The organism is Kitasatospora sp. NPDC101157, from assembly GCF_044768255.1.
GTDB lineage: Bacteria > Actinomycetota > Actinomycetes > Streptomycetales > Streptomycetaceae > Kitasatospora.
Window position 1 is genome coordinate 222,332 of the sequence record NZ_JBIWPL010000008.1, and the last position, 57,482, is coordinate 279,813.

The following is a 57,482-nucleotide window of genomic DNA, read 5'->3' on the forward strand; positions in this document are numbered from 1 at the left end:
CCGGCGGGGGGGGGGGGGGGGGGGGGGGGGGGGGGGGGGGGGGGGGGGGGGGGGGGGGGCCCCCCCCCCCCACGGGGTGGGGGGCGGGGTGTGGGCGCGCGGGGTGGTGCCGCGCGCTCAGGGGTTGCTCGGGGGTGGCGTGTCCCTGCCCGGGGCGGGGTCGTTGTTACCGGCGTCGGATGCTCCTGTGGTCGGAGCCGAGTGGTGGGAGGCCCCGGGATGCGGCGCCGAGTTGGGGTGTGGGCGCGGCGGGTGGCGGCGGCCTGGTGTGTGGTGGTGGTTGCGGGGTGCGGGGGTGGGGTGTCGAGCGGGAGTGGTGGGGACGGGGTCGGGGCGGGTTCCCGCACGGCGCCTCCGGTGGTGTCGCGGGCGGTGTTGAGTGCGGTGCCCGCTGACGGTGCGCAGGATGTGGCGGCGGAGGGGGCGGTGCGGGTGACCGTCGGGCAGGGGCGGCTGGTGTCGGTGCGGCTCGCGGACGCGAAGGGGGTCGAGCTGCCCGGGAGGATGAGTCCGGACGGGGCCGGCTGGGTGCCGGACGGGCCGTTGCCGCTGGGGACCGCGTTCACGCTGGATGCCGTGGCGGAGGACGACCAGGGGCAGCGGGCGGCTCAGCACTCGGCGTTCTCGACGGTGGCCCGGGCGCACACCTTCGTCGCCTTCTTCACACCGGAGGACGGGTCGACGGTCGGTGTCGGGATGCCGGTGTCGTTGCGGTTGAGTCGTCCGATCACCGACCGGGCGGCGGTGGAGCGGGCCGTGCAGGTGACGGCGGATCCGCCGGTGCCGGTGGCGGCGCACTGGTTCGGCAGCCAGCGGTTGGACTTCCGGCCGCGGCAGTACTGGGCGGCCGGGACCAGGGTGACGGTGGCGCTGCGGCTCAAGGACGTGCAGGGGGCGCCGGGGGAGTTCGGTACGCAGAGCCGGGACCTGCACTTCACCATCGGCCGGGCGCAGGTGTCGACGGTCGATCTGGACGCCCACACGCTGACGGTCCGGACCGGGCAGGGCGGGAAGGTGCTCCGGGTGCTCAAGGTGTCCGGGGGCAGCCCCGAGCACTCCACCTACCGGGGGGTGATGGTGGTCTCGGAGAAGTACAAGCTGACCCGGATGAACTCGCAGACCGTCGGCATGGGCGACGAGTACGACATCAAGGACGTCCCGCACGCGATGCGGCTGACCGCCTCCGGCACCTTCGTGCACGGCAACTACTGGGCAGACCCGGGGGTGTTCGGCACCGCCAACACCAGCCACGGCTGCATCGGGCTGGCGGACGTCAAGGGCGGGACGGGCAAGGACACCCCGGCGGCCTGGCTGTTCGAGCACACCATCCCGGGGGACGTGCTGGAGGTGCGGGCCTCGGCCGGGGACCTCGTGCCGCCGTCGAACGGGCTGGGGGACTGGAACCTGTCGTGGGAGCAGTGGGTGGCGTAGCCGGCGCCTTCACCCCACCTCCTCCGCGGGTTCACCCGGACGGCCCAGTTATCCTGCTCCGGCGCGTCGGGGTCCGGCGTGAAAGTTCGGTACCCCGTGCAACTCATGGGGGCGCTCAACGCGTCAAGTGAGTGAGTACCGGGAGGGGAGATTCCGTGAAGACGGGGAAGACGGTCGGCGCAGCGATACGCACCACGAGCCGTTACCGGCGCCGGGGTGCGATGGCGCTGGTCATGGGTGGGGTGCTGCTGCTCACCGCCGCGTGCAACGACGACAAGGGCGGTTCGTCCGGCGACAGCGCGGCCTCGGCGCCGGCCGATGCCGGTGGGAGTGCCGCCCCGGGGGCGCCGAAGGCCTCGGCGGCCGTGCTCGCGGTCGAGCCGAAGGACGGCGCCCAGGACGTCGCGCCGAACGCGCTGCAGGTGTCCGTCTCCAAGGGCAAACTGACCACGGTCGAGGTGACCGACAAGAACGGCAAGCCGGTCGAGGGTGCGATCACCCCGGACGGCAGCGGCTGGAAGCCCGCGTCGGCGCTGGCCGTCGGCATGGCGTACAAGGTGAACGCGCAGGCCAAGGACGACGCCGGCCTGGTGGCCGCGTCGACCACCTCATTCACCACCCTGACGCCGGAGAAGAAGGTCTCCACCAACGACAACATCGCCGACGGTGCCACGTACGGCGTCGGCATGATCGTCTCGGTGACCTTCAACAAGGACGTCAAGAACAAGGACGCCGTCCTCAAGGGCATCAGCTTCGAGACCGACAACGGCACCGTGGTCAAGGGCCACTGGTTCGACAGCCGCCGGGTGGACTTCCGTCCGGAGGAGTACTGGAAGCCGGGCACCAAGGTGACCATCAAGTACCGGCTGAAGAGCGTCGAGATCGCGCCCGGGGTCTACGGCGACGTGGACAAGGACGAGCCGTTCACCATCGGCCGGTCGATGATCTCCACCGCGGACGCCAAGACGCACCAGATGACGGTTGAGCGGGACGGCAAGAGCACGACCCTGCCGGTCACCCTGGGCGCGGACGCGACGCCGTCCTGGGGCGGAACCATGGTGATCATGGACAAGGAGAAGGTCACCCGGATGAACTCGCAGACCGTCGGTCTCGGCGGCGAGTACGACATCCAGGACGTGCCGCACGCGATGCGGCTGACCACCTCCGGCACCTTCCTGCACGGCAACTACTGGTCCAACCCCTTCGGCAAGTCGAACGGCAGCCACGGTTGCATCTCGATGCAGGACGTGAAGGGCGGCAGCGACAGCTCGGTCGCCGGCAAGTTCTACAACGACTCGATGGTCGGCGACGTGGTGAAGATCGTGAACACCAAGGAGAAGACCGTCTCGCCCTCCAACGGGCTGGGCGGCTGGAACGTGTCCTGGGCCAACTGGTAGCCCCGGCAGTTCGTCGCCGGGCGGCCCGGACCTCACCCGTTGGGGTCGGGCCGTCCGGTTTTCGGGGCGGAAAGCCCCTCTGATGGCGCAACCTTTCCGGTGGCCGGGCGCGTGTGTCCGGTCGGGGCCGGCGGGTCCGTGGGGAGCAAGGGAGGGATCGACGTGAGGTCGATACGCAGGGTGATGGCCATCGGGCTGGTCGGTGGGGCGATGACGCTGACCGCAGCCTGCGGTGGGGGCGGCGGTGGGGGCGGGAGCGCCGCCAAGGCCGATCTCGGGGCCGGGGCGGCCGCGTCGGCGACGGCGCCCGCGAGTTCGGCGCCGAAGGTGTCGACGGCCGCGGTGACCATCGAGCCGAAGAACGGCGCGGTGGACGTGGCGCCGGGGGCGCTCAAGATCGGGGCGACGGGCGGCAAGCTCACCACCGTCAAGGTGAGCGACAAGTCGGGTAAGGAAGTCCCCGGCACGATCGCCGCGGACGGCTCCAGCTGGACCCCGTCCGCCGGGCTCGCGGTGGGCACCGCCTACCAGGTCAGCGCGATGGCCGCGGACGCCAACGGCGCGGTCGCCACGGCGGACAGCAGCTTCACCACGCTGACCCCGGCGGCGCTGGCCAAGGCCTCGGACAACGTGGACGACAACGCCACGTACGGCGTCGGCATGATCGTCTCGGTGGATTTCAGCAAGGACGTCGCCAACAAGGACGCGGTCGCGAAGGGGATCACCTTCGAGACCGACAACGGCACCGCGGTCAAGGGCCACTGGTTCGACGACCGGCGGCTGGACTTCCGTCCGGAGGACTACTGGAAGCCGGGCACCAAGGTGACGGTGCACTACCGCCTCAAGAGCGTGGAGATCGCCCCCGGGGTGTACGGCACCGACCGGGACGAGCCCTTCACGATCGGGCGATCCAAGGTTTCGACGGTTGACGCCGCCGCGCACAGGATGACGGTGGCCGAGAACGGGGCGTCGAGCGACATCGCCATCACCTCCGGTTCGGACGAACACCCCACCTGGAACGGCACGATGGTGGTCATGTCCAAGGAGGGCACGGTGCGGATGCAGTCCAGCACCATGCCCGGCATGACCGGCAAGCCGTACGACCTGCAGGTTCCGCACTCGATGCGGCTCACCACCAGCGGGACGTACGTGCACGGCAACTACTGGAGCGACGGTCACTTCGGCGAGGACAACGTCAGCCACGGCTGCGTGGGCCTGCGCGACGTCGAGGGCGGCGGGGAGTCCACCACGATGGGCAAGTTCTACGCGGACTCGATGGTCGGGGACGTGGTCATCGTGAAGAACTCGGTCAAGAAGGAGACCCTCGACCCGGCGAACGGGCTGAGTGGCTGGAACCTGCCGTGGAGCAAGTGGTAATCGCCAGGTAGAAGCGGTTCGACGTCAACCCGGGCTTGACTTCGGTCGGCCCGGGTCGGCGTTTTTCCGGCCCAGGCTTGCTCCGGGCATATGCCGACTCGGGCGAGATCGTTTGCTCATTGTCCGTACGCGGCTGCTTGCGTTCCGCAATGATGGACCGCATGGCGGGTTGGGGCGAAGCAGATCAGTCATCGGTTCCGGCGGCCGGCGTGGTCGCGGAGGCGTCGTGGATCGACGTCCAGGGTGCGCTCTCGGCGCTGGAGCGGCTCAGCTCCGAAGAACTCCAGGAGATGTACTCCGACAGACTGTGCGACCAGTCCGCGCCCAACGAGGTGCGGCTGCCGTCACGTCCGGAGTCGGGGCCGGTGGCCCGCCGCCTGGTGCTGAACGTCCTGGAGTCCTGGGGCCTCCACCAGTGCCTGGAGGCCGGGGAGTTGCTGACCAGTGAGCTGGTGTCCAACGCGGTGCGGCACGCCGCCGGCCGCACCATCGGGCTCCACGTCAGCCGCAAGCCCGGCTGGCTGCGGGTCGAGGTGCGGGACTCGTCGCGCGCGCTGCCCTGCATGATCCTCGCCGAGGCCCGGCCGGTGAACGAGCGCGGCCGGGGCCTGAGGATCGTCGACGACCTCGCCGACCGCTGGGGCGCCGACCTGCTGCCGCGCGGGAAGGGCGTCTGGTTCGAGCTGAAGCTCCGCGAGCGGAACTGACGCGGGCTCTTCCGGGTCCGGATACGCGCAGGGCCCCCGGGCTCGCCGTGGTCGGCGGTGGGGGCCCCTGCAAGTCATCGCGCCGGCCAAGGGGGTGCGTGCCGCGCGATGGGCGTCGGCAGTGCCAGGTCGGGCCCGCCGAAGTTCGACGGGTCGACTATCGCACGGATCTCAGCATGCGGGCAAACCGGGGCGTCTTGGATTGAAAGGTTAGTAACCTACTTCACCTTTGGATTTTGCATAGGTTAACGCCATGGCCTGTGAATATTCATGATCCCGGTGAACTGATCATTGCTTGACGGGCCCGGGCGGCATGTGCGCGAACGGCGGCCGGGGAGAGGCGCGGGCGGGGTGGTGGGGCCTTCGGCGCGCCGCGGCAGGCGCGGCAGAGACCGCCCAGGAGGGCGTGCGGACGGCAGGGGGTGCGGCAGTCGGTGCACTCGGTGATGCGGGTGGCCGGAGGCTCCGGGCGTTGTCGTTCAGGGGGCATCTTGTCGAGCAGGCGGCGGCGGGTGAAGGCCACCGGGCTGTGGACGCCGTCCGGTGGGAGGCCTGCGGTGAGAGCGGTGGTGAAGAGGGCCGGGGTGGTGCCCCGGGCCAGCCACTCGGCAGCGAGCGGCTCCAGGGCGGCGCAGTCGGCGGCGGAGAGGGCCAGGCGGGCGTCGGCGAGGCCGAGGCCGGCGAGGGCGGCGTAGGCGGCCGAGGTGGAGGAAGTGCGGTTGAGCGTTCGCCCCTTGGGGGGATCGGGTGCTCCGGACGTTGACGCCTCGCCCATCTCGCCCGCCGCGCCCGTGGCGCCCGTGGTGATGAAGCGCGTCCACCACGCGTCGGAGCGGGGCGTGCGGGAGAAGTAGGTGCGGAACACCCAGCGGCAGTCCTTGGAGCTGATGCGCTCGCGGACGCGACGCAGATGACCTGCGGTGGAGAGGTTGTTGAGCACCGTGCGGCAGGCCATCTGCCCGTAGTGGGGCTGGAGGACGGCGAGGGTCTTGACGTCCATGGCGGCGCCGTCGGGGAGATGGTCGATGAGCGAGGCGAGGTAGGCCTCGCGCGCCGGGAGGTGGGAGAAGTCGGCGGCCGAGCGGGGAAGTTGCTCCGGGGCGGACTGCTTGCCGTATCCGGGTGCGGCCATGGCGGTAGAGTCGTGGGTAGCCACAGGATCGAGTCCAGTTCGATCGTGCCGGTCAGGCCCCCGTTCGGTGTTGGTAGCACCGGCGGGGGCTGATTCATTAGTGCGCACGCTACACGGAGGAATCGACTGTGGCGAAGTCGTGACGATAAGTCATATCGACTGGGTGCGGCGGCGGTTGGAAGGTAGTTACCCACCCGTTCAACTAAGGGGCCACTCGACTGTGGCCACTTGAGCGTCGGGGGCGAAAGCGACGAAGGCGGCCCAGGCCTCGGGGGAGAAGGTGAGGGTCGGGCCGGCCTTGTCCTTGGAGTCGCGGACGTGGACGGCGGAGGGCGAGGAGGCGACCTGGTCGCGGCCCTCGCCACCTCCTGGGGTGCCCACCCGCGCGGCGAGGGCCACATCGGCAAGACCGTCTGGTTCGAGCTGCAGTTCCCGCTCGCGGCCTCGGTCTGCTGACTCTCCCTGCGGGCTGCCTCGGGGGCCCTGGCCGCCACGCGTGCCGCCGGTCGATGGCAGCCTCTGTTTGGGCTTGCCGAAGGCTTGTTTGCGCGATTCACTTGCACAAGCAGGCCCAACAACCCGTGAAGGGGGGATCACAGATGCTACTGAATTTCAGGGTCGCGAATCATCGCTCGATCCGGGATGAGCAGTCGCTACAGCTGCACCCGGTCTACGACGCGGACAGGCCGGCCGGGACGCACTGGGAAGCGGTCCCTGTGGCGGGCATCTTCGGTGCCAATGCGGCTGGTAAGTCGAACGTCATCGACGCCTTGTCCTACATGAACAGGATGGTCGTCGACTCGTACCGCGACGCCGAGCCGGATGGAGGCGTGACCCGTCAGCCGTTCCGTCTCGACGAGGCCGCTCGCGGCGAGCCTTCGTGGTACGTGGCGGACCTGCTGATCGACGGCGTGCGCTATACCTACGGGTTCAGTGTGGACGACGACCGAGTGCTCGACGAGTGGCTGCACAGCTTTCCTCGTGGCAAGAAGCGCAAGATCTTCGAGCGCTCGCCTGACGGGCTGGACATCGGCGACTCGCAGCATCGGCGCGAGCTGAAGCTGGTCGAGAACATCACCGAGCCCAACGTGCTCTTCATGTCCTTGGCGGCCCGTTCCCGCCAGCATGACTTCCGGCCGGTATACGACTGGTTCGCGCGGAATCTCCTGTTCAGCCGACGCCCGACGGCCCTGGGGCTTGGTACGGGACGTCTCCTGGAGCACCAGGACCGATATCCGGAACTCATCGAACTGTTGCGTGCCGCGGATCTCGGGATCGCGGAGTGTGGGGCGGAGCGCGTACTGCTCGATGAGGAGCAACTGCGGAAGAGGTACGGCCCCCGCATCCCGCAGCGGCTCTTGGCCGAACTCGAAGAACGAGGGCCTCGGGCCGTCATCCGTCCGTGGATAGGCCATCGCGGGCGTGACGGGATCGTCCGGATGGATGTGTCCGAGGAATCCGAGGGAACCCAGGCATTGCTGCGACAGGCGCCCCTCCTCATGAACGCGCTCCGCCGGGGGGGAACCTTCGTGGTGGACGAGATCGACTCAAGTCTGCACCCCATCCTGACGGCGCGCCTGATCGGACTTTTCCAGAGCGCCGAGACCAACCCCAATGGCGCCCAGCTGATCTTCACCTCGCACGACGCCAGCCTGCTCGGTCGAACTGATGGGGAGGACGTGCTGCGGCGGGATCAGGTCTGGTTCGTAGAGAAGAACGAGTACGGCGAGACGGAGCTCTTCTCCCTGGCTGATTTCAAGCCGCGCCAGGAGGAGAACCGTGAACGGCGGTACCTCAGTGGAAGTTACGGCGGTGTGCCGTTCATCGACGAGAACTTTGCCAATGCTGTAGCGGCCCGGGGGGATGAAGATGGCAAGGGCGACGAAGCCGAGCGGTCGCAAGCGTCCCTCTTTTGACACGCCACTGAGGAGGCAATCGGGCCACCGGGAATCGCGGCAGCGACTTCTGGTGGTCTGTGGCGCGAAGGTGACGGAACGGGACTACCTCCAGGGACTCAAGTCGAGCGTCCGGAACCCGGCGGTCTCCGTGAAGATCGTCGAGCATCCGAGGTCGCCGGCCCAGGTCGTGGAGCGTGCCGAGCTCCTGCGCGAGCAGGCGGCTGGCGAGTACGACGAGACGTGGTGCGTTCTCGATGTCGACGCATTCGTCGACCTGGATCTGACGATGACCGAGGCGCGACAGAAGAACATCGAGGTGGCGTTCTCGAATCCGTGTTTCGAGGTGTGGTTGCTGCTGCACTTCATGGAATACCGGCGCCCGGCTCGTTCATTCAAGGAACTCCTGCCGTTTCTAGAGAAGTGCTTTCCGGCGGGATACGGAAAGGCGGATCAGAATTTCAGCCTCTACGGGCCGACATGGCGGTTGGCCGCGACCCGGGCGAAGGAGCTGGCTCAGTGGGGTGAGGAGCACAAGGTGAATCCCTCCACTGGCATGTGGAAACTTGCGCTTGCCATTGGAGGCTCCGAGCCGTCGGCACGCCGGTGAGACCCTTCCGTTCTGGGGTGGTTGCCTGCGGATGCCGCACAGGAAGTCGGGCCCGTCGACTTCCTGTGCAGGCCGGGTACCATCGGGCCCGTGAACTCGTACTGGCACGTCGTGCTGCCACCGCTCGGCGCCTGATCGGGCGCACGCACTCGGTGGTTTGATCCCGTTGCCCCCGCTCAGGGGGCTCTTCGGCGTGCGCCCGCTTCGAAACCAGTTCCTCTGATGGTCTTCGACGACGGAAGTTCACGACTGTGCCGAATCGTTTGTCCGCGCCCGCGCGCGCTCGTCTGACCCCTGCCCCTCGCCGTACCCGCCCGATCGACGGGCCGGTGCCGATCCTGGTCTCCGCGCTGCTGTGGGGCACTACCGGAACGGCCGCCTCGTTCGCCCCGGCAGGCGCTCCGGCGGCCGGGATCGGGGCGGCGGCCCTGGTGCTCGGCGGGGCGCTGCTGTTCCTCACCGACCGTGCCGCGTGGTCGCTGCCCCGGGCGTGCGGGGTGCGCGAGCGGTGGCTGCTGGTGGTGGGAGCGGTGGCCGTGGTGGGGTACCCGGTCACCTTCTACCCGGCGGTGGCCCGCACCGGGGTCGCGGTCGCCACGGTGATCGCGCTGGGCAGCGCGCCGGTCTTCACCGGACTGCTCGGGTGGCTCACCCGGCAGGGGCGGCCGAGCGGGCGGTGGGCCGGGGCCACCGTGCTGGCCGTGCTCGGGTGCGTGGTGCTGGTGCTCGGGCCCGAACTCGCAGGCCACGGGTCGGCCGTGGACGCCCTCGGGGTGTTGCTGGCGGCGCTCTCCGGACTCTCGTACGCGGTGTACTCGCTGATCGCCGGGCGGCTGATCGCGGCCGGGCACGCATCGGCCGGAGTGATGGGGGCGATGTTCGGCGGGGCGGCGGTGCTGGTGCTGCCGGTGCTGCTCGCCGGCCCGACCGGCTGGCTGATCTCGGTGCGCGGTGCGGGCGTCGTGCTGCACCTGGGGGTGGTCACCACCTTCCTCGCCTACCGGCTCTTCGGCCACGGCCTGCGGCACGCCACGGCGCAGACCGCCACCACGCTGACCCTCGCCGAGCCCGCCGTCGCCGCCGTCCTCGGCGTCGCGGCCCTCGGCGAGCGCCTGCCGACGGTGTCCTGGTGCGGCCTCGCGGTCCTCGCAGCCGGCCTGGCGGTCCTGACGCTCCCGGGCCGGCGTTAGGCGCACCGCTGCACAGGAAGTCGGGCCGGCCGACTTCCTGTGCAGTGGGGATTGTTGAACGTGTTCAAAAGACCTGCGAGAGTGGCCCGAGCAAATACTCCGCATGTCGTCGAACCGGGGGAACGACGTGGACTTGACGGTGGTCCGAAAGCTCACTGCGGCAATGGCGTCTCTGATCCTCGGATGCGCCGCCTGCGCGGGCGGCGCGGGCGGCGGCCGGACCGTGATCGAGCAGGCCGACCTGGTGGGCGACTGGGGGAACAAGGCCGGCGCCCGACTGCACATCGCCGCCGATCACAGCGCGACCGTGAGCGGCCTGGAACACGCTGTTCCCGACACCTCTTGCTCAACGGCCGAGCCGGCGGCCCAATGGGTCTTCTGGGCGCCGATGGACGCACACAGTTCGGTTGCCGATGCCACGGCAACCAAGGGCGATTCGTTCGACCTGGAGCTGGCGCCAGGTGCACGCACGTCCGAGAGGACGTGCAGCGCGACCGCGGTGGTCCAGCGCGATGGCGAGGGGTACGACCTTTGTCTCGTCCAGTACGCGGACCAGAGCTGCACGGACGGCGAACTCCTCCGCAAGCTCACGACGAGCCCCGGCTGATGACTGCCGCAGCCCGCACGGGCAGTCGGCCGGTCGACTCCGCCGGCGACGTCGATTTGCCGGGTATGGCCAGAGCGTGCTTCGTGGCAAGACAGCTGCAAGCGCCCATCCCGCGGTCTCGGTTGTGCGGTGCGTGCTCGCTGTGTTTGTGGCCGGTCCGGCGGTCCTGACGCTGCCCGGTCGGCTGCTGCACGGGAAGTCGGATCGGCCGACTTCTGGTGTGCGGGTTGTGCGGTGTGTTCGCTATGGGTGCGGCGGCCGGCCTGCTCAGGCCAGGAGGCCGCCGGTGTACGGGTCTTCGGCGAGGAGGCGCCAGGAGTGGCGAGGGGTCGCCCAGGCCTCCGGGTCCACCCGCTCGACCAGATCCTCGACGACGGTCCGGAGGAACACCTGCGGGTCGAACACCTGCCAGTCCTCGCCCTCGTCCTCGCCGCCCCCGTACTCCCAGCGGTCGTGGTCGGCGCGCAGCCGCTCGTACGTCCACAGGGCGTAGAGCAGGGCGGAGACGTCCCGGTGCAGGTACGACGCCGGGTCGTCGGCCCCGTACAGGCCGGGCAGTTCCAGGCGGCCGGTCGCGCCGTCGAGTGCGATCACCAGGTCGTGCGGCCAGTGGGCGAGGGCGAGGCGGCCGGGGTGGGTGGAGTCCATGGCGGCGAGCGGGTCGTCGGGGTCGACGCCGAACATCTCGCTGTCGAGTGGCAGGCCCGCCTTGACGAGGAGCCGCCGGGTCGGCTCGTGGGTGAGCTCGGCGGGCAGGTCCTCGACGCCGTAGCGGCGGACGGCGCCGTCCCCGTCATCGCCGACCAGCCGGGCGAGGTCGGCGACGAGGTCCGGTTCGAAGACGTAGGCGGAGCCGCCCGGTCCGCCGGGGCGGGCGCCCCAGGCCAGTGACGTGACCAGCAGCGCCGTGCCCCAGTGTGCGGGCCGGGCGGTACGGGCGAACAGCGGCCCGTCGGCGGCCCGCATCCGCCGCTCGGCGTCCGCCATGACGGCGTCCACCACCGCCGCGCCCCGGCGGCCCCCGTGGGCGCCGGGGTCCCCGGCGCCGGTCGCGACCGCCTCGACCTCCCGGACCAGGGCCACCAGCGCGGGCAGCGAGGTGGCCAGCAGGTCACCCTCGGACCCGTCGCCGAGCCGCAGCTCGCCGGTCACCCCGTCCAGGACGACCGGGTCGCCGTACGCCGCCTCACCGATGACGAGCCGGCGCCCGCCCCCACCAGGCGCAGCGACGGGAGCGCGGAACTCCAGGAACGCGCCGTCCCCGGGCAGCCCCTCCGTCAACAGGTGCTCGCGACTGGGCGCGTGCATCAGCCCCTCCGGCAGGTCCAGCACGTCCGGCATCCCCGTTCCCCGTCCCGCTCCTCGGCTCCGCGGTCGATCGGTCGAGAGCGTACGGGAGGCCCCCGACAACGCCTCCCGCAGGGGCTCAAAGTTCCACGCACAGGAGGTCGGACCGGCCGACTTCCCGTGCACCGGCGGCTGGTTGACTGGGCGCCGTGGACGAACCGGAGATCTCCCAGTACTCGCTGTTCCGGTTTGCAGCCGAGGCGCTGCGCCCACTGGCCCGGCTCACCCTGGACCTGGACGAAGTGGCCCGGCGGCTCGGCCTCGCGCCGGAGGAGTCCTGGGACGGGCGCGGCGCCCTGCGGGTGGCGTGCTTCGTGCTGGGCGGGACGGACTTCGCGGTCAGCCGCCATGGCAGCGAGCCGGTCGGCACGACCGTCTGGAGCACGAGGGCCGGGCCCGTGGATCCCGGGCAGCGGCTCGGCATCCTGCTCGACGCACTCGGCGCCGGTCCGGAGGAGGTGCTGAACCCGGGCGTGCCGGCCGACCTGTGGCAGGGCGCAGTTCGGCGGGAGCAGTCGCACCAGTTGTTCTGGGAGCGCTTCCGCAAGCGCCCGGGCATGTACACCGGCCGGGTGGCCTATGGTCCCGTGGCCTCCTACCTCGGCGGCTACGACATGGCCACGGGAGGAGCGTTGCTGGACGGGTTCCGTCAGTGGCTGGCGGTGAGGTTCCGGAACGGCGGCAACCTCCACTGGTCGGCTCTTGTCGCCGACGAAGTGTTCCCCGACGGCCTCCCGGAGGGCGAGGGGTCCCCGGAGCAGGAACGGCACGCCGTTCAGGAACTGCTCCGGTTGTTGGACGAGTTCTTCGAGCAGCGCGAGCCGTCGTCGTGCTGATCCCGGGGTACGGGGGCGGCCCGTTGGTGGCGGGTGAGCCGCTGTTGGAGGACGGCGGGTTCTGGTGGTGCCACCTGGTGGGGCCGGCGGAACCGGGCCCCGGCGAGGGTTGGTTGGAGCCCGACCGGGAGGCCGACGGGGTGCTCGACCCGGCCGAGCGGCTGCTCCTGCTGCTGCCCGCGTTGGACGGAGCGGAGTCGCCGGCCGGGGCCGTGGAGCGGGTGGCGGAGGACTCCGCCCGTGGGACGGCGGTACGACTGCTGGAAGGGCACCGGCATTGGGCGGGACACCTCTCCGTGGGGGACTCGCCGCTCAGTGGGTAGGGTGCGGTTGATCGAGTGATCAGCGGGGCCAAGTGGACTGCCGCGCAGGGGTCCTGGCGTTCCCGCCCGTTGACGGAAGGGCCTGAAGCCGTGCCGGAGTCCGCTACGCCCAGCCCGCTGGAGCTGCTCGCCCGCTACCGTCGGGCGATGCTCGACCTGGATGCGGATGCGCTGGCCGCGCTGTACGCCGAGGACGGGGTGCACGAGTTCCCGTTCCTGTTCCCGGGGATGCCCGAGCGCTACCGGGGGCGGGAGGAGGTGCGGGCCGGTTACCGGGCGGCCTGGGGGGCGAGCGAGGCCCGACCGGAGGAGATCCGGGAGGTCGCGGTCCACCCGGGCGCCGATCCCGAAGTGCTCACCGTGGAGCAGTTGGTGGTCGGCCGGGTCGCCTCCACGGGCAGGGAGTTCGCCCTCCCGGGCCTGCTGGTGATGCGGGCCCGGGGCGGGCAGCTGGTGCACGTCCGCGACTACATGGACGGCCTGGGGGTGGCCCGTGCGATGGGCCGCCTGTCCGCCGTCGTCGCCCGCTTGGAGGGGTAGGGGCCTGCGCTCAGATGTCGAAGTGGGCGGCGATGCCGTCGAGGACGCAGGCGAGGCCCGTGGTGAAGTGCCAGGCGGGGTCGTCCTTGCGGGTGGCCCGGTGCAGGTACTGCTGGTAGGCGGGGTAGCGGCCGGTGCCCATGAGGTAGGTCATCCGGGGGGCCAGGGCGGCCCGGGTCTCGTCGCCGTCGGACCAGCCGCGGGCGCGGCGCAGGTCCTCCAGGGCGACCTCGGCGGCGGAGGAGCCGTGGACGTAGACGGCGACGGTGCGGAAGATCGCCATGGTGGTGTCGGCGTCCAGGCCGTGTTCGGCGAGGGCGGCGAACGCCCGCTCCGGGACGGCGAGTTGGTTGGGGCTGAGGGAGAACGGGGTGGCCGCCCGGGCGAGCCAGGGGTGGGCCAGGCTCATCGCGCGCAGGTGAACGGCGAGGAAGTGCATGGCCTCGCGCCAGCCGTCGGCGGGGGTGTCCAGCGGGAGTTGGCCGTACACGAAGTCGACCATCAGCTCGATGAGTTCGTCCTTGCCGGAGACGTACCGGTAGGCGGCCATCGGGGCCACGCCGAGGGCGGTGGCGAGCCGGCGCATGGTGACGGCGTCCAGGCCCTCGGTGTCGGCGATGGCGACGGCGGCCTCGGCGATCCGGTGCGGGGTCAGGGTGGTGCGCGGGGCGGGGGACGGGCGGTCGAGCCGCTCCCAGAGTGAGGGCTGCGGCTGCTCGCGGCCGTCGGCTGCGGTGTCGCTGTCCCCGGTGGGGGCCTGCTGAGCGGGCATTGGGGGCGGGCTCCTTCCGGCTGGGTGCCTCCACCGTACCACTCATGTGTACGGCGTATTTCTGGAGTAGACGTCGTACACATCGGTGTGTACGTTGTATCTCGCCGATACGGCGTACACATCGTCCCGGAGGGGGAACCACCATGTCCATCGATCGGAACCTGCAGGTCGCGGTCGTCCTCGGCAGCACCCGCACCGGCCGCTTCGGCCCGGTCGTCGCCGACTGGCTGCTCGGCCACCTGGAGGCCCGCGGCGACATGACCGCCGACCTGGTCGACCTGGCCGCCACCCCGCTGCCCACCGTCTTCCCGTCCTTCGGTGGCGAACTGCCGGCCGGTGACGCCGAGTTGCTGGCCGCCGTGTCGCCCCGGCTGGCGGCCGCCGACGCCTTCGTGTTCGTCACGCCCGAGTACAACCACAGCTTTCCGGCCCCGCTGAAGAACGCCATCGACTGGCACAACCAGCAGTGGCACGGCAAGCCGATCGGCTTCGTCTCCTACGGCGGTCTCTCCGGCGGCCTCCGGGCGGTCGAACAGCTGCGGGTGGTGATGGCCGAGTTGAACAGCGTGACGATCCGCAACACGGTCAGCTTCCACGGCGCCGCGCAGGCCTTCGACGCCGACGGCATGCCGCGCGACCCGGCCGCCGACACCGCCGCCAAGACCCTGCTCGACCAACTGGCCTGGTGGGCCGAGGCGTTGCGGGACGCCCGGCAGACCCGACCGTTCGCCGCCTGAGCCCGGGGAAGGGGGAACGGCCATGACCGCGGAACCGATCGACGACCGCCCCAAGCCGCCGCTGCTCGGCGTGCTCGGGCTGATGCTCGGCATCTTCCTCTCGGCCCTCGACGGCCAGATCATCGGCACCGCGCTGCCGACCATCGTCGGCGACCTCGGCGGACTGGAACACCTCGCCTGGGCGGTCACCGCCTACCTGCTCACCTCCGCCGCCGCCACCCCGCTGTGGGGCCGGCTCGGCGACCTGTACGGCCGCAAGGGCGCGTACCAGTGGGCGGTCGCGGTGTTCCTGGTCGGCTCGATGCTGTCCGGACTGGCGCAGGACATGGCCGAGCTGATCGCCTTCCGGGCGCTCCAGGGGGTCGGCGCCGGCGGGCTGATGGTCGGTGCGCTCTCGGTGATCGGGGTGCTCGTGCCCGCCTCCGACCGGGGACGGGTGCAGTCGGTGATCGGGGTGCTGATGCCGATCGCCTTCGTCGGCGGCCCGCTGCTCGGCGGTTTCCTCACCGACCGGCTCAGCTGGCGCTGGGCGTTCTACGTCAACCTTCCGGTCGGGGTGTTCGCCCTGTGCGCGGTCGGAGCCGGGGTGCGGCTGCGGAAGGCCGAGCGGGTCCGCGCCCCGTTCGACTGGGCCGGGGTCGTCCTGCTCACCACCGGCATCCTCGGGCTCACCCTGGTCGGCAGCTGGGGCGGGACGCTGTACCCCTGGGCCTCGCCGCTGATCCTCGGGACGGGCGCGGTCGCGGTCGCCGCGCTGGTCCTCTTCGTCCGCACCGAACTGCGCGCCCCCGGGCCGCTGATCCCGCCCGCGTTGTTCCGCAACCGCAACTTCACGGTCTCGCAGGTGCTGGGCTTCCTCACCGGCGCCCTGATGCTCGCCCTGATCGGCTACCTGCCGCAGTACCTCCAGCTCGTCCAGGGCGCCTCGCCGACCACCGGCGGACTGCTCCTGCTGCCGCTGATGCTCGGCATGATGGGCACCCAGCTGGTCACCGCCCGGCTGATGGGCCGGTCCGGCGGCGAGCGGCGCTACCCGCTGCTGGGCGGGGTGCTGGCCCTGGCCGGGTCGGCGCTCCTGCTGCTCCTGGGGACGGACACGCCGGTGGCGACGGCCTCCGGGCTCACCGCGGTCGCCGGGATCGGCATCGGACTGCTGATGCAGAGCACCATGCTGACCTCGATGGGCGCCGTGCCGCGCCAGGACATGGGCGCGGCGATGGGCGTGGTGACCCTGCTGCGCAGCATCGGCGGTTCTCTGGGGATGGCCGCCCTGGGCGCGGTCTACACGGCGAGGCTCACCGCCTCGCTGGGGGCGCGGCTGAGCCCGGCCGAGGCCGGCCGGCTGACCGGTGGCGGCGGACTCACCCCGGCCGCGCTGGCGGGGCTGCCCCGGGCCGCCCGGGACGCCGTCGGCGCGGCGGTCACCAGCGGACTGCACGGCACGGTGGCCGGGGGCGTCGCCCTGGCGGCGGTGGCGACGGCGGTCGCCTGCCTGGCCCGGCCGAACCCGGGCCCGGCCGTGAACCCGGACCCGGCCGTGAACCCGGGCCCGCGGTCGGAGCGGCGGCGGACCGGCGCGCCGACGGAGACGACCGCGGTGAGCAGGTAGGGCGTGTCCGACCCGCCCGGGGACCCGGACGGCCGCAGGCACACGGAAGCCCCCGGGCGGAGCGGACTCCACCCGGGGGCCGGGCCGTCAGGCCGCCGCGTCAGGACTCGATCAGCACTTGATCAGCACTCGATGACGTTCACGGCGAGGCCGCCGCGCGAGGTCTCCTTGTACTTGATCTTCATGTCGGCGCCGGTCTCCTTCATCGTCTTGATCGCCTTGTCCAGCGAGACGTGATGCCGCCCGTCGCCGCGCAGCGCCATCCGGGCCGCGGTGACGGCCTTGACCGACGCCATGCCGTTGCGCTCGATGCAGGGGATCTGGACCAGGCCGCCGACCGGGTCGCAGGTGAGGCCGAGGTTGTGCTCGATGCCGATCTCGGCGGCGTTCTCGACCTGCTCGGGGGTGCCGCCGAGGACCTCGGCGAGGCCGCCCGCGGCCATCGAGCAGGCGGAGCCGACCTCGCCCTGGCAGCCGACCTCGGCGCCGGAGATGGAGGCGTTCTCCTTGAAGAGCATGCCGATGGCGCCGGCCGAGAGCAGGAAGCGGACGATGCCGTCCTCGTCCGCGCCCGGGATGAAGTTCAGGTAGTAGTGCAGGACGGCCGGAATGATGCCCGCCGCGCCGTTGGTGGGCGCGGTGACCACCCGGCGACCGGAGGCGTTCTCCTCGTTGACCGCCATCGCGTAGAGGGTCACCCACTCCATCGCGTTGGCCGGGCCGATCCCCTCGGCCCGCAGCGCACGCGCTGCCGCGGCGGCCCGGCGGCGGACCTTCAGCCCGCCCGGGAGGATGCCCTCGCGGGTCATCCCGGCCCGCACGCACTCCTGCATCACGGACCAGATCTCCAGCAGACCGGTCCGGATCTCCTCCTCGCTGCGCCAGGCCTTCTCGTTCTCCAGCATCAGGCCGGAGATCGACAGCCCGGTCTCCCGGGTGAGCCGCAGCAGCTCCTCGCCGGTACGGAAGGGGTAGCGCAGCGCGGTGTCGTCGGGCTTGACCCGGTCCGCGCCGATCGCGTCCTCGTCCACGACGAAGCCGCCGCCGACCGAGTAGTAGGTCTTCTCCAGCAGCGTCGAGCCGTCCGCCGCGTACGCCCACAGGGTCATGCCGTTGGCGTGGTACGGCAGCGAGCGGCGCCGGTGCAGGATCAGCTGGGTGTCGGGGTCGAAGTCGATCGGGTGGTCGCCGAGCAGGCTGAGCCGCTTCTCGGCGAGGATCCGCTCGACGTCCTTGTCCGCCTGGTCGACGTCGACGGTGCGGGGCGAGTTGTTCTCCAGGCCCAGCAGGACGGCCTTCGGGGTGCCGTGGCCGTGGCCGGTGGCGCCCAGCGAGCCGTACAGCTCGGCGCGCACGCCGGTGACCCGGTCCAGCAGGCCTTCGGAGCGCAGCCGGCGGGCGAACATCCGGGCCGCGCGCATCGGGCCGACGGTGTGGGAGCTCGACGGGCCGATGCCGATGGAGAAGAGGTCGAAGACGCTGATGGCCACGGGGGACGTCCTTGTCTGGTCTCGTGGAAGGACTTGCGGGCAGAGGGATGACACGGGACGGGGCACCGCGCGCACTGTCCAGTGTGCGCGGTGCCCCGGAGTCCCAGGTGCACCGGCGGGGTGAGGCCGGTCACCTCATCCCGAACAGGATCACTCCTGGCCGGCCAGGTTCGGGTAGAGCGGGTACTTCTCGGCCAGGGCGGTGACCCGGGCCTTCAGCGCGGCGGCGACGGTCTCGTCGAAGGCGGGCTTGAGCGCCTCGGCGATGATGTCGGCGACCTCGCGGAAGTCCTCGGCCCGGAAGCCGCGGGTGGCCAGGGCCGGGGTGCCGATGCGCAGGCCGGAGGTGACCATCGGCGGGCGCGGGTCGTTCGGGATGGCGTTGCGGTTGACGGTGATGCCGACCTCGTGCAGCCGGTCCTCCGCCTGCTGGCCGTCGAGCTGGCTGTTGCGCAGGTCGACCAGGACCAGGTGGACGTCGGTGCCGCCGGACAGCACGGAGGCACCGGCCTCGGCGACGTCGGCCTGCAGCAGACGCTCGGCGAGGATCTTGGCGCCCTCCAGGGTGCGCTGCTGGCGCTCCTTGAACTCCTCCGAGGCGGCGACCTTGAAGGCGACGGCCTTGCCCGCGATCACGTGCTCCAGCGGGCCGCCCTGCTGACCGGGGAAGACCGCGGAGTTGATCTTCTTCGCCCACTCGGCCTTGGACAGGATGACGCCGCCGCGCGGGCCGCCCAGGGTCTTGTGGGTGGTGGTGGTGACCACGTCCGCGTACGGCACCGGGTTCGGGTGCAGGCCCGCGGCCACCAGGCCGGCGAAGTGCGCCATGTCCACCATGAGCAGCGCGCCGACCTCGTCGGCGACCCGGCGGAACGCGGCGAAGTCCAGCTGGCGCGGGTAGGCGGACCAGCCGGCGATGATCAGCTTCGGCTGGTGCTCCTTGGCGAGGCGCTCGACCTCGGCCATGTCGACCTGGCCGGTCTTCTCGTCGACGTGGTACGCGACCACGTTGTAGAGCTTGCCGGAGAAGTTGATCTTCATGCCGTGGGTCAGGTGACCGCCGTGGGCCAGGTTCAGGCCCAGGATGGTGTCGCCCGGCTGGATCAGCGCGAACATCGCGGCGGCGTTGGCCTGCGCGCCGGAGTGCGGCTGGACGTTGGCGTGCTCGGCGCCGAACAGGGCCTTGATCCGGTCGATCGCGATCTGCTCGACCACGTCGACGTGCTCGCAACCGCCGTAGTAGCGGCGGCCGGGGTAGCCCTCGGCGTACTTGTTGGTGAGCACCGAGCCCTGGGCCTCCATGACCGCCACCGGGGCGAAGTTCTCGGAGGCGATCATCTCCAGGGTGGTCTGCTGGCGGTGCAGCTCGGCGTCGACCGCGGCGGCGATCTCCGGGTCGAGGGCGTGCAGGGACTGGTTGAGAACCGTCATGGTGTGGTCTTCCCGGGAGGAGGAGAGCGAGGGGACGGTGGGGGCGGGCCGGCGTGCGCGCGGCCCGCCCGGTGCCGGGCTGGTCAGCCGGCGTGGGTGAGCGCGTCGTACTCGGCGGCGCTGAGCAGCTCGTCGGTGGCCTCGACGCGGACCTTGAACAGCCAGCCACCCTCGAAGGGGGCGCTGTTGACCAGGCCGTTGTCGTCCAGGACGTCCTGGTTGACCTCGGTGACCTCACCGGTCACCGGGGAGTACAGGTCGCTGACCGACTTGGTCGACTCCAGCTCGCCACAGGTCTCGCCGGCGGTCACGGTGGTGCCGACCTCGGGCAGCTGCACGTAGACGATGTCACCGAGCGCGTCGGCGGCGTGCTTGGTGATGCCGACCGTCGAGACACCCTCCACGGGGGCCGTCAGCCACTCGTGCTCCTTGGTGTACTGCAGGTGCTGGGGGTTGCTCATGGCGTCATTCTCCAGGATGGGAAGCGGGTACGACGCAGCGGGCCGCCGCACGGACGGCTCCGACGTGCGTGTATGGGAAATCGAGGGGGCTGTGACGGCCTCAGCGGGCGCGCTTGTAGAACGGCAGCGCCACGACCTGGACGGGCTCGTGCTTGCCGCGCACGTCCACCGCCACGGTGGTGCCCGGGGCGGCGTGGGCCGCGTCGACGTAGGCCATCGCGATCGGCTTGCCCAGGGTCGGGGACGGCGCGCCCGAGGTGATCCGGCCGATCGGGGCGCCGTCGGTGGAGACCACCGTGTACTCGGCGCGCGGCACGCGCTTGCCCTCGGAGACCAGGCCGACCAGCACCTTCGGCGGGTTGGTCTCGGCCGCGGCGGCGGCCTGCTCCAGCGCCTTGCGGCCGACGAACGCGCCGTCGTTGGTGGTCTTGTCGAAGCGGACGACCCGGCCCAGGCCCGCGTCGAACGGGGTCAGGTCGGTGGACAGCTCGTGCCCGTACAGCGGCATGCCCGCCTCCAGGCGCAGCGTGTCGCGGCAGGACAGGCCGCAGGGGACCAGGCCGTGGCCCTCGCCGGCGGCGGTCAGGGCCTGCCAGACCGGCTCGGCGTCGATCGGGTGGCAGAAGATCTCGAAGCCGTCCTCGCCGGTGTAGCCGGTGCGGGCCAGCAGCACCTCGCGGCCGGCCACCTGGGCCGGGAGGATCGCGTAGTACTTCAGGCCGGGCAGGTCGGCGTCGGTGGTCTTCGCCAGGACGGCGGTGGCCTCCGGGCCCTGGACGGCGATCAGCGCGTAGGTGTCGCGGTCGTCGGTGACGACGGCGTCGAAGCCCTTGGCACGGGCGATCAGCTCGTCCAGCACCAGCTGGGCGTTGGAGGCGTTGGCGACCACCAGGAAGGCGTCCTCGCGCAGGCGGTAGACGATCAGGTCGTCCAGGATGCCGCCGTCCTCGGCGCAGATCATGGTGTAGCGGGCGCGCAGCACGCCGAGCGCGGAGACGAAGCCGACCAGGGCGTGGTCCAGCATCTCGCCGGCCTGCGGGCCGGTGACGGTGATCTCGCCCATGTGCGAAAGGTCGAACAGGCCGGCCTTGGTGCGGACGGCGAGGTGCTCCTCGCGCTCGCTGCCGTAGCGCAGCGGCATGTCCCAGCCGGCGAAGTCGGTCATGGTCGCGCCGAGGGCGCGGTGCAGCGCGTCGAGCGCGGTGAGGCGGAGGGACGACATGGCCAGGAACTCCTCGGTCGGGGCACTCAGGGGTGCGCGCGCCGGGACCGGACCCGCTCGGGGACCGACCCTGCGCGCGGGCATGCGGCGGCGTGGGTCTCCCCATCTGTCGTCGAACCTGAGAGCTTCACCGCCCGCCTGCCCGCAGCTGGTGCCAGCATCAGCTGGTTCCAGCATCGGGGACAGGACGGCGGCTTGCACCGTGGGTGGGCGCGCGACAAGGCCGTGCGCCGCTTTCCAGATGTGCCTAACCCGCGCGGTAGGGGGGCCTGAGAGATTCCGGGGAGGACTTGCTCCTTCGGCGCCGGCTGTGCCCCCCCGAGGGGCACTCCGGGCTCTCCCGCGCGGGTTCGAGCGGCCGGTGTGGAGTTGTGGGGGCCCGCGGCGCATGCCGTCGGACGCGCACATCATGGCACGTCCGCGCGGAGGAGGGGAGAGGGGACCCGGTCACACGGCGCGGAGCGCCCGGTCACGTGCCACGGCGCGCCCCGCCGCACGCCGCCGGGCGCCCTCCGGGGGGCCGACGCGCGTTCGAAGCCGAGCCCTAAACTTCTCCGCGTCGGCGCAGCAGTGGGCGGCCGACCGGCACGAGGGCGGACGGCGGCGCATGGAGTACCCGGTGGAGCAGCAGCAGGGGTGGGACGGGCCGCAGGCGGCGCCGTCGGGCGGCGCGTGGCCGGCGAACGAGCTGGAGCAGGTGCTGACGGCCGCGCTGGGCGACCCGGGGGCGACGCCGCGGGTGATCGAGGTGCTGGCCCGCAGCCAGGTGTGGATCCCGCTGCCGGCCGGCGGCGACCCGAACGGGCAGTCGCTGGACCTGCCGACCGTCGAGCTGGCCGGCGCCCCGTACGTGCCGGTGTTCTCCTCGCAGGAGGTGTTCCTGCAGCAGGCGCCGGGGATGGCCTTCGCGGTCGCGCCGGCCTGGGAGTTCGCCCGCGGGCTGCCGCTGGGCGTGGGCATCGCGGTCAACCCGGAGGCGGCGGTGGGCATCCCGGTGCCCCCGCAGGGCGTGGCGGAGCTGCGCCGCGGCCCCCGGGAGGAGCGCTGGGAGCAGCAGCCGGAGGCGCCGACCGGCGGCCGGGTGGCGCTGCGCGAGCCCGTGCCGGGCGAGGACCCGGAGCACTTCCTGGCTGCCTGCAGGGCCGAACTGTCGGCCCTGCCGGGGGTCCTGACCGCGCGCCGGGCGCTGGCCAGCATCGAGGGCGAGCCGACCGTGATGTTCGTGGGCGTCCAGCTGGACCCGGCGGCCCCGGCCGACCCGGGGGCGGTGAACGAGGCGCTCGGCCGGGCGCTGGGAACCGCGCCGCTGCCGGGCGGCGTCCACCTCGTGCTGCTCGACCTCGCCGACGACCCGGTGGTCGAGTGGCTGCTGACCCGGGTCATGCCCTTCTACTCGCGGGTGTGAGCGGGGATCCTTCACAGGCACGTCGCCGTGGCGGCGGCCGGTGCCGCGCCATAGGGTGCGTGCAGGCGGCTGACGGGCCGGCGGGTTCAGGAAAGAGGCGCGGCGAGGTGGGCGCATGAGTGCGGGAACGGGAGCGGGCGGGGTGCCGGGGCCCTGGGGCCAGGCACCGGCCGGGCGCCCGGGCGCGGATCCGGGCGCGTTGGAGCAGGCTCTGCGCGAGGTCGTGCCGGAGCGCTGGGACGCGTACGAGCGGCTGCTGCACGCGCTGGCCGAGGGCCGGGTCTGGATGCTGCTGTGGCACGGCAGCCCGGGCAGTCCGGACGCCCAGTACGGGAACATGGAGATCGGCGGTCACGGCTACGCGCCGGCCGTCACCTCGCCCGAGCAGCTGACGGCCTCCGGCTGGGCCCGGGCCCACGAGGTCATCTCCGGACGGGAGATCGCCGCTTCGCTGTACCGCACCCGCTGGGGCCTGTGGCTCAACCCGCACGCGCCGGGCGGCGGGGTCGGCGTGCCGTGGGCGGACCTGCGGCGGATCGCCGCGGGCCTGGACCGGCTGCCGGCCGGTCCGTTGAAGCTGAGCGAGCCGCAGGTGAACGCCCAGCAGTTCTTCGCGCTGCTGGAGCGGCAGGCGGGCGAGGTGCGCGCGGTCCGGGCGCTGCGCCGGGCCTGGGTGCAGCCGTCGGTGGGGGAGCCGTACCTGGCGATCGGCCTCGACCTGTACGAGAGTTCGCCGCCGGCGGTGGAGGCGGTCAGGGCGCTGATGCAGCGGGCGATCGCGGTGGCCCCGGAGGGGCTCGCGGTGTCCACCGTGGCGATGTCGGACGAGTACGACCCGGTGGCGCTGTGGATGCGCGCCAACGCGCGGCCGTTCTTCGACCGGGAGGCGGGCCGACCGCCGACGGGCCCGTACCCGCCGGTGCCGCCGCCGTACCCGGGGCAGTCGATGCCGGGCCGCCCGGTCCCGGGGCAGTCGATGCCCGGGCAGCCGATGCCCGGTTATGCGTACGGCACCCAGCCGCCCGCGCCGGGTTGGGGGCAGCAGCCCCAGCCGCCGTGGCCCGGATACCCCGGCCGCTGATTGCCGAAACCCGCTGTTGTCAATACCTCTGCCAGAAAGCCGACTTGATCCCTGATCAGGTCGGCTTCGGTGCTTTCGGGACGAATTTCCGTTCTCGGTGCCGGCACATCTTGACATGGCAGTTACAGCCATGTGAAGAGGGATATGCCGAAGATCGGGGAGGTGCATGCGGGCAGATCACAGTTGGGCATCTGTCGGTTGTCAGGGCTGGCGCAAGCCAGTTCGGATGGCAGAGAGTTCTGCGCAACGCATCGCGCGTACTGGAAACCCCACGAAGGTGAACGCGCACGCCGACCGCTCGATCCACGCGACGCCCATCCCGCGTGGAGGCAGTACCCGTGCACGACGTACTGCCGCGAACACCTGCACTTAGCACCTCCGCACGTCCGCAGCCGTACCGCCGAACCGGCGCCCGGCACCCGTGGGCCGGCCACCGTCGGCGAGGGGACCAACTGACCATGACCGCACCCATGACAACCGCCGGGAACGAACCCGAGGCACTCGCCTCCCCGAGCCCGGCCAAGACGATCGAGGGCCGCTCCCTCGGTCGGATCGCCTGGACCCGCTTCAAGCGGGACAAGGCCGCCGTCGCCGGCGGCATCGTGGTGATCCTGCTGATCCTCCTGGCCGTCCTGGCCGGGCCCCTGGAGTCCCTGTTCGGACTCGACCCCGACCAGCCGAACACCGACCTGCTGGACGCCGACCTCGGTGGACTCCCGCTCGGCGACTGGGGCGGGATGAGCGCGGACCACCCGCTCGGCATCGACCCGCTGCAGGGCCGCGACCTGCTCGCCCGCGTGGTCGACGGCTCCTGGGTCTCCCTGCTGGTCGCCTTCGGCGCGACCGTCCTGTCCAACACCCTCGGCACCGTGCTCGGCGTGATGGCCGGCTACTACGGCGGCTGGGTGGACACCGTGATCAGCCGGCTGATGGACGTCTTCCTGGCGTTCCCGCTGCTGCTGTTCGCCATCGCGATCTCCGCCTCGCTCCAGGGCGGCGCGTTCGGCCTGCACGGCCTCCCGCTGCACATCATGGTGCTGATCTTCGTGATCGGCTTCTTCAACTGGCCCTACATGGGCCGGATCGTGCGCGGACAGACCCTCTCGCTGCGCGAGCGGGAGTTCGTCCACGCGGCCCGCAGCCTCGGCGCCCGCGGCCCGTTCATCCTGTTCAAGGAGCTGCTGCCGAACCTGGTCGGCCCGATCCTGGTCTACTCGACCCTGCTGATCCCGACCAACATCCTCTTCGAGGCCGGTCTGAGCTTCCTCGGCGTCGGCATCCAGCCCCCGCAGTCCTCGTGGGGCGGCATGCTCGCCGACGCCAAGAACTACTACCAGGTGGACCCCCAGTACATGGTGGTCCCCGGCCTGGCGATCTTCATCACCGTGCTCGCGTTCAACCTGCTCGGCGACGGGCTGCGTGACGCCCTCGATCCCAAGAGCAACTGACCAGGCGTCAGAACCCTCCTTCCTCCACACCTCAAGGGGTTGATCTCACCCATGCGTAGGTCCCGTACCGTCGCGCTGACCGCCGCGGCCGCTGCCGCGGTCCTGGTCGTCACCGGCTGCTCGTCCAGCTCGAAGAGCAGCGACGGCTCCTCTTCCTCCTCCGGCAACGCGAGTGGCGGCGGTGCCGACGCGGCCACCAAGCAGATCGTCAACGCCTCGGACAAGAAGGGCGGGACGGTCACCTACGAGATGAAGGGCACGCCGGACTCCCTCGATCCGGGCAACACGTACTACGCGTACATCTACAACTTCTCGCGCCTGTACGGCCGTCCGCTGACCACCTTCAACCCGGCCGCCGGCGCGGACGGCAACAAGCTGGTCCCGGACCTCGCCGAGTCGATGGGCCAGCCCAGCGCGGACGGCCTGACCTGGACGTACAAGCTGCGCGCGGGCCTGAAGTACGACGACGGCACCCCGATCACCTCCAAGGACGTCAAGTACGCCGTGGAGCGCTCGAACTACGCGCCCGAGGTGAACTCCAACGGCCCGACGTACTTCCACGACCTGCTGGTCGACAACCCGACGCCGTACCAGGGCCCGTACAAGGACAAGACCGGCGACCTGAAGTCGATCGAGACCCCGGACGACACCACGGTCGTCTTCCACCTGCAGCACCCCTTCGCCGACTTCGACTACCTGGTCAGCGCCCCGCAGACCGCGCCGGTCCCGCAGGCCAAGGACACCGGTGCCGACTACGTGAAGCACATCGTGTCCTCGGGCAGCTACAAGTTCGAGACCTACGAGGACGGCAAGCAGGCCGTCCTGGTCCCGAACACCAACTGGGACAAGAGCACCGACCCGATCCGCAAGCAGCTGGCGGACAAGATCGTGCTCAAGATGAACATCGACCAGGCCACCATCGACAAGGACCTGCTGGCCGGCAACGCCCAGGTCGACCTGGTCGGCGGCGGCGTCGACCCGCAGACCCAGGCGCAGATCCTGCGCGACCCGAAGCTCAAGGCCAAGACCGACAACGCCTACGGCGGCCGCCTGGTCTACATGGCGATCAACACCAAGGTCGCGCCGTTCGACAACATCGACTGCCGCAAGGCCGTCCAGTACGCGATCGACAAGGTCGCGGTGCAGACGGCGCTCGGCGGCCCGATCCGCGGCCAGGTGGCCAGCACCGTCCTCCCGCCGGACATCCCGGGCCACCAGGACTTCAACCTGTACGAGACCAAGGACAACAAGGGCGACCAGGCCAAGGCCAAGGACTCCCTGAAGGCCTGCGGCAAGGACGGCGGCTTCAGCACCGTCCTGACCGCCCGCACCGAGCGCGCGACCGAGGTCGCCGCGGCCACCCAGATCCAGGCGCAGCTGAAGAACGTCGGCATCAACGTCGAGATCCAGCAGTTCCCGCAGGGCAAGTACCTGACCGACTCGGCCGGCGCGCCGCAGTACACCCAGGACCACAACATCGGCCTGATGATGATGCAGTGGGGCGCCGACTGGCCGACCGGCTACGGCTTCCTGCAGCAGATCGTCGACGGCCGCGCGATCAAGCCGTCCGGCAACAGCAACCTGGCCCAGCTGAACGACCCGGCCGTCAACAAGATGATCGACGACGCCGCCGTCAACCCGGACAAGGCCGCCCGCGAGAAGATCTACGGCGACATCGACAAGAAGGTCATGGAGTCCGCGGTGTACGTCCCGCTGACCGACTTCAAGGTCTTCCTGTACCGCCCGGACAGCGCCACCAACGTCGCCTCCACCCCGGCCTTCTCGGGTGAGTACGACTACCTGAACATCGGCACCACCAAGTAAAGAGCCTGGCTCCGCATCCCTGAAGGCAGGTGAAGGCAGCGGCGCCCGCCGCCGTCCGGAAGATCCCGGACGGCGGCGGGCCGCCGGAGCCGCCCAACTGTGTTTGCCTACATCGTTCGCAGGATCCTCGCGGCCGCGGTGCTGCTGCTGGTCGTCAGCGCGGTCACCTTCGCGATCTTCTTCCTGCTCCCGCGCATCGCCGGCGAGACCACCGACCAGCTGGCCGCGCAGTACATCGGGAAGAACCCGTCGCCCGAGGCGATCGCGGCGGTCAAGAAGAACCTCGGTTTCGACCAGCCGCTGTACACCCAGTACTGGAACTTCCTGAAGGCGCTGGTCAGCGGCGCCGAGTACAAGTTCGGGCCGGAACCGGCCACCTGCCACGTGCCCTGCTTCGGCTACTCCTTCAAGAACCACCTGGAGGTCTGGCCGGAGATGACCAGCCGGATCCCGGTCACCATCTCGCTCGCCATCGGCGCGGCGGTGCTCTGGCTGATCTCCGGCATCACCACGGGCGTCATCTCCGCGCTCAAGCCGCGGTCGATCTTCGACCGGCTCTCCATGGGCGTCGCCCTGGCGGGCGTCTCGCTGCCGGTCTTCTTCACCGGCGCCCTGCTGCTCACGGTGTTCAGCTACGAGTGGCCGATCCTGGACAACCTGCACTACGTCAACTTCACCGACGACCCGCTGATGTGGGCCCGCAACCTGATCCTCCCGTGGATCTCGCTGGCCTTCCTCTACTCCGCGCTCTACGCCCGCCTCACCCGCGCCGGCATGCTGGAGACGATGAGCGAGGACTACATCCGCACCGCCCGGGCCAAGGGCCTGGTCGAGCGCAAGGTCGTCGTCAAGCACGGACTGCGCTCCGCGCTCACCCCGATCGTCACCATCTTCGGCATGGACCTCGGCCTGCTGCTCGGCGGAGCGCTGATCACCGAGCAGGTGTTCTCGCTCAACGGCGTCGGCCAGTTCGCCGTCCAGGCGATCACCGACAACGACCTGCCCAAGGTCCTCGGCGTCACGCTGCTCGCCGCCTTCTTCATCGTCGCCTGCAACCTCGTGGTCGACCTCCTGTACGCCCTCGTCGACCCCCGCGTGAGGCTCTCGTGACCGACCTCCAGAAGACCCCGGCGGACTCCGCTCCCGCTCCTCTGGGAGACCCGTTCCTGTCCGTCCGCGACCTGCGGATCCACTTCGACACCGACGACGGCCTGGTCCGCTCGGTGGACGGGGTCAGCTTCGACCTGCACAAGGGCCGCACCCTGGGCATCGTCGGCGAGTCCGGCTCCGGCAAGTCCGTCACCTCGCTCGGCATCATGGGCCTGCACCGCTCCAAGCGGGCCCGGATCAGCGGCGAGATCCTGCTCGACGGCGAGGACCTGATCGCGGCCGGACCGGACCGGGTGCGCCAACTGCGCGGCCGCGAACTGGCGATGATCTTCCAGGACCCGCTGACCGCGATGCACCCCTACTACACGGTCGGCGCCCAGATCATCGAGGCGTACCGGGTGCACCACCCCAAGGCCACCAAGAAGGAGGCCAGGGCCCGGGCGATCGAGATGCTCGACCGGGTCGGCATCCCGCAGCCGGACCGCCGGCTGGACGACTACCCGCACCAGTTCTCCGGCGGCATGCGCCAGCGCGCGATGATCGCCATGGCCCTGGTCAACGACCCCTCGCTGCTGATCGCCGACGAGCCGACCACCGCCCTGGACGTCACCGTCCAGGCGCAGATCCTGGACCTCATCCGCGACCTCCAGCAGGAGTTCGGCTCCGCGGTCATCATCATCACCCACGACCTCGGGGTGGTCGCCGAGCTCGCCGACGACATCCTGGTCATGTACGGCGGCAAGTGCGTCGAGCGCGGCCCCGCCGAGAGCCTCTTCGACGCGCCCGAACACCCCTACACCTGGGGCCTGTTGGGGTCGATGCCGCGACTGGACCGGGAGCTGCAGGACCGGCTCGTCCCGGTGAAGGGCACCCCGCCCAGCCTGATCAACGTGCCGTCCGGCTGCGCCTTCCACCCGCGCTGCCCGTACGCCGCCCTGACCGGCGGACGCTCCACGAGCGAGGTCCCGGTGCTGGCCGAGGCCGCTCCCGGGCACCTCGCGGCCTGCCACCTGCCGGCCGACGAGCGGCACCGCATCTTCGCCGACGAGATCGCGCCCCGGCTGTGAGCCCGGCCCCGTACCACCATTCTGGAGAGAACCGATGACGGACACTCAGGGGGCCACCATCCCTTCCCCGGCGCCCGCGCCCGAGCGCGAGCCGCTGCTGAAGGTGGCCGGCCTCACCCGGCACTTCCCGATCCGCGGCGGGCTGCTGCGGCGCCAGACCGGCGCGGTGCGGGCCGTCGACGGCATCGACTTCACCGTCAACGCCGGTGAGACGCTGGGCGTCGTCGGCGAGTCCGGCTGCGGCAAGTCCACCATGGGGCGGCTGATCACCCGGCTCGACGAACCCACCGGCGGGAAGATCGAGTTCGAGGGCACCGACATCAGCCACCTGGGCGTCGGCGCGATGCGGCCGCTGCGCCGCGACATCCAGATGATCTTCCAGGACCCGTACTCCTCGCTGAACCCGCGGCACACCGTCGGCACCATCGTCAGCGCGCCGTTCAGGCTCCAGGGCGTCCAGCCGGAGGGCGGCGTCAAGAAGGCCGTCCAGGACCTGCTGGAGCTCTGCGGGCTCAGCCCCGAGCACTACAACCGCTACCCGCACGAGTTCTCCGGCGGCCAGCGCCAGCGCATCGGCATCGCCCGGGCCCTCGCGCTGAAGCCGAAGATGATCGTCGCGGACGAGCCGGTCTCGGCGCTCGACGTGTCGATCCAGGCCCAGGTGGTCAACCTGCTGGACGACCTCCAGCAGGAGCTCGGCCTGACCTACCTGATCATCGCGCACGACCTCTCGGTGGTCCGGCACGTCTCCGACCGGGTGGCGGTGATGTACCTCGGCAAGATCGTCGAGATCGCCGACCGCGACTCGCTCTACCGCAGCCCGATGCACCCGTACACCAACGCCCTGATGTCGGCCGTCCCGGTGCCGGACCCGCGCCGGCGCCAGAGCGGCGGCCGCGAGCGGATCCTGCTCACGGGCGACGTGCCCTCGCCGATCAACCCGCCGAGCGGCTGCCGCTTCCGCACCCGCTGCTGGAAGGCCCAGGACGTGTGCGCGAGCCAGGAACCGGCCCTGACGGCGCTGAAGACCGGCCACCAGGTGGCCTGTCACTTCCCCGAGCGCGGCGAGGGGAACGACTAGCGCGGCCCCGAGCGCGGCGAGGGGAACGACCAGCAGAGCCCGTACGCACGAAGGCCGCCCGCCCCCGGAGAGGGGAGCGGGCGGCCTTCGTGCGTCGTGTGCGCCGGGGCCGTCAGCCGCGACCGGCGACGGGCTCCGCCTCCCGGGCCGCCTCGGCGGCCTCGGCCGGCTGCGGCTCGCGCACGGCCGGGGCGGCCGGACGGGCGAACGGCAGGTCGGAGGGGAAGCGGCGGTTCAGCGCCTTGATCACCTTGCGGCCCAGGTTCTGGAACGGGATCTCGATCAGGCGGTAGCTGAGGTAACTGATCACCAGCAGGGCGGCCATCAACCCGAAGAACTGCAGGCTGCGGTCCTGCCAGGAGGTGAAGGGCGGCCGGTTCTCCAGCTTCCAGTTCATGAAGTGGATGAGCGGGTTGTGCAGGAGGTAGACCGAGTAGCTGATCGTGCCCAGCCAGCTCAGCCAGCGCGGGAAGCGGCGGTGCCGCAGCAGCATGCCGATCGCGAAGACGACCCAGGCGGCCAGGTAGGCGCCGGAGAAGGCCTGCCAGGACTCGCTCCAGGTCCGCCAGAGTGCGTTGCCCCGGTTGTACATGTAGCCGGACAGGACGCCGGAGGTGAGGACGAAGCCGCAGCACAGCAGGGCCGGCAGACGGTCGATCTGGCCGTGCTCCAGCCGGTACAGGACCGTTCCGGCGAACATGGTGGCGAAGATCATGAGGGTCTCGAAGGCGGCGGAGCGCCCGTTCAGCATGACCAGCACCAGGCCCAGCCCGCCGAGCATCGTCCCGCCCCAGCGGGTCAGGTCGGCCCGGCCGGTGAGGAAGCAGACCATCGCGGTGATCACGACGACCAGGACGGCCAGCGCCAGGTGCCGGTTGGCGGGCAGGCCGCCGTCGGCCGTGAGCAGGCCGAGCGGCAGCCAGGAGCCGAGGAGCAGCGCACCGCCCGCGAAGCCGATCGCGATCGGGGCGCTCTGCCGGTGCCGGCCGTTGACGAACAGGGCCGTCACGAAGAAATAGAAGATCATTTCATAGGTGAGCGTCCACATCACGCCGATGACGTTCGGGATGCCCGTCAGGTCCTGGACCATCGTGGCGTTGCCCGCCAGGGAGAGCAGCGGATGGTCGAAGGCGAAGCCCTGGATGACCGAGTGGTTGCGGGGCAGCACCAGCAGGCTCACCACGACGGTGACGATCACCACCGGGTAGATCCGGAAGTACCGGCCCGCCCAGAACGAGCGGACGTCGCCGCGCCGTTCCAGCGAGGCCGGGATGATGTATCCGCTGACCAGGAAGAACAGCATCACGCCGAAGATGCCCGGATCTCCGAAGTTGCGCGGTTCGTGGTCGATGTGGAGCCAGTAGAACGGCAGCGCCAGGTGGTAGATGGCGACGGAGAGCGCGGCTATGCCGCGCAGGGCGTCGAGCCAACCGAGCCTCGACGAGGCGGCGGAGGCGGCGCCGCCCCCGGCGGTTCGGGAGTTCTGGCGTGGGGATGCGCGTCCGATGAGCTTCACACGCGGGAGGTTAGCGGAGCGCGGGGAGGAGTGGGGCAGCGCGGTGGTGCCGGGCGTTCCGCGAGACGGTTTCATCCGAACTGTGACCGATGTCCGGAGAGGTGCGGGGCATCAGGTACACATGGACGGTGAGTTCGCAGATCTTCCCCTCCGACGTGCAGCAATCGCTCGACCTGGCCGGCATCTTCGTCTTCGCCCTCTCCGGGGGGCTGCTCGCCGTCCGCAAGAACATGGACATCTTCGGGATCTGTGTGCTCGCGGAGGCCACCGCCCTGGGCGGCGGGGTGATCCGCGACCTGGTCATCGGGGCGACACCGGTGGCCGCCTTCAGCAACTTCGGGTACTTCGTGACCCCGCTCGCGGCCGCGCTGGTGGTGTTCTTCCTGCACCCCGAGGTCGAGCGGATCAACCGCGCGGTGCAGACCCTGGACGCCCTCGGCCTCGGGCTGTTCTGCGTCACCGGCACCGCCAAGGCGCACGACTACGGGCTGGGCGCGGTCGCCGCGGTCGCGCTGGGCATGGTGACCGCGGCGGGCGGCGGCGTGATCCGCGACGTGCTGGCCGGTGAGATCCCCTCCCTGCTGCGCTGGGACCGCGAGATCTACGCCGTCCCGGCCCTGGTCGGCGCCGCCCTGGTGGCCGCGCTGATCGCCGCCGACCGGCTCACCGGCGCCACCGGCACCGCCGCCGCGCTCACCGCCTTCGGGCTGCGGATGCTCGCCCTGAGGTACGGCTGGCGCGCCCCGCGGGCCTGGCACCGCAACGGTTCTCGCACCAGCGAGGAGTAGGCGAGCCGCCGTACGCGAGCGAGATCGCCTCGGCCGTGCAGAGCAGCTCCGGCAGCATCCGGGCCAGTTCGGCCGGCCGCACCTGGCTGGCCGGGGCGCTCAGCGCGCAGGCCGCGACCGTCCGCCCGCCGCTGCCCGCGACCGGCGCGGCCACGCAGGTCACCGGCTCCCGGTGCTCGGCCGACTCGGCCGCCCAGCCCCGGCGGCGCACCGCCGCCAGCTCGGCCGGCAGCTCCTCCTCGGGGGTGCCGTCCTCCGGCAGTCCGGCGAGCAGCACCCGCCCGACGGCCGTTCCGGTCACCGGCGCGCGGCGCCCGATCCGGGGCGGCAGGGCGGCCGGCGGCGGGCCCACCTCGTCCAGGTAGAGCACCTCGCCGTCGTGCAGCACGGCCAGCTGGACGGTGTAGCCGCAGCGGGCGTTGAGCGCGGCCAGGTACGGCGCCGCGACCTGCCGGACGTCGAAGTCCTCCAGCGCGCGGTGGGCCAGCGAGAGCACCCGGCCGCCGACCCGGTAGCGCAGGTCGGGCTGGCGCCGGACGAACCCGTGCTCCTCCAGGGTGCGCAGCAGCCGCAGCGCGGTGGACTTGTGCACCCCGAGGGTGCTCGCGGCCTGCTCCAGCGAGAGCGGCCCGTCGCCGAGCGAGCCGAGCAGCGTCAGTGCGCGGTCGACCGACTGCGACATGGACGCCCCCCTGGAACTCGTTCGAGAAGTGTTCGTCAGGCTAACCGCTGGGCGGTGCAGTGGTACAAACCAGTGCCGGACGCCGGCGTTCGCACCGGTGGCCGGATCGGTGCGCACCGGGCGGGGCCCCGGGGCACGGCCTCTACAATCGGATGGTTATGCCATACCTGGACCATGCGGCGACCACGCCGATGCTGCCCGAGGCGATCGCCGCGATGACGGCGCACCTGGGGGTGGTCGGCAACGCCTCGTCCCTGCACGCGGCCGGCCGCCGGGCCCGCCGGGTGGTCGAGGAGTCCCGCGAGTCGCTGGCCGAGTCGTTGGGCGCCCGCCCGAGCGAGATCGTGTTCACCGGCGGCGGCACCGAGTCGGACAACCTGGCGGTCAAGGGCCTGTACTGGTCCCGCCGGGACGCCGATCCGGCCCGCACCCGGGTGCTGTCCAGCCCGGTCGAGCACCACGCGGTGCTGGACGCGGTGCACTGGCTCTCCGAGCACGAGGGCGCGACGGTCGAGTACCTGCCGGTGGACGGGTACGGCCGGGTGCACCCCGCGGAACTGCGGGCGGCGATCGAGCGCGACCCGGCATCGGTGGCCCTGGTCACCGTGATGTGGGCCAACAACGAGGTCGGCACCGTCCAGCCGGTGCGCGAACTCGCCGCCGTGGCCGCCGAGTACGGCATCCCGATGCACGCCGACGCGGTGCAGGCGCTGGGCCAGGTCCCGGTCTCCTTCGCCGACTCGGGGCTCACCGCGCTCACCGTCACCGGCCACAAGATCGGCGGCCCGTTCGGCATCGGCGCGCTGCTGCTCTCCCGTGGCGCCACGCCCGTCCCGCTGCTGCACGGCGGCGGCCAGGAGCGCGACGTGCGCTCCGGCACCCTGGACGCCCCCGCCGCCGCCGGCTTCGCGGCCGCCGCGGCGCTTGCCGTGGAGCGGCGGGCCGAGCACGCGGTGACGCTGGGCGCGCTGCGCGACGAGCTGGTGGCCGGGCTGCTGGCGGCCGTCCCGGACGCGGTGCTCAACGGCGACCCGACCGCGGAGGGCAGGCTGCCCGCCAACGCCCACTTCTCCTTCCCCGGCTGCGAGGGCGACGCCCTGCTGATGCTGCTGGACGCCCAGGGCATCGAGTGCTCCACCGGCTCGGCCTGCTCGGCCGGGGTGCCGCAGCCCAGCCACGTGCTGCTCGCGATGGGCGTCGACCCGCTGCTGGCGCGCGCCTCGCTGCGGTTCTCGCTCGGGCACACCTCGGTGCGCGAGGACGTCACGGCGCTGGCGGCCGCGATCGGCCCGGCGGTGCAGCGGGCCCGCAACGCGGGGCTGGCGACGGTACGCCGGTAGGCCGCGTACGGGGTCGGGGCCCGCCTCGGGCATGGCCGGCGGCCCCGTACGCTTGTACTCACCATGACTGACTTCCCGGGTGCCCCGACCACTCCGTCCACCGGCCGTCTGCGCGTGCTCGCGGCGATGTCCGGCGGAGTCGACTCCGCCGTCGCCGCCGCCCGCGCCGTCGAAGCCGGGCACGAGGTGACCGGCGTCCACCTGGCGCTCTCCGCCAACCCGCAGTCCTTCCGCACCGGTGCGCGCGGCTGCTGCACCATCGAGGACTCCCGGGACGCCTGGCGGGCCGCCGACGTGATCGGCATCCCCTTCTACGTCTGGGACCTCGCCGAGCGCTTCCGCGAGGACGTCATCGACGACTTCGTCGCCGAGTACGCGGCCGGGCGGACCCCGAACCCCTGCCTGCGCTGCAACGAGAAGATCAAGTTCGCCGCGCTGCTGGACAAGGCGATCGCCCTCGGCTTCGACGCCGTCTGCACCGGCCACTACGCCCGGATCGTCGACCTGCCCTCCGGCGAGCGCGAGCTGCACCGCGCGGTGGACGGCGCCAAGGACCAGTCCTACGTCCTCGGCGTGCTCGACGCCGAGCAGCTCGCCCACTCCCTCTTCCCGCTCGGTGACACCACCAAGGAGGAGATCCGGGCGGAGGCCGAGCGCCGCGGCCTGGCCGTCGCCAAGAAGCCCGACAGCCACGACATCTGCTTCATCGCCGACGGCGACACCCAGGGCTTCCTGGCCCGGCACCTCGGCACCGCCACCGGCGACATCCTCGACGTCGACGGCACCAAGCTCGGCGAGCACGACGGCGCCTACGGCTTCACCATCGGCCAGCGCAAGGGCCTGCGGATCGGCCGCCCGGCCGCCGACGGCAAGCCGCGCTACGTCCTCGACATCTCCCCGGTGAACAACACCGTCACCGTCGGCCCCGTCGAGGGCCTCGACATCACCGCCCTGACCGCCATCCGCCCCCGCTGGTGCGGCACCGAGCCCCTCACCGAGGGGCGCTACACCGCCCAGCTCCGCGCCCACGGCGAGGAGGTGCCCGTCTCCGCCTCGATGGTCGGCGACACCCTCCACGTCCGCCTCGACACCCCGGCCCGCGGCATCGCCCCCGGCCAGGCCGTCGTCCTCTACGACGGCACCCGCGTCATCGGCTCCGCCACCATCGCCACCACCGAGCGCCCGGCCGTCCACGCCTGAGCGAACCCTGGTTCCGTCCGCGTCAGGGGTGTCATCCGAACGGATGACGCCCCTGAATCCCACGGATGACCGCGGCCGGAGACCGCATCAATCAGGCTGATTCGAGGGTGCGGGCCGCGATCCTAACGTCAGGGGCATGAACCGATCCCGCCGTATCGCGGCCGTCGCCGCCCTTGTGCTCGCTCTGCCGCTTCCGATGGCCGGGGCCGCGATGGCCGCGCCGTCGCCGTCCGCAAGTACGGCTGCCACCGCGGCCGTTGCTCCGGCCGCCTTCCACGCCGAACTGCCCCGCCCGACCGGGCAGTACGCGGCCGGTGAGGAGGTGCTGCGCCTGACCGACCACAGCCGTACCGACCCCTGGGTGCCGTCGGCCGGGCCGCGGCAGCTGGCCGTGTCGATGTTCTACCCGGCCCGGCCGGGCACCGGCGAGCCCGCTCCGTACATGACCCTCGGCGAGGCGCAGGGCTTCGTGGCGACGCGGATCCCGGCCGGTACCGGCCTCCAGCCGCAGGACGTCGTGAACATCGACACCCACGCCCAGACCGGCGCGAAGGCCGTCGGCGGGAAGTTCCCGCTGGTGGTCCTCTCCCCGGGCTTCGAGAACCCCCGCGCCACGCTGACCGGTCTGGCGACCGACCTGGCCAGTCACGGCTACGTGGTGGCCCTGGTCGGTCACACCTACGAGGACTCCGGCGAGACGCTCGCCGACGGCAGCACCCCCGGCTGCGCGCTGTGCGGCACCGGCGCCCCGGACTCGCTCCCGGACAGCCGGGCGAAGGACGTCTCCTTCGTCCTGGACCAACTGACCGGGCACCACCCGGCCTGGCGCCTGGCGCACCTGATCGACCACGACCGCATCGGCATGGCCGGGCACTCGATCGGCGGCGCGTCGGCGCTGACGGCGATGGCCGAGGACCGGCGCATCCTGGCCGGGGTGAACATGGACGGCACGTTCTGGCCGCCGGTCCCGACCGACGAGCTCAACGGGCGCTCGTTCCTCCTGCTCGGGAAGCAGAGCGACCACGCCGCCGGCGGCGGGGACGAGTCCTGGGGGCGGACCTGGGCGGGTTGGGAGGGCTACAAGCCCTGGCTGGCCGTCGCGGGCACCAACCACTCCAGCTTCACGGACGTCCCGGTCCTGGCCGCCGCGGCCGGCCTGCCGTTCCCCCCGGGGACGACCACCTCGCCGGAGCGCGGGATGCAGCTGACCCGGGAGTACGTCGGAGCCTTCTTCGACCGGACCCTGAAGGGAATTCACCAGCCCGTCCTCGACGGCCCGTCGGCGGCGAACCCGGAGGTGTCCTTCCAGCACCCGTGATCGTCCTCGCGGATGCCGGTGATCCCGCGCGCGCCGCCGGCCCGGCGGCGCGCGCGGAACGGCTACCGGCCGGGGCGTAATACCGGTGAGCGGGGGCGGACGGGCGTGATAGACCAGACGGCACTATGAATATCTGCGTCTTCTGCTCCGCGTACTCGCTCGACGACCGCTACTCCGCCCCCGCCGCCGAGTTCGCCCGGCTCCTCGGGGAGGGCGGCCACACCCTGGTCTGGGGAGGCTCGAACGCCGGACTGATGGGGCTGCTCGCCGACGAGGTGAAGGCCGCCGGCGGCAAGCTCGTCGGAGTGCTGGTCGAGATGCTGAAGCACAAGGGGTACGTCGGCGCGGACGAGCTGGTGATGACCCGCGACCTCGCCGAGCGGAAGGCGGAGCTCGCGGCCCGCGCGGACGCCATCGTCGTCCTGGTCGGCGGGATGGGGACCCTGGACGAGGTCACCGAGGTGGTGGAGCTCAAGAAGCACGGGATGTTCGACAAGCCGGTCGTGGTCCTGGACACCGAGGGCTTCTACACGGGGCTGCGCACCCAGCTGGAGCGGATGGACGCCGAAGGCTTCCTGCCGCGCCCGCTCACCGAGCTGGTCACCTTCGCGGACACGCCCGCCGAGGTGTTCGCGCAGCTCAAGGCCTGAGAGGATCGGAACCATGGCCGCACATCTGATCACCGGCGCCGGTTCCGGCATCGGCGCCGTCCTGACCGCGAAGCTCGCCGAGCGCGGGGACGAGCTCTGGCTGCTCGCCCGTGACGCCCGCCGGGCCGCCGAGCTGCGCGACCGCTTCCCGGGCGCCCGGACCCTGGTCGGGGACCTCGGCGACCCCGGCAAGCTGTCCTGGGCGTTCGGGCACCAGGCGCTGCCCGTCGCCCTCGACTCGCTGCTGCACGTCGCGGGCGTGGTCGAACTCGGCCCGGTCGGCGACCTTCCGGTGAAGGCCTGGCAGGAGACGCTGAACGTCAACCTGCTCGCCCCCGCCGAGCTGACCCGCCTGCTGCTGCCCTCGCTGCGGCAGTCCAAGGGCCACGTGGTGTTCGTCAACTCCGGCGCGGGCCTCACCGCCCACGCGGAGTGGTCGGCGTACGCGGCCAGCAAGCACGGCCTGAAGGCGCTGGCCGACTCGCTGCGCCACGAGGAGCACGCCAACGGCGTCCGGGTCACCTCGGTCTACCCCGGCCGCACCGCCACCCCGATGCAGGCCAAGGTGCACCAGCAGGAGGGCAAGGAGTACGACGCCGACCGCTGGATCGAGCCGGAGTCCGTCGCGAAGGCCGTCCTCGCCGCCCTGGACGCCTCCCGGGACGCCGAGATCACCGACCTCACCGTCCGCCCGGGGCACTGAACGGGGCTCCGAGGAGCAGAGGCGGCGCCGCGCACTAGGCTCGGACGGGTGAGCACCGGACACCCCTTCCCCGACCTGCACGGCGCCGCCACCGGCGTCGGCTCGCTGCCCGGCACCGACGCCCGGGAGGCCGCCAGGACCTCCACCGGCGCGCTGGAGCACCTGCCGTTCCTGCCCGAGCTGCCCGCGCGCGGCCCGGGCGCCGACATGATCGGCCGCAGCGCCGGGCTGCTGGTCGAGCTGTTCGCGCAGACCGAGCCCAGCGGCTGGCGGTTCGCCGACCGCCCCGGCCGGGACACCCGCCGCGCCCACTCCTGGCTCGGCGAGGACCTGGACGCCCTGGAGGAGTTCACCCAGGGTTACCAGGGCGCGCTGAAGGTCCAGGCCGTCGGCCCGTGGACGCTGGCGGCGAACATCGAGCTCAAGCACGGCGAGAAGGCGCTCGCCGACCCCGGCGCCTGCCGGGACATCGCCGGCTCGCTCACCGAGGGCCTGCGCCGCCACCTCGCGGAGGTCCGCAAGCGGGTGCCGGGCGCGGAGGTGGTCCTCCAGCTGGACGAGCCCTCCCTGCCCGCCGTGCTGGCCGGGCAGGTGAGGACCGCCAGCGGCTTCCAGCGGCTGCGCGCCGTGGACCGGCAGGTCGCCGAGGAGGTGCTGCGGGAGCTGATCCGAGGCCTGGACGCGCCCGTCGTCGTGCACTCCTGCGCCCCGGACGTCCCGGTCCCGCTGCTGCGCCGGGCCGGGGTCGCCGGGATCTCGCTGGACTTCTCCCTCCTCACCGAGCGCCAGGACGACGACCTCGGCGAGGCGGTGGAGGGCGGCACGGTGATCCTCGCTGGTGTCGTCCCCGCCACTGACCAGGCGGTGTCCGACCCGGCCGGTAGTGTCCAGGGGGTCAGGACCTTGTGGCGCAGGCTCGGGTTCGCCCCGGAGCTGCTGGGCCGCCGCGTGCTGGTGACGCCGGCCTGCGGGCTGGCCGGGGCCTCCCCGGCGTACGCGCGCAGGGCGCTGTCGCTCGCGGCACGGGCGGCGCGGAGCCTGGTGGACAACCCGGAATGAGAACGTAGGAGGGCTTGCGGTGACGGCTGTCGAGGGCTGGGAGGACGTTCCGGCGGAGGTGCGCCGACGGCACGCCGAGCTGGCGCAGGAGATCACCGACCACCGCGCCCGGTACTACGAGCAGGACGCGCCGGTCGTCAGCGACGCCGAGTTCGACGCGCTGATGCGCGAGCTGGAGGCGATCGAGGCCGAGCACCCGGCCCTGGTGACGCCGGAGTCGCCGACCCAGCGGGTCGGCGGCGCCCCCACCGCGCTGTTCGCCGCGGTCGAGCACCGCGAGCGCCTGCTCAGCCTCGACAACGCCATGGACGACGAGGAGTTGAGCGCCTGGGCGGACCGGGTCGCCACCGAGCTGCACGGCATCGACTACCACTACCTGTGCGAGCTCAAGGTGGACGGTCTGGCCGTCAACCTCACCTACGAGAACGGCCAGTTGGTGCAGGCGGCGACCCGTGGCGACGGCCGGGTCGGCGAGGACATCACCGCCAACATCCGCACCATCAAGGAGATCCCGCACCGGCTCAAGGGCGACCACGTGCCCGAGCTGGTGGAGATCCGCGGCGAGGTCTACTTCCCGACCGAGGAGTTCCTCGCGCTCAACGCCTCCTTCTCGGAGGAGAACGAGCGCCGCCGGCAGGAGAACGAGCAGCGCGCCAAGGAGGGCAAGCGGCCCCGGGCGATGATCCGGCTCTTCATGAACCCCCGCAACGCGGCCGCCGGTTCGCTGCGCCAGAAGGACCCGCACGTCACCGCCTCCCGCCCGCTGCACATGGTGGTGCACGGCATCGGCGCCCGGGTCGGCTTCGACATCGACAACCAGTCGCACGCCTACCGGCTCCTGCACGACTGGGGCCTGCCCACCGCCCGGCACAACAAGGTGGTCGGGAGCCTGGCCGAAGTCCGGGCCTTCATCAAGCACTTCGGCGAGCAGCGGCACTCGGTCGAGCACGAGATCGACGGCGTCGTGGTCAAGGTGGACGAGATCGCCCTGCAGGGCCGGCTCGGCACCACCTCCAAGTCCCCGCGCTGGGCGATCGCCTGGAAGTACCCGCCGGAGGAGGTGACCGGCAAGCTCGCCGAGATCAAGGTCGGCATCGGCCGCACCGGCCGGGCCACCCCGTACGCGGTGCTGGCCGAACCGGTGAAGGTGGCCGGTTCGATGGTGCAGTACGCGACGCTGCACAACCAGGAGATCGTCAAGGCCAAGGACGTGCTGCTGGGCGACACCGTGGTGCTGCGCAAGGCCGGCGACGTCATCCCGGAGATCCTCGGCCCGGTCTACGACCTGCGGGACGGCACCGAGCAGGCCTTCGTGATGCCCTCGCACTGCCCGGAGTGCGGCACCGAGCTGCGTCCGATGTCCGAGGGGGACATCGACCTGCGCTGCCCCAACGCCCAGCACTGCCCGGCCCAGATCCGGGAGCGGATCGCCTTCCTCGGCGGGCGCTCCTGCCTGGACGTCGAGGGGCTCGGGTACGTCGCGGCCACCGCGCTGACCCAGCCGCTGGAGCCGGCCGAGGCGCCGGTGCGCAACGAGGGAGACGTCTTCGGGCTGACGGAGGAGCAGCTGCTGCCGATCAAGGTGCTGGTGCGCGACCAGAAGACCGGCATGCCCAAGCTGGACGACCGGACCGGCAAGGAGAAGGAGGTGTTCTTCTTCGCGACCACCAAGGGCGAGCCGAAGAAGTCGCTCCGGGCCCTGCTGGACAACCTGGAGGGGGCGAAGGAGCGTCCGCTGTGGCGCTTCCTCAACGGGCTGTCGATCCGGCACGTCGGCCCGGTCGCCGCCCAGGAGCTGGCCCGGGAGTTCCGTGACCTGGACCGGATCTTCTCGGCCACCGAGGGGGAGCTGGCCGCGGTCGAGGGCGTCGGTCCGACCATCGCCCGCTCGATCAAGGAGTGGTTCGAGGAGGAGTGGCACCGGGACATCCTGGAGAAGTGGCGCGCCGCGGGCGTCCGCTTCACCGAGGAGTTCGCGGACGAGGAGGCGGCGGAGCGCCCGCTGGAGGGCCTGACGGTGGTCGTGACGGGGACGCTGTCCGGCCACACCCGGGACGGCGCCAAGGAGGCGCTGACCTCGCGTGGAGCGAAGGTGACCGGTTCGGTTTCGAAGAAGACCGATTTTGTGGTCGTCGGTGACAACCCGGGGTCCAAGTACGACAAGGCAGTTCAGCTCGGACTGCCCGTCCTGGACGACGCGGGCTTCGCCGTGCTGCTGGCCGACGGACCGTCGGCGGCCCGCGCCCACCTGGGACTTCCGGAGCCCGAGGAGGCCGCCGGGCCGGCCGGCGTCCCCGCCGAGGGCTGATCCGGAGCGGACCCGAGCGGCCGGTGGCCGGAACCGGGTTGTTATCGTCCTGATGCAACGTCACCGGGTGCCGTGCAGTGAAAGCGGGCATTGTGTCACTGTGTGACACCCGGGCGCGGTGGCGCGTTTCCGGTTGTCCGAAAGTCTGCCCACCGGGTGGACCCCGGCATACCCTGGAGCGCAACAGAGTGTCAGCAGGGGTGGGGGCACCGGCTGAGCCGGTGCTCCTCGGGGTCGCTCCATGCCCGGCAGCTGTCGGTACCAGCACGGTGCCTCACCGTAAGGCGGCCTGACGGGGCGGGCCCGACGGAGGACAGGGCTTATGGATCGTACGACCGGCGGCGCGCCCACACGCCCGCCGCAGGGGGTGGCGGGTGCGGTCCTGCTGCTCGGCGTGCTGCTGGCCGGAGCCGCGCCGCTCATCCCGCTGGCCGTCCTGGTCTACCGGTACGAACCCGAACTGCTGCCGCTGTTCGCGGTGCCGCTGGCCGTCCTGGTGGCGGCCTGGCGGATCGCCCGGGACCGCGCCCGCGACCAGCTGACCGACCCGCTGACGGACCTGCCCAACCGTCAGGCCTTACTGCTGGCCGCCCAGGAGGCGATCGTCGAGCGCGAGGAGGGCTACAGCGTCGGTCTCATCCTGCTCGACCTCGATCGGTTCCGATCACTCAATGACACACTCGGTCACACGGCGGGTGACCGGCTGCTGGTTCACATCGCCCGCCGACTCCACCGGGCGCTGCGCTCCGGCGGCCCGGCCGGCAGCGCCACCCGGGAGTCCATCGACGACGTCTTCGCCGGCCTGCCCCGGCACTACCGTCGCGGCCGCCCGATGGTGGCCCGGATGGGCGGCGACGAGTTCGCCGTCCTGATGCCCGGCATCAACTGCCCCGACAGCCTGGAGCGGGTGGCCAAGGCGCTGATCGCCGAACTCGCCGCGCCGATCCGCCTGGACGGGCTGCTGCTGGTGCTGGAGGCCAGCGCCGGCGTCTGCGTCTACCCGCAGGGCGCCCAGGACGCCGAGTCGCTGCTGCGCCGCGCCGACGTGGCGATGGGCCACGCCCAGCGCGAGTGCAGCGGGGTGGCCCAGTACGACGAGACCCAGGACGCCGACACCCCGTACCGGATCGGCCTGCTCGGGGACCTGCGCCGGGCCCTGGAGACCGGCGAGGTGCAGTTGCACTACCAGCCGAAGGTGGCCTTCGACGGCCGGGTGGTCGGCCTGGAGGCGCTGCTGCGCTGGGAGCGGCCCGGGCAGGGGAGGGTCTCGCCGGACGAGTTCGTCGGGCTCGCCGAGTCCAGCGGCCTGATGCCCCGGCTCACCGACTACGTGCTGGAGGCGGCGGTGGGCCAGCTGGCCTACTGGCGCGACCAGGGCCTGCAGGTGCAGGTCGCGGTCAACGTCTCACCGCGCGACGTGCTCAACCCCGGCTTCGCCCAGCGCGTCGCGGGGCACCTGGTCCGCCACCAGGTGCCGGCCCACGCGCTCCAGCTGGAGATCACCGAGCGGCTGCTGCTGGACGACTCCCGGCGAGCCGCCGACACCCTGGCCGAGCTGCGCGGCTACGGCGTGGGGATGTCCCTGGACGACTTCGGCACCGGCCACTCCTCGCTGGTGCGGCTGCGCAGCCTGCCGGTCGGCGAGCTGAAGATCGACCGCTCCTTCGTCTCCCGGATGGTCGCCGACGACCACGACGCGGCGGTGGTCCGCTGCTCGGTGGAGCTGGCCCACTCGCTCGGCCTGACCGTGGTCGCCGAGGGCGTCGAGGACGACGAGACCTGGGAGCGGCTGCACCGCATGGGCGTGGACGCCGTCCAGGGCTGGCTGGTGTCGGCCGCGCTGCCCGCCGAGCAGGCCACCGCCTGGCTGCGGGTGCACCGCACCACCGGCGCCCCGCCCGTGGAGCGCCTGGGTGCCCCGCCGCAGCTCCCCTCGATCATCAAGCCGGTCGCCCAGCCCTCCGCGATCAAGCCGGCGGTCCAGCCCGCGGCGCGGCCGCCGGTGCTGCCGCCGACCCTCCCGCCGGTGCTGCCGCCGGCCGTCCAGGCCGTGCAGCGCAGCCAGGCGCTCCCGGCCGCGCCGCTGGGCATCACGGCGCCCGGCACCCAGGGTTGGGCCCGTACCGGGCCCCAGTGACCCGGCTGCGCGGTTACTCGTTGGCCGGTGGCCGGGTCGGGCCCCATAGGATGGGGTCCAAAGACCACGAGGACGGAGCGCCGAACCCGGCTGCTCCTGCCCGGGCCCGGCACCGCCGCAGGCGTCGCCGGGTCTCACCAGAACTCACCCTGAGGATCGCTGCATGCCTGGCATCACGCGCGAGGAGGTCGCCCACCTCGCCCGGCTGTCGCGTCTTGAGCTGAAGCCCGAAGAGCTGGACCACTTCGCCGAGCAGCTCGACGTGATCATCGGCGCGGTCGCCCGCGTTTCCGAGGTCGCCGGACAGGACGTCCCGCCGACCTCCCACCCGCTGCCGCTGACCAACGTCATGCGCGCGGACGAGGTGCGGCCGTCGCTCACCCCGGAGCAGGCGCTGTCCGGCGCCCCCGCCGCCGAGGAGCAGCGTTTCCGTGTGCCGCAGATCCTCGGGGAGGACTGACCGAGATGACCGAGATGATCCCCACGTCGATCATTAAGTGGACGGCCGCCGACACCGCCGGCGCCATCGCCAAGGGCGAGGTGTCCGCCGTCGAGGTCGCCCAGGCGCACCTGGACCGCATCGAGGCCGTCGACAAGAAGGTCAACGCCTTCCTGCACGTCGACACGGAGGGCGCGCTGGCCGCCGCCCGGGCCGTCGACGAGAAGCGCGCCAAGGGCGAGGAGCTGGGCCCGCTGGCCGGCGTCCCGCTCGCGCTCAAGGACGTCTTCACCACCAAGGGCATCCCGACCACCTGTGGGTCGAAGATGCTGGAGGGCTGGATCCCGCCCTACGACGCCACTCTGACCAGCCGTCTCAAGGACGCCGGCGTCGTCATCCTCGGCAAGACCAACATGGACGAGTTCGCGATGGGCTCCTCCACCGAGAACTCCGCCTACGGCCCGACCGGCAACCCGTGGGACCTCACCCGCATCCCCGGCGGCTCCGGCGGCGGTTCGGCCGCCGCGCTGGCCGCCTTCGAGGCCCCCCTGGCGATCGGCACCGACACCGGCGGCTCGATCCGCCAGCCCGGCGCCGTCACCGGCACCGTCGGCGTCAAGCCGACCTACGGCTCGGTGTCGCGCTACGGCCTGGTCGCCTTCTCCAGCAGCCTGGACCAGGGCGGCCCGTGCGCCCGGACGGTGCTCGACGCGGCGCTGCTGCACGAGGCCATCGCCGGGCACGACCCGCTGGACTCCACCTCGATCGACGCGCCCGTCCCGGCCGTGGTCGAGGCCGCGAAGATGCGCGACATCCGCGGCATGCGGATCGGCGTCGTCAAGGAGTTCGCCGGCGAGGGCTACCAGGCCGGCGTGATGCAGCGCTTCAACGAGTCGGTGGAGGTGCTGCGCGAGCTGGGCGCCGAGGTCGTCGAGGTGTCCTGCCCGTCCTTCACCCTGGCGCTGCCGGCGTACTACCTGATCGCCCCGTCGGAGTGCTCCTCCAACCTGGCCCGCTTCGACGCCATGCGCTACGGCCTGCGGGTCGGCGACGACGGCTCGCGCTCGGCCGAGGAGGTCACCGCGCTGACCCGCGAGGCCGGCTTCGGCGACGAGGTCAAGCGCCGCATCATCCTGGGCACCTACGCCCTCTCCTCGGGCTACTACGACGCCTACTACGGCTCGGCCCAGAAGGTGCGCACGCTGATCTCGCGCGACTTCGACGCCGCCTTCGCCGGTGTGGACGTCCTGGTCTCGCCGACCACGCCGACCACCGCCTTCCCGATCGGTGAGCGCGCCGACGACCCGATGGCGATGTACCTGGCCGACCTGTGCACGATTCCGTCGAACCTGGCGGGCAACGCGGCCATGTCGCTGCCGGTCGGCCTGGCCCCGGAGGACAATCTCCCGGTCGGCCTGCAGATCATCGCTCCCGCGATGGCGGACGACCGCCTGTACCGAGTGGGCGGCGCCGTCGAGGCCGCACTCAACGACAAGTGGGGGCACACCCTGCTGGAGGAGGTACCGGCACTGTGAGCAAGATCGAAAAGGCCAAGGCCCAGTCCGCTTCGCTCAAGGGCTTCAAGCACAGCAAGCCCGGCCTCTGGCTGTCCATCGGCACCAGCGCCTTCGGCGCGATCTCCGTCGTCAAGGACGTCCGCAAGGCCCGCGAGGAGAACGACACCCTCAAGCTGGTCAACGCCCTGGTCGGCGCCGCCGCGCTGATCACCGGCACCGCCCTGCTGGTGCGGGAGCTCCGTCAGCTGGGCTCCGACGACGTGCTGCTGGGCTGAGCCGAGCCGAGTGCCCCGGCCCGGCCCCGCGCCACGCGGCGGCCGGGCCCGTACCTCCCGAGTCTTCAGAATTGAGAAGGGACGCTGTGAGCGTCATGAACCTGGTCTCCTACGAGGACGCTCTCGCGTCGTACGACCCGGTGATGGGCCTTGAGGTCCACGTCGAGCTCGGTACCAAGACCAAGATGTTCTGCGGTTGCTCGACCGAGCTGGGCGCCGAGCCGAACAGCCAGACCTGCCCGACCTGCCTGGGCCTGCCCGGCTCGCTGCCGGTGGTCAACGCGGTGGGCGTGGAGTCCGCGGTCAAGATCGGCCTGGCGCTGAACTGCGAGATCGCCGAGTGGTGCCGGTTCGCGCGGAAGAACTACTTCTACCCGGACATGCCCAAGAACTTCCAGACCTCGCAGTACGACGAGCCGATCGCCTTCAACGGCTACCTCGACGTGCAGCTGGAGGACGGCTCGACCTTCCGCGTGGAGATCGAGCGCGCCCACATGGAGGAGGACACCGGCAAGTCCAGCCACGTCGGCGGCGCCACCGGCCGCATCCACGGGGCCACCCACTCGCTGCTCGACTACAACCGGGCCGGCATCCCGCTGATCGAGATCGTCACCAAGCCGATCGTCGGCGCCGGCGAGCGCGCCCCCGAGGTCGCCAAGGCGTACGTCGCCGAGCTGCGCGAGCTGATCAAGTCCCTGGGCGTCTCCGAGGCCCGGATGGACAAGGGCCAGATGCGCTGCGACGTCAACCTGTCGCTGCGCCCGCACGGCACCGAGACCTTCGGCACCCGTTCCGAGACCAAGAACGTCAACTCGCTGCGCAGCGTGGAGCGGGCCGCCCGGTTCGAGATCCAGCGCCACGCCACCGTGCTGACCGACGGCGGCACCATCGTCCAGGAGACCCGCCACTTCCACGAGGACGACGGCACCACCACCTCGGGCCGGATCAAGGACAACGCCGAGGACTACCGCTACTTCCCGGAGCCGGACCTGGTGCCGGTGGCCCCCTCCCGCGAGTGGGTCGAGGAGCTGCGCGCCGCGCTGCCGGAGCTGCCGCGGGTGCGTCGCGCCCGGCTGCAGGCCGAGTGGGGCCTGTCCGACAAGGACATGCAGTCCGTGCTCAACGCCGGTGCGGTCGAGCCGATCCAGGAGACCATCGCGGCCGGTGCCCCGGCCGACCAGGCCCGCAAGTGGTGGATGGGCGAGCTGGCCCGCCGCGCCAACGAGACCGGCACCGAGCTGACCGAGCAGCCGATCACCCCGGTGCAGGTCGCCCGGGTCACCGCGCTGGTCGCCGAGGGCAAGCTGAACGACAAGCTGGCCCGTCAGGTCATCGAGGCCGTGCTGGCCGGCGAGGGCGAGCCGGACGAGGTCGTCGAGAAGCGCGGCCTGGCCGTGGTCTCGGACGACTCCGCCCTGGGCGCGGCCGTCGACCAGGCGATCGCCGAGAACGAGGCCGTCGCCGCCAAGATCCGCGACGGCAAGGTCGCGGCCGTGGGCGCGCTGGTCGGCGCGGTCATGAAGGCCACCCGTGGCCAGGCGGACGCCGCCCGGGTCAAGGATCTGATCCTTGAGAAGCTGGGCGTCTCCGCCTGAGCGGACGAGAGCTGTCGGGGTCCTGGGCGGTCAAGCCCGCCTTCCTAAGGCATCTAAGGCGTCTAAGGCCCCCTAAGTAAGGCCTAAGGCCCTGTCTCACCTATGTATCTAGGTGAGGCAGGGCCTTAAACCTTTTTTGGGCCCCCATCTAAGGCATCGGGCCTTCGGAAGATGGGGCACGCTCCCGATGTGGCACCCCCCTCTGGGGGAGGAAGCTCTTACTCGTCAGGGAAACGAAGGCGAAACCCGAAGGGGAACCCGAAGTGATCGAGTACCAGCTCATCCAGCAGCAGGCCCACGAGCTCGAACTGCGCGCCGAGCACGAGCGCCTGGTCCGCGAGGCCAAGGAGGCCCGTCGCCTCCGCCGCCGCCCGGTGGCCGCCCGCTTCCAGCGGCGCCCCGTGCGTCAGCCGGAATGCTGACGGTGCGGCACCTCGACGGTGCCGAAGGAGTTCCGGAGGGGGAGGCGCCGCGGGAGAGCGCCTCCCCCTCCGGGCGTTCGCCGGGGGAGATAACCCCTCTCACCGGCGGCTCCGGCTATGGCATGCTCGCCTCCATGCAGCAGATATCGGTCAGTCCCGTCTTCGTCGGCCGCGGCAGCGAGATCACCGAACTGACCGACGCGCTGCGCCGTGCGGGCACCGGCAGCCCGCAGGCCGTGCTGATCGGCGGCGAGGCCGGCATCGGCAAGACCCGGCTGCTGGAGGAGTTCCTCCAACGGGCCTGCGACGGCGGAGCGGTCACCACGCTCGGCAGCTGTCTGGAGGTCGGCGCCGAGGGGCTGCCGTACGCTCCGCTGGCCGCCGCGCTGCGCCGGCTGCACCGCTCGCTGGGCGCCGAGTTCGAGGCCGCGGCGGCCGGCAGCGAGGGCCACCTCGCCCGGCTGCTCTCCGAGTTCGGCGAGGCGGACGGCGAACCCAACGACGAGTACGGCCGGGCCCGACTGTTCGAGCACACCGCGAGACTGTTCGAACGGTTCGGCGCGGACCGTACCCTCGTCCTCGCCGTCGAGGACCTGCACTGGTCCGACCGCTCCACCCGGGAACTGCTCGCCTTCCTGGTGCGCACCCTGCACCGCTCCCGGGTGCTGCTGGTCGCCACCTACCGCACCGACGACCTGCACCGCCGCCACCCGCTGCGCCCCTTCCTGGCCGAACTCGAACGGCTGCGCACCGTCCAGCGGCTGGAGCTGGAACGTTTCGGCCGCCGCGAGGTCGCGGCCCAGCTGGCCGGCATCCTCGGCACCGCGGCCCCCGACCGCCAGCTGGTGGACCGCATCCTGCGCCGCTCGGAGGGCAACCCGTTCTTCGTCGAGGAGCTGGCCACCGCCTTCGAGGACGGCTGCGGTGCCGGGCTGACCGACTCGCTGCGGGACATCCTGCTGGTCCGGGTCGAGGGGCTGGACGAGGAGGCCCAGCGGGTGGTGCGGATCGCCGCCGAGGGCGGCTCGCACGTCGAACACGCCCTGCTGGCCGCCGTCCTGGAGGATGACGAGGAGGCGCTGATCGAGGCGCTGCGGGCGGCCGTCGGCGCCAACATCCTGCGCCCGGACAGCGAGGGCGAGGGCTACCGCTTCCGGCACGCGCTGGTCCGCGAGGCGGTCTCGGACGACCTGCTGCCCGGCGAGCGGCACCGGATCAACCGCAAGTTCGCGCTCGCCGTGGAGGCCCGGCCGCAGCTCGTCCCCGCCGATGCGCTGCCCGCCCGGCTGGCCAACTACTGGTACCACGCGCACGACCCGGCGCGTGCCCTGCCGACGGCCCTGGACGCCGCCCGAGCGGCCCGGCGCCGCAACGCCTTCGCCGAGCAACTCGGCATGCTGGAGCGTGCCCTGGAGCTGTGGGACCAGGTCTCCGAGGACGTCCTGGCGCACACCCTGCGCCCGTACGACTGGGCCGAGACCTACCCGCCCGGCTCCTGCGACCACAGCCCGGCCGGCGCCGAGTGCGACCGGATCCAGCTGGTCGACGTGCTGGCCGAGGCGGTGGTCGCGGCCCGGCGCTGCGGCGACCGGGAGCGCGGCCTGAGCCTGGCCAAGCGCGGTCTGCGGCTGGTCGACGAGGCGGAGCACCCGGTGCGCTCGGCCTGGTTCCGGATCAACCGGGCCCGGATGCTGGGCAACCTGCGCCGCTCCGGCGACGACGAGGAGATCGCCCGCGCCCACCGGCTGGTGGACGGCCTGCCGCCGTCCGCCGTGCAGGCCGAGGTGTTCGCCCTGGCCGCCGGGGTCGCGGTGGTCAGGTCGCCCCGCCTCGAACACCTGGAACTGGCCGAGCGGGCGATCCGGATCGCCGAACAGGTCGGCGCGCACTCGGTCGAGGTGCACGCCCGGATGACCCTCGGCAGCCTGCGCTACGACCTCCTGGGCGACGCCGAGGGCGGGCTGGCCGAGCTGACCGCGGCGGTCGAGCGCGCCCGGCAGCTGGGCGTGCCGGACCTCCTGCTGCGCGGCATCAACAACCTGGCCAGCATGCAGCGCGGACTGGGCCGGGCCGAGGAGGCCGTCCGGCTGGCCCGGGAGGGCCTGGAGTACGCGGACGGCAACGGGCTGCAGCGCAACATCGGCAACATCCTGACCGGCAACCTGGTGGAGGCGCTGGCCGACCTCGGGCGGGTCCGGGAGGCCGAGGAGCTGCTCGCCGCCAGCGAGCTGATCGGCCTGCCCGGCTCCCACGCCGAGTTCCTGGACCGGATGCGCGGTGACCTCGCCCTGCTGCGGGGGGACTTCGCCGCCGCGGCGACGCTGCTGGCCCAGGCCCGGGCGGCGAACCGGGTCGGCCAGGCACAGCACAGCGTGCCGATCAGCCTGCTGGCCGTGCGGCTCGCCGCGTACGGCGGGCGGCCGTTGGACGCCCGGGCCGAATTCCTCGCCGCGCTCGCCGAGGAGGGGCGGCTCGGCTACGACTCCGACGTCTACCCGCTGCTGGTGGAGGCCGCCGGGGTGGAGGCGGACAGCCTGGGGCTGCCGGAGGCCGAGGCGGGGCGGGCCGAGGTGCTGGCCGCGATCGCCGCCGCGGCCGCCGATCTGCGGCCCCAGTCGCCGCTGCACCACGGCTGGTGCAGGCTGCTGGAGGCCGAACTGGCCCGCGCCGCGGCGGCGGACACGCCGGAGCAGTGGGCGCGGGCGGTCACCGAGCTGCGGCCGACCGGCCTGCCGTACCCGCTGGCCCTCGCGCTGCTGCGCGGCGCCGAGGCGCAGGTGCGGGCCGGCCGACGGGACACCGCGACCGAACTGCTGCGCGAGGCGGCCGAACTGGCGGACGCCCGGGGCGACCGGCCGCTCGGGGCGCAGATCGCCGCCCTGGCGGAGCGGGCCGGGCTCACCCTGACCCCGGCCGCGCGCCCGGCCGCCGGGGCCGCCCCGGTGCCGGCCGTCGGGGAGTCCTTCGGGCTCACCCCCCGTGAGCGGGACGTGCTCCGGTTGCTCGCGCGGGGGTGGACCAACCGGCAGATCGCCGAGGAGCTGTACATCTCTCCGAAGACCGCAAGCGTGCACGTGTCCAACATCCTCGGCAAGCTCGACGTCGGCGGCCGGGGCGAGGCGGCCGCGCTGGCCCACCGGTTGCGGCTGTTCCCCGACGACCTGGTCCCCTCGGGACGGTGAACCCGCAGGTCGCCGACCGTACCCGTACGGTCGGCGACCAGGGCGGCCGCGGGGGCGGGCGCCGTCGCGTGCTCCCGTGCGCGCCGCGTGAGCCCCTGCCCGCGCGCCGCCGCCAACCGGGCCCCTCGGTCGGAATCGGGTGCATTTCCCCGCTCTGTCGCCATTACTCTAAGTTGAGTGTGCGTGTCATTGAGTGACGGATTTGGTGTAGGGTCCCGAACGGGAGCATCGGTGCGGTGCGGCGGTCGGAAGGCCGTCCACCCCCTGGGCCGCCGTCCTGACGGGGCGCCAGGCCACCGCGTACGGCCGAGAGGTGCGCGGCCGGTGGTCCGTGGCCGGGGCGCCAGGCCCCGGGCCGGAGGGGGAGAGGCCGAGTGAGCTCCACCGATACGGTGCTGCCCGGATCCGGACGACCGGGCGCGCCGCCTGCCGACACGTCCGCCGCCGAGCCGCCGGCGCCCGCCGGCCGCGGCCCGCTGCGCCGGCTCCGGGAGAGCCGCACGCTGCCCGGGCTCGCCCTCGGCGGGCTCTGCCTGGCCTATGCGCTGGGCGCCGCCGCCGGCTGGGGATCGCCCCAACTCTCCATCTTCATGGGCGACTTCGGTCTGGCCGCGGCCGCCCTCGCGGCCGCCCTGTCCTGTCTGGTGTACGGCTGCACGGTCGGCGGCCACGCCCGCCCGGCCTGGCTGCTGTTCGGCCTCTCCTCGTCCATGGTCTCCCTCGGCAACGGCGCCTGGGGCTGGTACGAACTGGTCGTGCGGACCCAGCCGCCGCGGGACTCGCTCGCCGACTACGCCTTCCTGCTGTTCGCCCCGCTCGCCATCACCGGCGTGCTGGTGCTCGCCCAGCACCCCCGCTCGGCGGCCGGCTGGCTGTGCCTGCTGCTCGACGGCTGGCTGATCGCCGGCTCGCTGTTCACCCTCAGCTGGAGCCTGGCGCTCGGCCGGATCGCGGCCGGCGAGAGCGGCTCCCCGCTGCGGCTGGCCCTCAACCTGGCCTATCCGGTGCTGGACATCCTGCTGGTCAGCCTGGTGGTGGGGCTGCGCTTCAGCGGCCGGGACGGCAACCGGGCCGCCGTGCACACCGCGATGCTCGCGCTCGCCGTGACCGTGACCTGCGACGCCCTGTTCACCTCCCCGGAACTGCACAGCACCTACCACTCCGGCGAACTGCTGGACGCGGGCTGGTTCTCCGGCAGCCTGCTGCTCGCCTGGGCGCCGTGGTCCCCGCGCCGGCGCCGCCCGCTGCGCGAGCACCCCTCGGCCGGCGGGCTGCCGCGCCGCCGGGTGGCCACCACCTTCAGCGCGCTGACCCCGTACGCGGCCGCCGCGGTGTGCACCGCCGGAATCCTCTACAACGCCCTCGGCGGGCGGCAGTTGGACCGCGTGGTGGCCGCGGCCGCCTGCACCGTCGGGCTGGCACTGATCCTCAGGCAAGGCGTGATGCTGCTCGACAACCTGTCGCTGGCCCAGGAACTCGCCCACAAGGAGGCGCACTTCCGCTCCCTGGTGCAGGGGTCCAGCGACGTCATCATGATCGCCGGGGCCAACGGCGTGCTCTCGTACGTCTCCCCGGCGGCGCTCGGCGTCTACGGGCGGGACCCGGAGGAACTGGTCGGCGGCAACCTGCTGGACCTGGTCCATCCCGAGGACGTCGGCCGGGTGCTCTCCGAGGTCCGCCGCTACCTCGCGCGGGTCCGGCTGGCCGCCCACCGCACCCCGGGCACCGTCGAGGCCTCGGCCCGGGTGGAGTGCCGGATCAGCTCCGGCGTGGGCGAGTGGCTGCACGTCGAGTCGACGGTCAGCCGGCACCGCGACGGCCTGCTGCTCAACAGCCGGGACGTCACCGAACGCGTCATGCTCCAGGCCCAGCTGCAGCACAACGCCTTCCACGACCCGCTCACCGACCTGCCCAACCGCGCGCTGTTCGCCCAGCGGCTGCGCGCCGCCCTCGGCAGCCGCGGCCAGCAGGGCGGGACGGGCGCCGGCATCGCCGTGCTCTTCCTCGACCTGGACGGCTTCAAGGCGGTCAACGACACCGCCGGCCACCAGGTCGGCGACGAACTGCTGGTGCAGGCCGCCCGCCGGCTGCAGGGCGCCGTCCGCTGCGGGGACACCGTCGCCCGGTTCGGCGGCGACGAGTTCGCCGCGCTGGTCTGCGGTCCGCTCGGCCGGCTGCAGGTCCAGGAGCTGGCCGAGCGGCTGCGGATCGCGCTCTCCGAGCCGTACTGGATCGGCGGCGTCGAACTCGGCGTCGCCGCCAGCATCGGCATCGCCTTCGGGACCCCCGAACGCGGCCCGGCCGCCGACCCGAGAGCCGCCGCCGACGAGCTGATGCGCAACGCCGACCTCGCGATGTACCGGGCCAAGTCCGAGGGCAAGGGCCGGGTGGTGCTCTACGCCCCCGCGATGCGCGCCGACCTGGAGCGCCGCACCGAGTTGGAGGAGCGGCTGCGGGTGGCCGTCCGGGAGGGCGGCTTCACCCTGCTCCACCAGCCGGTCGTGGACCTCGTGAGCGGTGCGGTGACCGCCGTCGAGGCCCAGGCCCGCTGGCGCTCGGCGGGCGGCCTGCTGCTCACCCCGGCCGAGTTCCTCCGCTCGACCGAACACGGCGACGCGGCCACCCGGTTCTCCCGCTGGCTGGTGCAGGAGGCGGTCACGGCCGCCGCCGACCGGCGCGCGGTGTCCGGCCGGGGCCGCGGCGGTGTGCCGCTGCCCGTCCCGGTGGCCGTCCGGCTCTCCGCCGAGCGGCTCTGCTCACCCGGCCTGTACGAGACGGTGGCCGCGGCGCTGCGCGACACCGGGCTGCCGGCCGGCGAGCTGGTGATCGAGGTGGCCCGGATGGGTCCGGACCGGCTCGCCGACGAACTCGGCCGCCGGCTGACCGCCCTGCGCGGACTCGGCGTCTCCACCTGGCTGGCCGGCTACGGCGCCGGCGGCGGCTCGCTGGGCGCGCTCGCCCGGCTGCCGCTCGACGGGCTCAAGCTGGACCGCACGCTGGTCCAGGGCCTCGGCGACTCCGCGCTCAGCCGCACCCTGGCCGGACACGCCCTGCGGCTCGGCCGGGACCTCGGGATGGCCACCGCCGCCGACGGGGTGGACCTGCCCCGGCAGATCGCCGCGCTCCAGGAGCTGGGCTGCCGGCTGGCCCAGGGCTCGGCCTTCGCCCCGCCGCTGGACGAGACCCGGCTGCGCCGGGCGCTGGCCCGCCGCGGCTACCCGCTGCCCAAGCCGCTCGGCACGCTGTCCGCCCGTCGCGCCCACCTCGCCGCGGACACCCGTACGAGTGGCCGACCGGACGCCGGGGGAGGGCGTGTCCCACATCACCACGGGGCCTCCGACCTGCCCGAACACCCGGCCGCCGCCGGTCCGGCAGCCGGTCCGCATGGCGAGACGGTCATCCCACCTGCTTGACACGCCACCCCGGACGGGAGGAAGGTCGTTGCCATGCGCACCCGAATTCTCGTACTTGGCGGGCGCGTCGGCTGAGTGGGCTCGCACGCCCCGCTCGTGACAGACCGACGCGCCACCCCTCGCATGCCCTTGGGCACGAGGGGTTTTTTGTTGCACTGACGCTGTTCCCACCGCAAGACCCCTGGCCCCGACCGCCCCCGGAGGGTCCGACTCGTCGGATCGAGCGGGACGATTGAGGCAGAGCCGGCGATCGGCCCGGACCGGGACCCCACCCTCGCACCACCGGGGCCCGCAGTACCGGACCGGCAAAACCCGAGAAGAGACAGGCAGATGACCGAGCACGCCGCATCCCCCCGCCGCGGGGACAACCCGGCCGCCCACGCTCCCCAGCACGTCGCCGAGACCATGACCGGAGCCCAGTCGCTCATCCGCTCGCTCGAAGCCGTGGGCGCGGACACCGTCTTCGGCATCCCGGGCGGGGCCATCCTTCCCGCGTACGACCCGCTGATGGACTCGGTCAAGGTGCGCCACATCCTGGTCCGCCACGAGCAGGGCGCCGGCCACGCCGCCACCGGCTACGCCCAGGCCACCGGCAGGGTCGGGGTCTGCATGGCCACCTCCGGCCCCGGCGCGACCAACCTGGTCACCCCGATCGCCGACGCCTACATGGACTCCGTGCCGATGGTCGCGATCACCGGCCAGGTCGCCTCCAAGGCGATCGGCACCGACGCCTTCCAGGAGGCGGACATCTGCGGCATCACCATGCCGATCACCAAGCACAACTACCTGGTCACCGACCCGGCCGAGATCCCCCGGGTGATCGCCGAGGCCTTCCACATCGCCGCCACCGGCCGTCCCGGCCCGGTCCTGGTCGACATCGCCAAGGACGCCCTGCAGGCCACCACCACCTTCCGCTGGCCGGTCGAGACCGCGCTGCCCGGCTACCGGCCGGTCACCAAGCCGCACGCCAAGCAGATCCGCGAGGCCGCGAAGATGCTGGTCAGCAGCAAGCGGCCGGTGCTCTACGTCGGCGGCGGCGTGATCAAGGCCCAGGCCACCGCCGAGCTGCGGATCCTGGCCGAGCTGACCGGCGCCCCGGTCGTCACCACCCTGATGGCGCTCGGCGCCTTCCCGGACAGCCACCCGCAGCACCTCGGCATGCCCGGGATGCACGGCTCCGTCCCGGCCGTCACCGCGCTGCAGAAGTCGGACCTGCTGTTCACCCTCGGCGCCCGCTTCGACGACCGGGTCACCGGCAAGCTGGACAGCTTCGCCCCGTACGCCAAGATCGTGCACGCGGACATCGACCCGGCCGAGATCGGCAAGAACCGCCCGGCGGACGTCCCGATCGTCGGCGACGCGCGCGAGGTGCTCGCCGACCTGATCGTCGCCGTCCAGGCCGAGTTCGACGCCGGCCACAAGGGCGACTACGCCGAGTGGTGGGAGAAGCTCGACGAGTGGAAGAAGACCTACCCGCTGGGCTTCGAGCCGGCCCCGAACGGCCAGCTCTCCCCGCAGCAGGTCATCGAGCGGATCGGCCAGCTGGTCGGACCGGACGCGATCTACGCCGCGGGCGTCGGCCAGCACCAGATGTGGAGCTCGCAGTACATCCGCTTCGAGAAGCCCGGCACCTGGCTCAACTCCGGCGGCGCCGGGACCATGGGCTACGCCGTCCCGGCGGCGATGGGCGCCAAGGCGGGCCGCCCGGAGGCGGCGGTCTGGGCCATCGACGGCGACGGCTGCTTCCAGATGACCAACCAGGAGCTGGTCACCTGCGCCCTGAACGGCATCCCGATCAAGGTCGCGGTCATCAACAACGGCTCGCTGGGTATGGTCCGGCAGTGGCAGACGCTGTTCTACAACCAGCGCTACTCCAACACCGTGCTGCACTCCGGCCCCGACCACGACGGCATCGCGCCGCCGGCCCAGGGCACCCGGATCCCCGACTTCGTCAAGCTGTCCGAGGCGATGGGCTGCGTCGGCCTGCGCTGCGAGCGCCCCGAGGACCTGGACGCGGTCATCCAGCAGGCGATGGCGATCGACGACCGCCCGGTGGTCATCGACTTCATCGTCCACCAGGACGCGATGGTGTGGCCGATGGTCGCGGCCGGCACCAGCAACGACGAGATCCAGTTCGCCAAGGGCGTCCGCCCCGACTTCGGCGACGACCTCGACTGACCGCCCCAATCCAGAACGACTGAGGAACCACATGTCCAAGCACACCCTCTCCGTCCTGGTCGAGAACAAGCCCGGCGTGCTCGCCCGCATCGCCGCGCTGTTCTCCCGTCGGGGCTTCAACATCGACTCCCTCGCCGTCGGCCCGACCGAGCACCCGGACGTGTCCCGGATGACGATCGTGGTCAACGTCGAGGACCTCCCGCTGGAACAGGTCACCAAGCAGCTCAACAAGCTCGTGAACGTGATAAAGATCGTCGAACTCGACCAGTCCGCTGCGATCCAGCGGGAACTGGTCCTGGTGAAGGTCCGCGCCGACAACGAGACCCGGTCGCAGATCGTCGAGATCGTCCAGCTGTTCCGTGCCAAGACCGTCGACGTGTCGCCCGAAGCGGTGACCATCGAGGCCACCGGCAGTTCGGACAAGCTGGAGGCCATGCTCCGGATGCTGGAGCCTTACGGCATCAAGGAGTTGGTCCAGTCCGGCCTGGTCGCCATCGGCCGCGGCGCGCGTTCCATCACGGACCGCTCGCTGCGCGCCCTCGACCGCAGCGCCTGACCCGCGCTTCTCAGTTCGTCAGTAGCAAAGACCCGCACCCACGCCGGGTGCACATACGGTAGGAACCGCGCACC

48 protein-coding genes, 1 pseudogene and 1 riboswitch are annotated in these 57,482 nt (G+C 72.0%); of the genes and pseudogenes, 39 read left to right on the forward strand and 10 right to left on the reverse strand.

Features of this window, described 5'->3' with window-relative positions; genetic code table 11:
- Positions 1-219 precede the first annotated feature (219 nt).
- From ACIRVF_RS19700 to ACIRVF_RS19715, 4 genes are all read left to right on the forward strand, one after another.
- Entirely contained in the window at positions 220-1,431 is a 1,212-nt protein-coding gene (locus ACIRVF_RS19700) for an Ig-like domain-containing protein (protein ID WP_402818990.1), read from the forward strand.
- Between the two features lie 155 nt (positions 1,432-1,586).
- Positions 1,587-2,828 carry an Ig-like domain-containing protein gene (locus ACIRVF_RS19705; protein ID WP_402818993.1) on the forward strand — a complete coding sequence of 414 codons (1,242 nt, stop codon included), beginning with the start codon at positions 1,587-1,589 and terminating at the stop codon, positions 2,826-2,828.
- A gap of 162 nt (positions 2,829-2,990) precedes the next feature.
- Positions 2,991-4,205, forward strand: a complete 1,215-nt coding sequence (locus tag ACIRVF_RS19710; RefSeq protein WP_402818996.1) for an Ig-like domain-containing protein — start codon at positions 2,991-2,993, stop codon at positions 4,203-4,205.
- A 149-nt stretch (positions 4,206-4,354) separates the two neighbouring features.
- A complete protein-coding gene (locus ACIRVF_RS19715) occupies positions 4,355-4,912 on the forward strand; it encodes an ATP-binding protein (RefSeq protein WP_402818999.1) in 558 nt (185 codons plus the stop codon).
- A 268-nt stretch (positions 4,913-5,180) separates the two neighbouring features.
- Here the strand turns inward: ACIRVF_RS19715 and ACIRVF_RS19720 are convergent, their stop codons facing one another.
- Together ACIRVF_RS19720 and ACIRVF_RS19725 are read right to left on the reverse strand one after the other, a co-directional pair.
- Positions 5,181-6,044, reverse strand: coding sequence for a hypothetical protein (locus tag ACIRVF_RS19720; protein WP_402819002.1), 864 nt, complete (start codon positions 6,042-6,044; stop codon positions 5,181-5,183).
- Positions 6,045-6,242: 198 nt separating this feature from the next.
- The gene (locus ACIRVF_RS19725; RefSeq protein ID WP_402819164.1) at positions 6,243-6,425 is read right to left on the reverse strand and encodes a DUF397 domain-containing protein; all 183 of its coding nucleotides are present in this window, start codon (positions 6,423-6,425) and stop codon (positions 6,243-6,245) included.
- On the opposite strand from ACIRVF_RS19725, the gene ACIRVF_RS19730 reads away from it, so the two are divergent.
- From ACIRVF_RS19730 to ACIRVF_RS19750, 5 genes are all read left to right on the forward strand, one after another.
- Entirely contained in the window at positions 6,363-6,500 is a 138-nt protein-coding gene (locus tag ACIRVF_RS19730; RefSeq protein ID WP_402819175.1) for a hypothetical protein, read from the forward strand. The genes ACIRVF_RS19725 and ACIRVF_RS19730 overlap by 63 nt on opposite strands.
- Before the next feature lie 143 nt (positions 6,501-6,643).
- Positions 6,644-7,960: an ATP/GTP-binding protein gene (locus ACIRVF_RS19735; protein WP_402819005.1), complete on the forward strand. Its 1,317-nt coding sequence runs from the start codon at positions 6,644-6,646 to the stop codon at positions 7,958-7,960.
- Entirely contained in the window at positions 7,914-8,549 is a 636-nt protein-coding gene (locus ACIRVF_RS19740) for an RloB family protein (RefSeq protein ID WP_402819008.1), read from the forward strand. The genes ACIRVF_RS19735 and ACIRVF_RS19740 overlap by 47 nt, the downstream gene beginning before the upstream one ends.
- A gap of 329 nt (positions 8,550-8,878) precedes the next feature.
- Complete coding sequence (locus tag ACIRVF_RS19745) at positions 8,879-9,739, forward strand: DMT family transporter (protein ID WP_402819011.1); 861 nt, start codon at positions 8,879-8,881, stop codon at positions 9,737-9,739.
- A gap of 163 nt (positions 9,740-9,902) precedes the next feature.
- Positions 9,903-10,346 carry a hypothetical protein gene (locus ACIRVF_RS19750; RefSeq protein WP_402819014.1) on the forward strand — a complete coding sequence of 148 codons (444 nt, stop codon included), beginning with the start codon at positions 9,903-9,905 and terminating at the stop codon, positions 10,344-10,346.
- 267 nt (positions 10,347-10,613) lie between these two features.
- Here ACIRVF_RS19750 and ACIRVF_RS19755 read toward each other — a convergent pair whose 3' ends face one another.
- On the reverse strand, positions 10,614-11,687 hold the full coding sequence (locus tag ACIRVF_RS19755; RefSeq protein ID WP_402819016.1) for an SUKH-4 family immunity protein: 1,074 nt from the start codon (positions 11,685-11,687) through the stop codon (positions 10,614-10,616).
- 155 nt (positions 11,688-11,842) lie between these two features.
- Between ACIRVF_RS19755 and ACIRVF_RS19760 the strand changes: the two genes are divergently transcribed.
- The 3 genes from ACIRVF_RS19760 (at position 11,843) to ACIRVF_RS19770 (ending at position 13,392) form a co-directional block, all read left to right on the forward strand.
- The gene (locus ACIRVF_RS19760) at positions 11,843-12,529 is read left to right on the forward strand and encodes a hypothetical protein (RefSeq protein WP_402819019.1); all 687 of its coding nucleotides are present in this window, start codon (positions 11,843-11,845) and stop codon (positions 12,527-12,529) included.
- Complete coding sequence (locus ACIRVF_RS19765) at positions 12,523-12,852, forward strand: hypothetical protein (protein WP_402819022.1); 330 nt, start codon at positions 12,523-12,525, stop codon at positions 12,850-12,852. Before ACIRVF_RS19760 ends, ACIRVF_RS19765 begins: the two co-directional genes overlap by 7 nt.
- Positions 12,853-12,942: 90 nt before the next feature.
- Entirely contained in the window at positions 12,943-13,392 is a 450-nt protein-coding gene (locus ACIRVF_RS19770; protein WP_402819025.1) for a nuclear transport factor 2 family protein, read from the forward strand.
- A gap of 10 nt (positions 13,393-13,402) precedes the next feature.
- On the opposite strand, the gene ACIRVF_RS19775 is transcribed toward ACIRVF_RS19770, so the two are convergent.
- Entirely contained in the window at positions 13,403-14,164 is a 762-nt protein-coding gene (locus tag ACIRVF_RS19775; RefSeq protein ID WP_402819028.1) for a TetR/AcrR family transcriptional regulator, read from the reverse strand.
- Positions 14,165-14,307: 143 nt separating this feature from the next.
- Here ACIRVF_RS19775 and ACIRVF_RS19780 point away from each other — a divergent pair, with 143 nt between their 5' ends.
- Positions 14,308-14,901: an NADPH-dependent FMN reductase gene (locus ACIRVF_RS19780; RefSeq protein WP_402819030.1), complete on the forward strand. Its 594-nt coding sequence runs from the start codon at positions 14,308-14,310 to the stop codon at positions 14,899-14,901.
- 22 nt (positions 14,902-14,923) lie between these two features.
- Entirely contained in the window at positions 14,924-16,510 is a 1,587-nt protein-coding gene (locus ACIRVF_RS19785) for an MDR family MFS transporter (protein WP_402819033.1), read from the forward strand.
- A 122-nt stretch (positions 16,511-16,632) separates the two neighbouring features.
- Here the strand turns inward: ACIRVF_RS19785 and ACIRVF_RS19790 are convergent, their stop codons facing one another.
- The 4 genes from ACIRVF_RS19790 to gcvT form a co-directional block, all read right to left on the reverse strand.
- Positions 16,633-18,000 carry an L-serine ammonia-lyase gene (locus tag ACIRVF_RS19790; RefSeq protein ID WP_402819036.1) on the reverse strand — a complete coding sequence of 456 codons (1,368 nt, stop codon included), beginning with the start codon at positions 17,998-18,000 and terminating at the stop codon, positions 16,633-16,635.
- Positions 18,001-18,150: 150 nt separating this feature from the next.
- Entirely contained in the window at positions 18,151-19,431 is a 1,281-nt protein-coding gene (glyA, locus tag ACIRVF_RS19795; protein WP_402819039.1) for a serine hydroxymethyltransferase, read from the reverse strand.
- A gap of 83 nt (positions 19,432-19,514) precedes the next feature.
- A complete protein-coding gene (gene gcvH / locus ACIRVF_RS19800) occupies positions 19,515-19,892 on the reverse strand; it encodes a glycine cleavage system protein GcvH (protein ID WP_402819041.1) in 378 nt (125 codons plus the stop codon).
- A gap of 100 nt (positions 19,893-19,992) precedes the next feature.
- Entirely contained in the window at positions 19,993-21,114 is a 1,122-nt protein-coding gene (gene gcvT / locus ACIRVF_RS19805; RefSeq protein ID WP_402819044.1) for a glycine cleavage system aminomethyltransferase GcvT, read from the reverse strand.
- Positions 21,115-21,361: 247 nt separating this feature from the next.
- Positions 21,362-21,467: riboswitch (glycine riboswitch) on the reverse strand.
- A 254-nt stretch (positions 21,468-21,721) separates the two neighbouring features.
- Here gcvT and ACIRVF_RS19810 point away from each other — a divergent pair.
- The 7 genes and pseudogenes from ACIRVF_RS19810 to ACIRVF_RS19840 all read left to right on the forward strand — a co-directional run bounded on the left by ACIRVF_RS19810 (position 21,722) and on the right by ACIRVF_RS19840 (position 30,130).
- Complete coding sequence (locus ACIRVF_RS19810) at positions 21,722-22,519, forward strand: enhanced serine sensitivity protein SseB C-terminal domain-containing protein (protein ID WP_402819047.1); 798 nt, start codon at positions 21,722-21,724, stop codon at positions 22,517-22,519.
- Between the two features lie 115 nt (positions 22,520-22,634).
- Positions 22,635-23,453: pseudogene (locus ACIRVF_RS19815) on the forward strand (enhanced serine sensitivity protein SseB C-terminal domain-containing protein); the annotation flags it as partial.
- 605 nt (positions 23,454-24,058) lie between these two features.
- Positions 24,059-25,048: an ABC transporter permease gene (locus tag ACIRVF_RS19820; RefSeq protein ID WP_402819050.1), complete on the forward strand. Its 990-nt coding sequence runs from the start codon at positions 24,059-24,061 to the stop codon at positions 25,046-25,048.
- Between the two features lie 51 nt (positions 25,049-25,099).
- Entirely contained in the window at positions 25,100-26,872 is a 1,773-nt protein-coding gene (locus ACIRVF_RS19825; RefSeq protein WP_402819053.1) for an ABC transporter substrate-binding protein, read from the forward strand.
- Positions 26,873-26,971: 99 nt separating this feature from the next.
- On the forward strand, positions 26,972-27,982 hold the full coding sequence (locus ACIRVF_RS19830) for an ABC transporter permease (RefSeq protein ID WP_402819056.1): 1,011 nt from the start codon (positions 26,972-26,974) through the stop codon (positions 27,980-27,982).
- Positions 27,979-29,049 (forward strand): ABC transporter ATP-binding protein, encoded by a 1,071-nt coding sequence (locus ACIRVF_RS19835; RefSeq protein ID WP_402819058.1) that lies wholly within the window; start codon positions 27,979-27,981, stop codon positions 29,047-29,049. The genes ACIRVF_RS19830 and ACIRVF_RS19835 overlap by 4 nt, the downstream gene beginning before the upstream one ends.
- 34 nt (positions 29,050-29,083) lie before the next feature.
- Positions 29,084-30,130, forward strand: a complete 1,047-nt coding sequence (locus tag ACIRVF_RS19840) for an ABC transporter ATP-binding protein (RefSeq protein WP_402819061.1) — start codon at positions 29,084-29,086, stop codon at positions 30,128-30,130.
- Between the two features lie 112 nt (positions 30,131-30,242).
- Here the strand turns inward: ACIRVF_RS19840 and ACIRVF_RS19845 are convergent, their stop codons facing one another.
- Complete coding sequence (locus ACIRVF_RS19845; protein ID WP_402819064.1) at positions 30,243-31,646, reverse strand: acyltransferase family protein; 1,404 nt, start codon at positions 31,644-31,646, stop codon at positions 30,243-30,245.
- A 128-nt stretch (positions 31,647-31,774) separates the two neighbouring features.
- Between ACIRVF_RS19845 and ACIRVF_RS19850 the strand changes: the two genes are divergently transcribed.
- A complete protein-coding gene (locus tag ACIRVF_RS19850; protein WP_402819067.1) occupies positions 31,775-32,434 on the forward strand; it encodes a trimeric intracellular cation channel family protein in 660 nt (219 codons plus the stop codon).
- On the opposite strand, the gene ACIRVF_RS19855 is transcribed toward ACIRVF_RS19850, so the two are convergent.
- Positions 32,340-33,116, reverse strand: a complete 777-nt coding sequence (locus ACIRVF_RS19855; protein ID WP_402819070.1) for an IclR family transcriptional regulator — start codon at positions 33,114-33,116, stop codon at positions 32,340-32,342. The two genes, ACIRVF_RS19850 and ACIRVF_RS19855, sit on opposite strands and share 95 nt — an antisense overlap.
- 158 nt (positions 33,117-33,274) lie before the next feature.
- On the opposite strand from ACIRVF_RS19855, the gene ACIRVF_RS19860 reads away from it, so the two are divergent.
- The 17 genes from ACIRVF_RS19860 (at position 33,275) to ilvN (ending at position 57,408) form a co-directional block, all read left to right on the forward strand.
- Positions 33,275-34,456 carry a cysteine desulfurase family protein gene (locus ACIRVF_RS19860; protein ID WP_402819073.1) on the forward strand — a complete coding sequence of 394 codons (1,182 nt, stop codon included), beginning with the start codon at positions 33,275-33,277 and terminating at the stop codon, positions 34,454-34,456.
- Positions 34,457-34,519: 63 nt separating this feature from the next.
- Positions 34,520-35,656, forward strand: a complete 1,137-nt coding sequence (mnmA, locus tag ACIRVF_RS19865; RefSeq protein WP_402819076.1) for a tRNA 2-thiouridine(34) synthase MnmA — start codon at positions 34,520-34,522, stop codon at positions 35,654-35,656.
- A 136-nt stretch (positions 35,657-35,792) separates the two neighbouring features.
- Positions 35,793-36,974 (forward strand): alpha/beta hydrolase family protein, encoded by a 1,182-nt coding sequence (locus ACIRVF_RS19870; protein ID WP_402819079.1) that lies wholly within the window; start codon positions 35,793-35,795, stop codon positions 36,972-36,974.
- 125 nt (positions 36,975-37,099) lie between these two features.
- The gene (locus ACIRVF_RS19875; RefSeq protein WP_402819082.1) at positions 37,100-37,624 is read left to right on the forward strand and encodes a TIGR00730 family Rossman fold protein; all 525 of its coding nucleotides are present in this window, start codon (positions 37,100-37,102) and stop codon (positions 37,622-37,624) included.
- A gap of 13 nt (positions 37,625-37,637) precedes the next feature.
- Positions 37,638-38,327 (forward strand): SDR family oxidoreductase, encoded by a 690-nt coding sequence (locus tag ACIRVF_RS19880; RefSeq protein ID WP_402819085.1) that lies wholly within the window; start codon positions 37,638-37,640, stop codon positions 38,325-38,327.
- Positions 38,328-38,375: 48 nt separating this feature from the next.
- Entirely contained in the window at positions 38,376-39,386 is a 1,011-nt protein-coding gene (locus tag ACIRVF_RS19885) for a methionine synthase (RefSeq protein ID WP_402819088.1), read from the forward strand.
- A 19-nt stretch (positions 39,387-39,405) separates the two neighbouring features.
- Entirely contained in the window at positions 39,406-41,694 is a 2,289-nt protein-coding gene (gene ligA, locus ACIRVF_RS19890) for an NAD-dependent DNA ligase LigA (RefSeq protein ID WP_402819091.1), read from the forward strand.
- A 322-nt stretch (positions 41,695-42,016) separates the two neighbouring features.
- Positions 42,017-43,831 (forward strand): putative bifunctional diguanylate cyclase/phosphodiesterase, encoded by a 1,815-nt coding sequence (locus ACIRVF_RS19895; protein ID WP_402819094.1) that lies wholly within the window; start codon positions 42,017-42,019, stop codon positions 43,829-43,831.
- A gap of 163 nt (positions 43,832-43,994) precedes the next feature.
- Complete coding sequence (gatC, locus tag ACIRVF_RS19900) at positions 43,995-44,291, forward strand: Asp-tRNA(Asn)/Glu-tRNA(Gln) amidotransferase subunit GatC (RefSeq protein ID WP_030057414.1); 297 nt, start codon at positions 43,995-43,997, stop codon at positions 44,289-44,291.
- Positions 44,292-44,305: 14 nt separating this feature from the next.
- Positions 44,306-45,805: an Asp-tRNA(Asn)/Glu-tRNA(Gln) amidotransferase subunit GatA gene (gene gatA, locus ACIRVF_RS19905; RefSeq protein ID WP_402819167.1), complete on the forward strand. Its 1,500-nt coding sequence runs from the start codon at positions 44,306-44,308 to the stop codon at positions 45,803-45,805.
- Positions 45,802-46,062 (forward strand): hypothetical protein, encoded by a 261-nt coding sequence (locus ACIRVF_RS19910; protein ID WP_402819097.1) that lies wholly within the window; start codon positions 45,802-45,804, stop codon positions 46,060-46,062. The genes gatA and ACIRVF_RS19910 overlap by 4 nt, the downstream gene beginning before the upstream one ends.
- A 95-nt stretch (positions 46,063-46,157) precedes the next feature.
- On the forward strand, positions 46,158-47,657 hold the full coding sequence (gene gatB, locus ACIRVF_RS19915) for an Asp-tRNA(Asn)/Glu-tRNA(Gln) amidotransferase subunit GatB (RefSeq protein WP_402819170.1): 1,500 nt from the start codon (positions 46,158-46,160) through the stop codon (positions 47,655-47,657).
- Between the two features lie 263 nt (positions 47,658-47,920).
- The gene (locus ACIRVF_RS19920; RefSeq protein ID WP_396244693.1) at positions 47,921-48,079 is read left to right on the forward strand and encodes a hypothetical protein; all 159 of its coding nucleotides are present in this window, start codon (positions 47,921-47,923) and stop codon (positions 48,077-48,079) included.
- A gap of 134 nt (positions 48,080-48,213) precedes the next feature.
- Positions 48,214-51,261: a helix-turn-helix transcriptional regulator gene (locus tag ACIRVF_RS19925; protein WP_402819099.1), complete on the forward strand. Its 3,048-nt coding sequence runs from the start codon at positions 48,214-48,216 to the stop codon at positions 51,259-51,261.
- Between the two features lie 374 nt (positions 51,262-51,635).
- Positions 51,636-54,674 (forward strand): putative bifunctional diguanylate cyclase/phosphodiesterase, encoded by a 3,039-nt coding sequence (locus tag ACIRVF_RS19930; RefSeq protein WP_402819101.1) that lies wholly within the window; start codon positions 51,636-51,638, stop codon positions 54,672-54,674.
- A 330-nt stretch (positions 54,675-55,004) separates the two neighbouring features.
- Complete coding sequence (locus ACIRVF_RS19935; protein WP_402819104.1) at positions 55,005-56,852, forward strand: acetolactate synthase large subunit; 1,848 nt, start codon at positions 55,005-55,007, stop codon at positions 56,850-56,852.
- Positions 56,853-56,883: 31 nt separating this feature from the next.
- On the forward strand, positions 56,884-57,408 hold the full coding sequence (gene ilvN / locus ACIRVF_RS19940) for an acetolactate synthase small subunit (RefSeq protein WP_030286969.1): 525 nt from the start codon (positions 56,884-56,886) through the stop codon (positions 57,406-57,408).
- Positions 57,409-57,482 lie beyond the last annotated feature (74 nt).

What these genes read in the sequence shown, in the direction of transcription:
- gcvH (WP_402819041.1), bottom strand. Translation starts at nt 19,892, where the DNA reads ATGAGCAACCCCCAGCACCTGCAGTACACCAAGGAGCACGAGTGGCTG.
- gatA (WP_402819167.1), top strand. Translation starts at nt 44,306, where the DNA reads ATGATCCCCACGTCGATCATTAAGTGGACGGCCGCCGACACCGCCGGC.
- ACIRVF_RS19810 (WP_402819047.1), top strand. Translation starts at nt 21,722, where the DNA reads ATGGAGTACCCGGTGGAGCAGCAGCAGGGGTGGGACGGGCCGCAGGCG.
- gatC (WP_030057414.1), top strand. Translation starts at nt 43,995, where the DNA reads ATGCCTGGCATCACGCGCGAGGAGGTCGCCCACCTCGCCCGGCTGTCG.
- ACIRVF_RS19925 (WP_402819099.1), top strand. Translation starts at nt 48,214, where the DNA reads ATGCAGCAGATATCGGTCAGTCCCGTCTTCGTCGGCCGCGGCAGCGAG.
- ACIRVF_RS19700 (WP_402818990.1), top strand. Translation starts at nt 220, where the DNA reads ATGCGGCGCCGAGTTGGGGTGTGGGCGCGGCGGGTGGCGGCGGCCTGG.
- ACIRVF_RS19740 (WP_402819008.1), top strand. Translation starts at nt 7,914, where the DNA reads ATGGCAAGGGCGACGAAGCCGAGCGGTCGCAAGCGTCCCTCTTTTGAC.
- ACIRVF_RS19825 (WP_402819053.1), top strand. Translation starts at nt 25,100, where the DNA reads ATGCGTAGGTCCCGTACCGTCGCGCTGACCGCCGCGGCCGCTGCCGCG.
- ACIRVF_RS19785 (WP_402819033.1), top strand. Translation starts at nt 14,924, where the DNA reads ATGACCGCGGAACCGATCGACGACCGCCCCAAGCCGCCGCTGCTCGGC.
- ACIRVF_RS19775 (WP_402819028.1), bottom strand. Translation starts at nt 14,164, where the DNA reads ATGCCCGCTCAGCAGGCCCCCACCGGGGACAGCGACACCGCAGCCGAC.
- gcvT (WP_402819044.1), bottom strand. Translation starts at nt 21,114, where the DNA reads ATGTCGTCCCTCCGCCTCACCGCGCTCGACGCGCTGCACCGCGCCCTC.
- ilvN (WP_030286969.1), top strand. Translation starts at nt 56,884, where the DNA reads ATGTCCAAGCACACCCTCTCCGTCCTGGTCGAGAACAAGCCCGGCGTG.
- ACIRVF_RS19880 (WP_402819085.1), top strand. Translation starts at nt 37,638, where the DNA reads ATGGCCGCACATCTGATCACCGGCGCCGGTTCCGGCATCGGCGCCGTC.
- ACIRVF_RS19820 (WP_402819050.1), top strand. Translation starts at nt 24,059, where the DNA reads ATGACCGCACCCATGACAACCGCCGGGAACGAACCCGAGGCACTCGCC.
- ACIRVF_RS19715 (WP_402818999.1), top strand. Translation starts at nt 4,355, where the DNA reads ATGATGGACCGCATGGCGGGTTGGGGCGAAGCAGATCAGTCATCGGTT.
- ACIRVF_RS19750 (WP_402819014.1), top strand. Translation starts at nt 9,903, where the DNA reads ATGGCGTCTCTGATCCTCGGATGCGCCGCCTGCGCGGGCGGCGCGGGC.
- ACIRVF_RS19875 (WP_402819082.1), top strand. Translation starts at nt 37,100, where the DNA reads ATGAATATCTGCGTCTTCTGCTCCGCGTACTCGCTCGACGACCGCTAC.
- ACIRVF_RS19935 (WP_402819104.1), top strand. Translation starts at nt 55,005, where the DNA reads ATGACCGAGCACGCCGCATCCCCCCGCCGCGGGGACAACCCGGCCGCC.
- ACIRVF_RS19755 (WP_402819016.1), bottom strand. Translation starts at nt 11,687, where the DNA reads ATGCCGGACGTGCTGGACCTGCCGGAGGGGCTGATGCACGCGCCCAGT.
- ACIRVF_RS19840 (WP_402819061.1), top strand. Translation starts at nt 29,084, where the DNA reads ATGACGGACACTCAGGGGGCCACCATCCCTTCCCCGGCGCCCGCGCCC.
- ACIRVF_RS19870 (WP_402819079.1), top strand. Translation starts at nt 35,793, where the DNA reads ATGAACCGATCCCGCCGTATCGCGGCCGTCGCCGCCCTTGTGCTCGCT.
- glyA (WP_402819039.1), bottom strand. Translation starts at nt 19,431, where the DNA reads ATGACGGTTCTCAACCAGTCCCTGCACGCCCTCGACCCGGAGATCGCC.
- ACIRVF_RS19860 (WP_402819073.1), top strand. Translation starts at nt 33,275, where the DNA reads ATGCCATACCTGGACCATGCGGCGACCACGCCGATGCTGCCCGAGGCG.
- ACIRVF_RS19780 (WP_402819030.1), top strand. Translation starts at nt 14,308, where the DNA reads ATGTCCATCGATCGGAACCTGCAGGTCGCGGTCGTCCTCGGCAGCACC.
- gatB (WP_402819170.1), top strand. Translation starts at nt 46,158, where the DNA reads ATGAACCTGGTCTCCTACGAGGACGCTCTCGCGTCGTACGACCCGGTG.
- ACIRVF_RS19855 (WP_402819070.1), bottom strand. Translation starts at nt 33,116, where the DNA reads ATGTCGCAGTCGGTCGACCGCGCACTGACGCTGCTCGGCTCGCTCGGC.
- mnmA (WP_402819076.1), top strand. Translation starts at nt 34,520, where the DNA reads ATGACTGACTTCCCGGGTGCCCCGACCACTCCGTCCACCGGCCGTCTG.
- ACIRVF_RS19720 (WP_402819002.1), bottom strand. Translation starts at nt 6,044, where the DNA reads ATGGCCGCACCCGGATACGGCAAGCAGTCCGCCCCGGAGCAACTTCCC.
- ACIRVF_RS19735 (WP_402819005.1), top strand. Translation starts at nt 6,644, where the DNA reads ATGCTACTGAATTTCAGGGTCGCGAATCATCGCTCGATCCGGGATGAG.
- ACIRVF_RS19895 (WP_402819094.1), top strand. Translation starts at nt 42,017, where the DNA reads ATGGATCGTACGACCGGCGGCGCGCCCACACGCCCGCCGCAGGGGGTG.